The sequence below is a fragment of the Vibrio sp. D431a genome, assembly GCF_030248655.1.
GTDB lineage: Bacteria > Pseudomonadota > Gammaproteobacteria > Enterobacterales > Vibrionaceae > Vibrio > Vibrio alginolyticus.
Genome location: NZ_JAHGAP010000003.1, coordinates 1 through 57,671, shown reverse-complemented (window position 1 = coordinate 57,671; position 57,671 = coordinate 1). Strand labels below are relative to the sequence as shown.

Annotated in this window: 59 protein-coding genes (1 of these 59 running past the window's edge); 34 read left to right on the top strand and 25 right to left on the bottom strand. The window is 39.1% G+C overall.

Annotated features, from left to right (window positions below):
* The 3 genes from KJB35_RS04500 to KJB35_RS04490 form a co-directional block, all read left to right on the top strand.
* On the top strand, nt 1-772 hold the 3' portion of the coding sequence (locus tag KJB35_RS04500; protein WP_285469312.1) for a type II toxin-antitoxin system HipA family toxin. 545 nt of this gene lie to the left of the window's left edge; only the last 772 of its 1,317 coding nucleotides appear in the window; its start codon lies beyond the left edge, outside the window; its stop codon occupies nt 770-772.
* Nucleotides 773-1,775: 1,003 nt separating this feature from the next.
* Nucleotides 1,776-3,377 carry a methyl-accepting chemotaxis protein gene (locus tag KJB35_RS04495; RefSeq protein WP_285469311.1) on the top strand — a complete coding sequence of 534 codons (1,602 nt, stop codon included), beginning with the start codon at nt 1,776-1,778 and terminating at the stop codon, nt 3,375-3,377.
* A gap of 446 nt (nt 3,378-3,823) precedes the next feature.
* Complete coding sequence (locus KJB35_RS04490; RefSeq protein WP_285469310.1) at nt 3,824-4,012, top strand: hypothetical protein; 189 nt, start codon at nt 3,824-3,826, stop codon at nt 4,010-4,012.
* Between the two features lie 57 nt (nt 4,013-4,069).
* Here the strand turns inward: KJB35_RS04490 and KJB35_RS04485 are convergent, their stop codons facing one another.
* The gene (locus KJB35_RS04485) at nt 4,070-4,519 is read right to left on the bottom strand and encodes a hypothetical protein (protein WP_285469309.1); all 450 of its coding nucleotides are present in this window, start codon (nt 4,517-4,519) and stop codon (nt 4,070-4,072) included.
* A gap of 717 nt (nt 4,520-5,236) precedes the next feature.
* On the opposite strand from KJB35_RS04485, the gene KJB35_RS04480 reads away from it, so the two are divergent.
* Nucleotides 5,237-6,685 (top strand): hypothetical protein, encoded by a 1,449-nt coding sequence (locus KJB35_RS04480; protein WP_285469308.1) that lies wholly within the window; start codon nt 5,237-5,239, stop codon nt 6,683-6,685.
* 73 nt (nt 6,686-6,758) lie between these two features.
* Here the strand turns inward: KJB35_RS04480 and KJB35_RS04475 are convergent, their stop codons facing one another.
* The 7 genes from KJB35_RS04475 to KJB35_RS04445 all read right to left on the bottom strand — a co-directional run bounded on the left by KJB35_RS04475 (nt 6,759) and on the right by KJB35_RS04445 (nt 13,268).
* Entirely contained in the window at nt 6,759-7,670 is a 912-nt protein-coding gene (locus KJB35_RS04475) for a hypothetical protein (RefSeq protein WP_285469307.1), read from the bottom strand.
* Nucleotides 7,671-7,835: 165 nt separating this feature from the next.
* A complete protein-coding gene (locus KJB35_RS04470; RefSeq protein ID WP_285469306.1) occupies nt 7,836-8,468 on the bottom strand; it encodes a Bax inhibitor-1 family protein in 633 nt (210 codons plus the stop codon).
* Nucleotides 8,469-8,563: 95 nt separating this feature from the next.
* Nucleotides 8,564-9,283 carry a uracil-DNA glycosylase gene (gene ung, locus KJB35_RS04465; RefSeq protein WP_285469305.1) on the bottom strand — a complete coding sequence of 240 codons (720 nt, stop codon included), beginning with the start codon at nt 9,281-9,283 and terminating at the stop codon, nt 8,564-8,566.
* Nucleotides 9,284-9,318: 35 nt separating this feature from the next.
* A complete protein-coding gene (locus tag KJB35_RS04460; RefSeq protein WP_285469304.1) occupies nt 9,319-10,302 on the bottom strand; it encodes a hypothetical protein in 984 nt (327 codons plus the stop codon).
* Between the two features lie 11 nt (nt 10,303-10,313).
* Nucleotides 10,314-11,294 carry a hypothetical protein gene (locus KJB35_RS04455; protein ID WP_285469303.1) on the bottom strand — a complete coding sequence of 327 codons (981 nt, stop codon included), beginning with the start codon at nt 11,292-11,294 and terminating at the stop codon, nt 10,314-10,316.
* A gap of 128 nt (nt 11,295-11,422) precedes the next feature.
* A complete protein-coding gene (locus tag KJB35_RS04450) occupies nt 11,423-12,493 on the bottom strand; it encodes a hypothetical protein (RefSeq protein WP_285469302.1) in 1,071 nt (356 codons plus the stop codon).
* On the bottom strand, nt 12,486-13,268 hold the full coding sequence (locus tag KJB35_RS04445) for a hypothetical protein (RefSeq protein WP_285469301.1): 783 nt from the start codon (nt 13,266-13,268) through the stop codon (nt 12,486-12,488). Before KJB35_RS04445 ends, KJB35_RS04450 begins: the two co-directional genes overlap by 8 nt.
* A gap of 25 nt (nt 13,269-13,293) precedes the next feature.
* On the opposite strand from KJB35_RS04445, the gene KJB35_RS04440 reads away from it, so the two are divergent.
* Nucleotides 13,294-14,787 (top strand): hypothetical protein, encoded by a 1,494-nt coding sequence (locus KJB35_RS04440; protein ID WP_285469300.1) that lies wholly within the window; start codon nt 13,294-13,296, stop codon nt 14,785-14,787.
* Nucleotides 14,788-14,906: 119 nt separating this feature from the next.
* Here the strand turns inward: KJB35_RS04440 and KJB35_RS04435 are convergent, their stop codons facing one another.
* Entirely contained in the window at nt 14,907-17,372 is a 2,466-nt protein-coding gene (locus KJB35_RS04435) for a Helicase associated domain protein (protein WP_285469299.1), read from the bottom strand.
* Nucleotides 17,373-17,495: 123 nt separating this feature from the next.
* On the opposite strand from KJB35_RS04435, the gene KJB35_RS04430 reads away from it, so the two are divergent.
* On the top strand, nt 17,496-18,434 hold the full coding sequence (locus KJB35_RS04430) for a CNNM domain-containing protein (RefSeq protein ID WP_285469298.1): 939 nt from the start codon (nt 17,496-17,498) through the stop codon (nt 18,432-18,434).
* A gap of 171 nt (nt 18,435-18,605) precedes the next feature.
* Nucleotides 18,606-19,301, top strand: a complete 696-nt coding sequence (locus KJB35_RS04425) for a hypothetical protein (RefSeq protein WP_285469297.1) — start codon at nt 18,606-18,608, stop codon at nt 19,299-19,301.
* Between the two features lie 42 nt (nt 19,302-19,343).
* Here the strand turns inward: KJB35_RS04425 and KJB35_RS04420 are convergent, their stop codons facing one another.
* The gene (locus KJB35_RS04420) at nt 19,344-19,574 is read right to left on the bottom strand and encodes a hypothetical protein (RefSeq protein WP_285469296.1); all 231 of its coding nucleotides are present in this window, start codon (nt 19,572-19,574) and stop codon (nt 19,344-19,346) included.
* 148 nt (nt 19,575-19,722) lie between these two features.
* On the bottom strand, nt 19,723-20,325 hold the full coding sequence (locus KJB35_RS04415; protein ID WP_285469295.1) for an NUDIX hydrolase: 603 nt from the start codon (nt 20,323-20,325) through the stop codon (nt 19,723-19,725).
* Between the two features lie 264 nt (nt 20,326-20,589).
* On the opposite strand from KJB35_RS04415, the gene KJB35_RS04410 reads away from it, so the two are divergent.
* Nucleotides 20,590-20,967: a helicase associated domain-containing protein gene (locus tag KJB35_RS04410; RefSeq protein WP_285469294.1), complete on the top strand. Its 378-nt coding sequence runs from the start codon at nt 20,590-20,592 to the stop codon at nt 20,965-20,967.
* A 152-nt stretch (nt 20,968-21,119) separates the two neighbouring features.
* On the opposite strand, the gene KJB35_RS04405 is transcribed toward KJB35_RS04410, so the two are convergent.
* From KJB35_RS04405 to KJB35_RS04395, 3 genes are all read right to left on the bottom strand, one after another.
* Entirely contained in the window at nt 21,120-22,337 is a 1,218-nt protein-coding gene (locus KJB35_RS04405; protein ID WP_285469293.1) for a hypothetical protein, read from the bottom strand.
* A 91-nt stretch (nt 22,338-22,428) separates the two neighbouring features.
* Nucleotides 22,429-24,651, bottom strand: a complete 2,223-nt coding sequence (locus tag KJB35_RS04400) for an AAA family ATPase (RefSeq protein WP_285469292.1) — start codon at nt 24,649-24,651, stop codon at nt 22,429-22,431.
* A 226-nt stretch (nt 24,652-24,877) separates the two neighbouring features.
* Nucleotides 24,878-25,351 carry a hypothetical protein gene (locus tag KJB35_RS04395; RefSeq protein ID WP_285469291.1) on the bottom strand — a complete coding sequence of 158 codons (474 nt, stop codon included), beginning with the start codon at nt 25,349-25,351 and terminating at the stop codon, nt 24,878-24,880.
* A 354-nt stretch (nt 25,352-25,705) separates the two neighbouring features.
* Here KJB35_RS04395 and KJB35_RS04390 point away from each other — a divergent pair, with 354 nt between their 5' ends.
* From KJB35_RS04390 to KJB35_RS04375, 4 genes are all read left to right on the top strand, one after another.
* On the top strand, nt 25,706-26,152 hold the full coding sequence (locus tag KJB35_RS04390; protein ID WP_285469290.1) for a hypothetical protein: 447 nt from the start codon (nt 25,706-25,708) through the stop codon (nt 26,150-26,152).
* Between the two features lie 539 nt (nt 26,153-26,691).
* Nucleotides 26,692-27,099, top strand: coding sequence for a hypothetical protein (locus KJB35_RS04385; RefSeq protein ID WP_285469289.1), 408 nt, complete (start codon nt 26,692-26,694; stop codon nt 27,097-27,099).
* A gap of 8 nt (nt 27,100-27,107) precedes the next feature.
* Entirely contained in the window at nt 27,108-27,566 is a 459-nt protein-coding gene (locus tag KJB35_RS04380; RefSeq protein WP_285469288.1) for a hypothetical protein, read from the top strand.
* A 148-nt stretch (nt 27,567-27,714) separates the two neighbouring features.
* Nucleotides 27,715-27,954: a hypothetical protein gene (locus KJB35_RS04375; protein WP_285469287.1), complete on the top strand. Its 240-nt coding sequence runs from the start codon at nt 27,715-27,717 to the stop codon at nt 27,952-27,954.
* A gap of 172 nt (nt 27,955-28,126) precedes the next feature.
* On the opposite strand, the gene KJB35_RS04370 is transcribed toward KJB35_RS04375, so the two are convergent.
* On the bottom strand, nt 28,127-29,158 hold the full coding sequence (locus KJB35_RS04370) for a rod shape-determining protein (protein ID WP_285469286.1): 1,032 nt from the start codon (nt 29,156-29,158) through the stop codon (nt 28,127-28,129).
* A gap of 208 nt (nt 29,159-29,366) precedes the next feature.
* Here KJB35_RS04370 and KJB35_RS04365 point away from each other — a divergent pair, with 208 nt between their 5' ends.
* Both KJB35_RS04365 and KJB35_RS04360 read left to right on the top strand, forming a co-directional pair.
* Nucleotides 29,367-30,866, top strand: a complete 1,500-nt coding sequence (locus KJB35_RS04365) for a hypothetical protein (protein ID WP_285469285.1) — start codon at nt 29,367-29,369, stop codon at nt 30,864-30,866.
* Nucleotides 30,867-30,983: 117 nt separating this feature from the next.
* Nucleotides 30,984-32,513 carry a hypothetical protein gene (locus tag KJB35_RS04360; RefSeq protein WP_285469284.1) on the top strand — a complete coding sequence of 510 codons (1,530 nt, stop codon included), beginning with the start codon at nt 30,984-30,986 and terminating at the stop codon, nt 32,511-32,513.
* A 145-nt stretch (nt 32,514-32,658) separates the two neighbouring features.
* On the opposite strand, the gene KJB35_RS04355 is transcribed toward KJB35_RS04360, so the two are convergent.
* Nucleotides 32,659-33,852, bottom strand: coding sequence for a D-alanyl-D-alanine carboxypeptidase family protein (locus KJB35_RS04355; protein WP_285469283.1), 1,194 nt, complete (start codon nt 33,850-33,852; stop codon nt 32,659-32,661).
* A gap of 66 nt (nt 33,853-33,918) precedes the next feature.
* Between KJB35_RS04355 and KJB35_RS04350 the strand changes: the two genes are divergently transcribed.
* The 6 genes from KJB35_RS04350 to KJB35_RS04325 all read left to right on the top strand — a co-directional run bounded on the left by KJB35_RS04350 (nt 33,919) and on the right by KJB35_RS04325 (nt 40,835).
* Nucleotides 33,919-36,666 (top strand): hypothetical protein, encoded by a 2,748-nt coding sequence (locus KJB35_RS04350; RefSeq protein WP_285469281.1) that lies wholly within the window; start codon nt 33,919-33,921, stop codon nt 36,664-36,666.
* A gap of 72 nt (nt 36,667-36,738) precedes the next feature.
* On the top strand, nt 36,739-38,298 hold the full coding sequence (secD, locus tag KJB35_RS04345) for a protein translocase subunit SecD (RefSeq protein WP_285469280.1): 1,560 nt from the start codon (nt 36,739-36,741) through the stop codon (nt 38,296-38,298).
* Nucleotides 38,279-39,139: a protein translocase subunit SecF gene (secF, locus tag KJB35_RS04340; protein ID WP_285469279.1), complete on the top strand. Its 861-nt coding sequence runs from the start codon at nt 38,279-38,281 to the stop codon at nt 39,137-39,139. Before secD ends, secF begins: the two co-directional genes overlap by 20 nt.
* The gene (locus KJB35_RS04335; RefSeq protein ID WP_285469278.1) at nt 39,139-39,684 is read left to right on the top strand and encodes a hypothetical protein; all 546 of its coding nucleotides are present in this window, start codon (nt 39,139-39,141) and stop codon (nt 39,682-39,684) included. Before secF ends, KJB35_RS04335 begins: the two co-directional genes overlap by 1 nt.
* A 63-nt stretch (nt 39,685-39,747) precedes the next feature.
* Entirely contained in the window at nt 39,748-40,305 is a 558-nt protein-coding gene (locus KJB35_RS04330) for a hypothetical protein (RefSeq protein WP_285469277.1), read from the top strand.
* A 161-nt stretch (nt 40,306-40,466) separates the two neighbouring features.
* The gene (locus KJB35_RS04325; RefSeq protein WP_285469276.1) at nt 40,467-40,835 is read left to right on the top strand and encodes a hypothetical protein; all 369 of its coding nucleotides are present in this window, start codon (nt 40,467-40,469) and stop codon (nt 40,833-40,835) included.
* A gap of 51 nt (nt 40,836-40,886) precedes the next feature.
* Here KJB35_RS04325 and KJB35_RS04320 read toward each other — a convergent pair whose 3' ends face one another.
* Both KJB35_RS04320 and KJB35_RS04315 read right to left on the bottom strand, forming a co-directional pair.
* Nucleotides 40,887-41,591, bottom strand: a complete 705-nt coding sequence (locus tag KJB35_RS04320) for a hypothetical protein (RefSeq protein ID WP_285469275.1) — start codon at nt 41,589-41,591, stop codon at nt 40,887-40,889.
* Between the two features lie 48 nt (nt 41,592-41,639).
* On the bottom strand, nt 41,640-41,822 hold the full coding sequence (locus tag KJB35_RS04315) for a hypothetical protein (protein WP_285469274.1): 183 nt from the start codon (nt 41,820-41,822) through the stop codon (nt 41,640-41,642).
* A 35-nt stretch (nt 41,823-41,857) separates the two neighbouring features.
* Between KJB35_RS04315 and KJB35_RS04310 the strand changes: the two genes are divergently transcribed.
* The 5 genes from KJB35_RS04310 to KJB35_RS04290 all read left to right on the top strand — a co-directional run bounded on the left by KJB35_RS04310 (nt 41,858) and on the right by KJB35_RS04290 (nt 46,848).
* A complete protein-coding gene (locus KJB35_RS04310) occupies nt 41,858-42,733 on the top strand; it encodes a hypothetical protein (protein WP_285469273.1) in 876 nt (291 codons plus the stop codon).
* A gap of 37 nt (nt 42,734-42,770) precedes the next feature.
* The gene (locus KJB35_RS04305) at nt 42,771-43,607 is read left to right on the top strand and encodes a hypothetical protein (RefSeq protein ID WP_285469272.1); all 837 of its coding nucleotides are present in this window, start codon (nt 42,771-42,773) and stop codon (nt 43,605-43,607) included.
* Nucleotides 43,608-43,915: 308 nt separating this feature from the next.
* Entirely contained in the window at nt 43,916-45,184 is a 1,269-nt protein-coding gene (gene secY / locus KJB35_RS04300; protein WP_285469271.1) for a preprotein translocase subunit SecY, read from the top strand.
* A 7-nt stretch (nt 45,185-45,191) separates the two neighbouring features.
* The gene (locus tag KJB35_RS04295; RefSeq protein ID WP_285469270.1) at nt 45,192-46,070 is read left to right on the top strand and encodes a TonB C-terminal domain-containing protein; all 879 of its coding nucleotides are present in this window, start codon (nt 45,192-45,194) and stop codon (nt 46,068-46,070) included.
* A gap of 46 nt (nt 46,071-46,116) precedes the next feature.
* Nucleotides 46,117-46,848 carry a hypothetical protein gene (locus KJB35_RS04290; RefSeq protein WP_285469269.1) on the top strand — a complete coding sequence of 244 codons (732 nt, stop codon included), beginning with the start codon at nt 46,117-46,119 and terminating at the stop codon, nt 46,846-46,848.
* Nucleotides 46,849-46,937: 89 nt separating this feature from the next.
* On the opposite strand, the gene KJB35_RS04285 is transcribed toward KJB35_RS04290, so the two are convergent.
* Together KJB35_RS04285 and KJB35_RS04280 are read right to left on the bottom strand one after the other, a co-directional pair.
* Nucleotides 46,938-47,768, bottom strand: coding sequence for a Dam family site-specific DNA-(adenine-N6)-methyltransferase (locus tag KJB35_RS04285; RefSeq protein ID WP_285469268.1), 831 nt, complete (start codon nt 47,766-47,768; stop codon nt 46,938-46,940).
* A complete protein-coding gene (locus KJB35_RS04280) occupies nt 47,749-48,447 on the bottom strand; it encodes a hypothetical protein (RefSeq protein WP_285469267.1) in 699 nt (232 codons plus the stop codon). Before KJB35_RS04280 ends, KJB35_RS04285 begins: the two co-directional genes overlap by 20 nt.
* A gap of 89 nt (nt 48,448-48,536) precedes the next feature.
* Here KJB35_RS04280 and KJB35_RS04275 point away from each other — a divergent pair, with 89 nt between their 5' ends.
* Entirely contained in the window at nt 48,537-48,932 is a 396-nt protein-coding gene (locus KJB35_RS04275) for a hypothetical protein (RefSeq protein ID WP_285469266.1), read from the top strand.
* 79 nt (nt 48,933-49,011) lie between these two features.
* Nucleotides 49,012-49,398: a hypothetical protein gene (locus KJB35_RS04270; protein WP_285469265.1), complete on the top strand. Its 387-nt coding sequence runs from the start codon at nt 49,012-49,014 to the stop codon at nt 49,396-49,398.
* Between the two features lie 68 nt (nt 49,399-49,466).
* On the opposite strand, the gene KJB35_RS04265 is transcribed toward KJB35_RS04270, so the two are convergent.
* From KJB35_RS04265 to KJB35_RS04250, 4 genes are all read right to left on the bottom strand, one after another.
* Nucleotides 49,467-49,979 carry a metal-dependent hydrolase gene (locus KJB35_RS04265; protein WP_285469264.1) on the bottom strand — a complete coding sequence of 171 codons (513 nt, stop codon included), beginning with the start codon at nt 49,977-49,979 and terminating at the stop codon, nt 49,467-49,469.
* Nucleotides 49,976-50,416 carry a biopolymer transporter ExbD gene (locus KJB35_RS04260; protein WP_285469263.1) on the bottom strand — a complete coding sequence of 147 codons (441 nt, stop codon included), beginning with the start codon at nt 50,414-50,416 and terminating at the stop codon, nt 49,976-49,978. Before KJB35_RS04260 ends, KJB35_RS04265 begins: the two co-directional genes overlap by 4 nt.
* Entirely contained in the window at nt 50,413-50,991 is a 579-nt protein-coding gene (locus KJB35_RS04255) for a MotA/TolQ/ExbB proton channel family protein (RefSeq protein WP_285469262.1), read from the bottom strand. The genes KJB35_RS04260 and KJB35_RS04255 overlap by 4 nt, the downstream gene beginning before the upstream one ends.
* Before the next feature lie 185 nt (nt 50,992-51,176).
* On the bottom strand, nt 51,177-51,971 hold the full coding sequence (locus tag KJB35_RS04250) for a thioredoxin fold domain-containing protein (RefSeq protein WP_285469261.1): 795 nt from the start codon (nt 51,969-51,971) through the stop codon (nt 51,177-51,179).
* Between the two features lie 56 nt (nt 51,972-52,027).
* Between KJB35_RS04250 and KJB35_RS04245 the strand changes: the two genes are divergently transcribed.
* The 5 genes from KJB35_RS04245 (at nt 52,028) to KJB35_RS04225 (ending at nt 55,231) form a co-directional block, all read left to right on the top strand.
* Nucleotides 52,028-52,354, top strand: coding sequence for a hypothetical protein (locus tag KJB35_RS04245; protein WP_285469260.1), 327 nt, complete (start codon nt 52,028-52,030; stop codon nt 52,352-52,354).
* Between the two features lie 377 nt (nt 52,355-52,731).
* A complete protein-coding gene (locus KJB35_RS04240) occupies nt 52,732-53,478 on the top strand; it encodes a hypothetical protein (protein ID WP_285469259.1) in 747 nt (248 codons plus the stop codon).
* Complete coding sequence (locus tag KJB35_RS04235; protein WP_285469258.1) at nt 53,468-53,863, top strand: hypothetical protein; 396 nt, start codon at nt 53,468-53,470, stop codon at nt 53,861-53,863. Before KJB35_RS04240 ends, KJB35_RS04235 begins: the two co-directional genes overlap by 11 nt.
* Complete coding sequence (locus tag KJB35_RS04230) at nt 53,847-54,749, top strand: hypothetical protein (protein ID WP_285469256.1); 903 nt, start codon at nt 53,847-53,849, stop codon at nt 54,747-54,749. Before KJB35_RS04235 ends, KJB35_RS04230 begins: the two co-directional genes overlap by 17 nt.
* Nucleotides 54,749-55,231, top strand: a complete 483-nt coding sequence (locus KJB35_RS04225; RefSeq protein ID WP_285469255.1) for a hypothetical protein — start codon at nt 54,749-54,751, stop codon at nt 55,229-55,231. Before KJB35_RS04230 ends, KJB35_RS04225 begins: the two co-directional genes overlap by 1 nt.
* Here the strand turns inward: KJB35_RS04225 and KJB35_RS04220 are convergent.
* Nucleotides 55,218-55,658, bottom strand: a complete 441-nt coding sequence (locus KJB35_RS04220; protein ID WP_285469254.1) for a hypothetical protein — start codon at nt 55,656-55,658, stop codon at nt 55,218-55,220. The two genes, KJB35_RS04225 and KJB35_RS04220, sit on opposite strands and share 14 nt — an antisense overlap.
* Nucleotides 55,659-55,683: 25 nt before the next feature.
* On the opposite strand from KJB35_RS04220, the gene KJB35_RS04215 reads away from it, so the two are divergent.
* Both KJB35_RS04215 and KJB35_RS04210 read left to right on the top strand, forming a co-directional pair.
* Entirely contained in the window at nt 55,684-56,841 is a 1,158-nt protein-coding gene (locus KJB35_RS04215; protein ID WP_285469253.1) for a flagellar hook-length control protein FliK, read from the top strand.
* Between the two features lie 99 nt (nt 56,842-56,940).
* A partial coding sequence (locus KJB35_RS04210; RefSeq protein WP_285469252.1) for a hypothetical protein occupies nt 56,941-57,671 on the top strand: 731 nt, incomplete at its 3' end.

The window sequence follows — 57,671 nt, the reverse complement described above, 5'->3', positions numbered from 1 at the left end:
GCCAATCGGCAATATAGTACAACCTAATTTTACGCTCGATATGTCTGATAGTGTTGAGAACGAACACTTTTGTATGAGACTGGCTTCAAAGCTTGGATTCAATGTACCTGATACAGAGATTGTGGTTGCGGATGGGGTTAAGGCACTAGCGGTCGAAAGGTTCGATCGTACATGGTCTCGGGATAAGTCTTGGATTCTTAGAATACCTGTTGAAGACTTTTGTCAGGTTAAAGGCTTGCCGTCTGGAATGAAGTATGAGGCTGATGGTGGTTTGGGCGTACAAGATGTTATGGATGTATTGACGGGTTCATCCAACGCATTACGTGACAGGGTAGCGTTTTTCAGTTTCCTTATTTTCCAATGGCTTATTGGGGCAACAGATGGTCACGCCAAAAACTTTTCGTTATTTATTGATAGAAACAACTCTTATTCTCTAACTCCATTTTATGACGTAATGTCTGCATTCCCTGTGGTTGGCAAAAAGGGTTTACATCCAAAACAACTTAAGTTGGCGATGAGCCTGAAGGGTAGCAAGGGTAAGAAGTACCAAATCAGCAAGATATTCAAAAGACACTTTATTGATACAGCAGAGCTGGTGGGTATAGACAAAAGGCTAGTTGATGAGATGGTAGTTCAATTCCAAGCTGAATTGCCGAAGGCGCTAGCTGCGGTTACAGAAGATGTTCGAAAAGATTACCCAGATTTTCCTGAAAGGATCATTCAGTCTATTGCGAATGGTGCAAATGATAACTTAAAGAGACTTGGTCTATAAAACAAGGCTGCCACTTGGCAGCCTTCTTTATATCAAATTGAAACTGGGGACGATGTATGTAACTTGATTATGTCTATGGTCTTGTTAAACACGAACGTACCTAAGCCGCAAGCAATTACAATGAAGGTTAATCCTATAAGGATGCTAGAAATGCTCTGGTGGAGCGCATAGTCATCTTTAACTATGTTGAATTTAAGAAAGCGCTCTGTATAGCCAGAGAGGATGCCAATAGTTGCAAAGACGGTAATTAAGTTAAAAGCAGGCATTACTGCATTGAGAACGAGTGATCGATCTTTAGATGTTGGTATTGGTTCGTAATGTTTGCTGAAAGAAATACGAGCCTGACTCGATGACCCAAGGATAATGAACGGTGCTGTAGATGTTACGATGCCGATCGCTGTAGACGTGTCGAAGTGGGCGGCGAGAGTGAGCAGTCCGAATATGCATACGAAATAGACAACAGTGGATAATATTAATGCGATAGGATGATAAATCATGGCTTTAAGTCATGCGGTGTATTTTCAGTGCGGCGATAGTACCACAATAAAAATCGTTGTTAAGTCCAATTTAGGGGTGTTTTTCCACGGAAATTGATCACAGTTATAACCAAGGTGCCACAAGGTGAATAGTGCTTAGTTGAAAGAAATTTTGGTTTTCAACATGATGACAGAGAAAATTACTTCTATTCGTAAATTTCAGTGTTAATTCCAATATCTAAGAATAAACGCTTTTAGCTTAGAGAAGTGTTTACGTGCAGTTTGTGTAATGCTGCCACAACGGGGCTGTTATCAAAATAAAGTTTTTAGGGTGTTTTCCCGAGAAAAGTCGATACATCTGCTGTATGGATGCCACGCGTATGGAATGTGCTTAATGGATAAGGAATTGGCTGTTTCTAGTTTATGTTAAATAACCAGAATTGATATTAACACTTGTTGTTCAGCCTAAGTTGAATGTGTATGGTTACTATAAAACTGTGAAACATCTATCCTTAAGAAAGAAGCTAATGCTACCAATTGCTATTGTATCATTAGTGTTCTCATTTATTTTCCTTGCGACTATATACGCATTCAACATACAGAAAGAACAAAACCAACTCTATTCACAATCGGTAGCACCTGTTCAGTTTGAGCTCGAAGATGCTTATCGTGATGTATATCAAACCCACGTAGCGCTACTGTCACTGCTTGAAAACCAAAAAGAGTCCAAGCATGAAGACCATGTTGCTCAGGTTGAAGATGAGAGCTCAAAACTTGAGAAACGATTAGAGTCAGCTCGCCATTTAGTTCAGATTGGCTTTCTAGAGCCCAAATACAACCAGCATATTGATAACTCAATCGCAGCTTTTAGTAAGTGGAGCGATTTAATCAAAAGAGTTTCTTCTACTCACGATGGTGCGCTTGAAAGATACCTTGAGAGTCGAGACGAAATGAATGATTTGATGCTTGAGATTGTTGATGAGCTCAAAGTATACAAAGAACATATCGCTGTTCTTTCGCAAAATCATGTAGTGAAGGTAAATGAGTCGATTAATAAGATACAAACGGCCATGGAGTTTGGTGGTGCAGTTGCAATCCTTTTTGCGGCCATTGTGGCTTACTTTGTTACAAGTACAATCTATAAGTCAGTTGATCTTATCAATAAAAGTATGGTCGAGATTGAGAGTGGCAATGGAGACCTAACAGCAAGGCTACCTGAGGTGTCGAAAGACGAGTTGGGGCAACTGGCAATCAATTTCAACAAGTATAATGCCAAAATACACAAAACAATCTCCCAAGTAGTCTCATCAAGTAGAGAAGTTCAAACACTCATTAAGTCGATTGATGATATGACTAAGACAATAGCGAATAACGCTGAAAAGCAGCGTCAAGACAGTTCAAATGCTGCTGTCGCCATTGAGGATTTGTCTTCCAAGAGTAACGAAATGCTTGCAGGGGCAGAGGCGGCATCAAAGGAGGCAAATGGTGCAGATGAACAATCAACAAAGGTTAAGTTGGTTTTAGATACGTCGGTTGAAACTACGAATGCTTTATCAAGTGAGATAAATGCCACCAGTCTTGCAGTTCAAGAACTAGAAGCTGACGTTAAGAGTATTAGTGATGTTTTGAATGTAATTAAAGACATAGCTGAGCAAACCAATCTTCTTGCTTTGAATGCTGCGATTGAAGCGGCAAGGGCTGGGGAGCAAGGACGCGGTTTTGCAGTGGTTGCGGATGAAGTCAGGTTATTGGCTAGCAGAACGCAAACATCTACTGGAGAAATTCAAGATACGATTAAAAGACTTCAATTGAGGACGCAAGAAGTTGTGTCTGCTATGGCGTCGTCTGAGCAAATGTCAAAGGAGAGCGTGGATAAAGCGTCTGAAACTATTTTAGTGATCGATGGTGTTATTGATTCAATCAAACAAATGTCGGTATTGAATGAGCAGATCTCACAAACAAGCGCCATTCAGTCACAGGTGGCAGATCATTTGAATGTTACAGTTCAACACATCGCCGAGCAAACCGAAGAGTCGGTTGAGATTGTGAATAGTGCTACAAAGATTTGTATTACTTTAGAAGACCAGCAATCAAAGTTGAATCAAGCGGTAAACATGTTCAAAGTTTAGCTGTCTCATAAAAGCAAAGTAAAAGCAGAGTAAAAGAAAAGGTCAATCCGTGTTGGATTGACCTTTTTAATTAGCGTTTAAGAGTGATTCGCAACGTTGTATTTTTTTGATTGATAAGGCATCTAAAAAATCCATGTTGGTTTCGTGTGCCACAATAACATTCATTTATGTGTATATCAATGTCAAAGTATTGTAACCAATTGATATACAATTAGGATAAAGTTAAACCAGAATTTTCAGGTAACGATGTTGGGTTTATTTAAAAATTTTAGAAGCATGTACTTATCAGCTGTATGTTTTTTAAGATCGTCTAAACGTGAATGGTCAGAGCCAATGAAAGTTAAACCTCACTTTAAGATAGATTGTCGAATGAGCAAAAGTTACAACGTAATAAGAGTATGCACTGACTGCTTGAAGTCCGATTATTCAGATTAAAGGGAGGTGTCATGATAGATCCTGAATCAGCAAAAACAATTGGTAACCTAATAGCTTTGTCAGATGAGACGGTCGGAAAGACGCTTACAGAAGAGCAACTGGAAGACTATAAAAAACGGGTAAGGGAAGCTCTTATGAAGTCAAAGAAGAAATACCCACGAAAACCACGAAATTACTCGTTAGAAGGGATGAAAGGGTAATTTGCCAAGAAATTGAATTAGAAACCCACTTTGTTGTGGGTTTCTTTTGTACATTACTTACGACTGAATCTGCATACGTTTGGAAAGCGGATTCGTTAACTTAGCACCGATTTCAACCAATCCAAACATAAAGAAGAACCACGAAACATTAAACGCGTAGATTCCAGCGGTTGCAGAGTTATCAGGCGACACATAATTATAGCCAGCTAACGTAGTGACATAGAAAAGTAAAGCCATAGCAAGAAAAGCTCCGAAAGAAATACTCAGAAGTGCCACTGAACGACGAAGCAATGTGCGATTAATGATTGTCTTACGTTTTTTCATCATCATGGTGGAGCGTGCAGACATGATCAGTAAGAATGTCAAAGCAAAGCCACCATGGTCAAATGCTGTTTCAGTAAAATGAGGCTCAATAGAAAGAAGTAATGAGGCACAAACTGATACAAGGGAAGCAATGCTCAAGTATGTCAGCAACGTAAATGATACAAAGTCTCTTAATCTCATCATAATTTTCCCCAAATAAATTCTAGCGGTGGAATCTACCAGTAAGACAGTGTTGGTTCAAGCAAAGTGAATGTAGGCCACACAAACAGAACAAGATTTATCTCCCTTATTTAACATATATTTAACATAAAATATATAATTACTATCACTATTTAGTGTATTACGCTGTCTACTCGACAGCTTACACACTAAATAATTCAGTAATTACCCTTTTAAGTCAATGAGTTACATGGCTCAAGGTGCGTATTATGTAGGTTATGTTAAATATGTTTGAGGATATAATATTGTTCAAGTTCAATAATAAGGAATATAGTTCTAAGCGTGATTGTTCGGTCACCTTCCGTCAAGTCTCTTGAAACTCACGAACCCAAGTACACACATTAAGGTATCTACCGTAATTGGCGATCGCTGTTTAATTTACCAGTACCGATGCTACGAAAAGGATTTTTGTTTCCGGGTTCTCAAGTCAAATGTAGCTGAATAATTTTCTATTAGCATTTACGTGGATATGTGGTAATTTTACGCACTATAATATTTTCATATACTTATAATAAATGACTGATTTATGGCTACAATTTTATACTTAGATGTCGACAAAGCGACAAATCAACTACTCTACGCAGTGTCTGACACGAACAATCTTCAAATGGTGATGTTATAACTAAAGATAAGCTCTTAGCCGCTCACGGTAGATCTCTGGTTCTAAATCAGTTTGATGAAGTGCCTAGAGAAGAAGGTCTTCGGGTTGTTGTTGATTATGATCGTTCAAGCAAGAATGCTCTATTTTCAATCGTTTGGGACTACAAAGGAAAAGAGACAGAGCTTTGGAATGCGCAGTCCCCTTTAGATTTAGACAACGAGGAGTCGCTTTCTCAGGCTTATCACAAAGGTGTGGAGTTAGTTAAGCATTGTAAGAATAAATATCCCGACCGTAATGCAAATCTTGTTGTTACGCCTACGCTATTTAAGCAGTTACCTGCACATTTAATTAGTGATGACTTAATGTTAAGCACGGACTTTCTGACAGCGAACATGGCTCGTAAATCTCTATCTGTTAAGCCTTATGTATCTAAGGATTATAGAAAGGCAGCTAGAGAGGCATGGAGGTCGAGAGCTGAAGAAATGTATGTGAACAAACAAGCATCTAACGCTATTGCTAGAATTGAAGTTGTTGGTCTAGATGATTCTTTAGCTGCGTACTTATCTGTTTCAGTCGATAGTGTACCTGTTAAAAGAGTTCGTATCTCTGATTTTTATCACGTTGACTCTATGAAGAAACTGGTAGACAAAACCTTGGAAAGAGTCCCACACATGGAAAGATTTAGAGAGGTGCACGTACCAAATCTAAATGAGTTCATTTCCAAGTACACTTATGACAACGTAAAGGTTGATGTTTCGTCGGAGTGCTCCACCCTTCCCTATGATCTATCGATCCCATTAAAATCTGGGTTCGATAAACACGTTGTTGTTGCAGAAACTCCTAATGTTTTTGCAAGTCGTTACATTTCGGGCTCTCTAGCCTATAACACAGCCTCTGGTGATGTAGTTGCTCATGTTCGTGAAGAACACGCATATTCAAACTCAAGGACTGCGACTCTTTTATCTATGGTCGAGCAAGTAGAGCGTTTGTCCAAAAATGGAGTATCAAAGGGCGATATTGTTCTCGTGGCAAAAGATAGGTTGATGAACTTTGCTCTTAGGTTGCTGACTTGCTATATGAAACGGAGCGATGAAAATGACGAAATTTATGAGTCTTTGTTAGATTTCAAAGCAAAAAATAAAGAACAGCAGATTTTCAAAGATGCACTGGTTGCTTATTGTCAAAATTACCCAGAGAGTCTCAGATCAAGGTCGACTCTCTCTGCATATCAACACTTAAAAGGTATGAGAACGACACTTCGTGGTGGAGACATTCAAGTAGTCAATAGAAAAGGATTCAAGGATTATACTAGCGATGCAGAAATGCCATTCCACCATTGTAAGAGCCTTTGTGCAATGCACGTTTCAAAGTTACGTCATTTAGAGAATATTGGCCTCGAATTAACGAGCAAAGATAATGGAGAGAACGTCCCTAACTTTATTGATTCGTTGAAGCAGTCGGTTGATAAGGCAAGTGTTTCTCAAGATAACTCATTCGAGAAAACTAGGTTTAACACACCAAGGATGTAAGAAAAAACCCGCATAGTTCTGCGGGTTTTGCATTTATGTTAATGACGCACGCTCTCACTGCGAACAGATGTCATTATAGATTGTACAATTCTTCAATTGTTGTGCAGTTCTCAGGGTAAACTAGACTTGGCTCTTTAGATTCGTAGAATTGAACTTCACCCTCGCCCTCAATAAAGTCTGTAGGTTCTATTTCAACTGCAAATGCTAGTTGGTCGTTAAACGTGATGTACACGAAGTAGTTTCCATCTATCACTTCGATGCGTCTGGTGCGCTTTGGAATTGGTTCTGCAACAGCTCCGCAAGCATAAAGAGTCATGTATGCTGCCTGCTTTGCTTCAGCTCCTTTAGAATCTATTTTGAACTTAGTGATCACCCCTGCACTACCAACTGATGTCATATCTCCGTGGTAATCAACCTTCATTCCCTTAAAAATGGAGATTTCCTCTTCAACCTCAGCGGATGCGTCTGGCAGGTGTAAATCCATTACGTAACTTGATTCAATTGGTGATTCAAATGTGTTGAGATCAATTTCATCTTTCGAGACGTACATTTTAAGATTTTTGTGTTCATCGTGGTAACCTTGAATGATCTCACTAGGCTTGCCTTTTAGAAGTATCTGGTAGAGTCCATCGATGTTGGTTTCGAATGCATTCTCGTGAAGGCTTCTTTTGAATATGCCCCCGTCTCTTTCAAAGAACTTTTCCTTTGCGTCTTTCATGAACTTCACAACAAGATCGAGAACAGACGCTACAACGTACTTAGCTGCTGGATCAAAGCCTTTCTCAATCCCAAACTGTTTAAGCCATAACTCGATTTCACAAGGGGCTCCATGGTTGTAATGTAGGAATTCTGAATCCCATACTTGTGGTGACCCAATTACTTCACCACTTAAATATTGCATATGTTTCTCTTCAAGAAACATATTTATCCCTTTAGGACTACGGTTGATTAACGCCCCAAGCGCCACTTTCGTTAAAACTCTCATCTGATCTCCATGTAGCATTATTGCTAAGTCATTAGATATATGGGCTTTTTATCCTATATTTCAATGCCTTTTACAATATTAAATGGGAGAAGTTGCTTATAGGTTAGTGTTTAGGCTGGGTTTTATGACGTAAAAAAGGCTGCCAATTGCAGCCCTATTTAGAGGTTAATCTTCGAGTAGTTCGTAAATGTGCCTCAAGATGTTTAATAAGTCGATGAACAAGCTTGCGGCAAGCACTATTGCATTGGAAATAGTTGGTTCAAGAGATCTTGCTTGAACAAAGTCATAGCCTAGGAATCCTAAGAAGATAATCAGTGCCGCAAAATGGTACATAGTCATGTCCATTTCGAACAAGAAAATGCTAGCGATTGATACTAAGATTAGGGCAATCAAAGCAGCCATTAGAATTCCACGGATTCTTATAAAAAAGTTGGGGTATATAGCTGAAAGTACCGACATTATTGCGGCAGCTATGAGTGTTAACCCCCCTGCTTCGACAAGTATGCTTTTGTCGACCATTGCTAGCCATGGAGAGCTTATCGCGCCCATAATGGAGCCTAACAAGAACAATCCGGTAAGTTGGATTGGGATATTACCAATCATGTTACACATGAAGACGGCAACTATCATTGTTAATAAGCTTCCAGCCATCAGTGGGATGAAGCCAATGTCCGTAATGATTGTTGGGTCGAGAGAAAAGCCAACAGAAAAGTAAACTGCGAAAGTGGCGAGCACAAGTAAGCTTAAATAAATGTTAAAAGTGGATCTTGAAACGACTTTTAATTGGTTGTTGTACATACAGATTATTTTCTGAAATTGTACAAATCCTATTGGTGTTTATCTACCCACCAAAAAACATTAAAAAAGGTCTCAATATGAGACCTATATTGAACCTACAAAGTCCAGTCGATCTCTTTTAGCCCATTTGCAGATAGAAAATCATTTGTAGTTTTAAAGCATTGTGAACCAATGAATGAAACAAAGTCATTACCAGATTTGGTTGCACCCAAAGGACTTGGATGGGACGTTTTAATAACTAAGTGCTGGGTTCCTTCTGCTTTTGAAACTACTTTATGAGCATGTTTCCCCCAAGCAAGGAACACAAGTGGCTTTTCTCTTTGGATTAATTTTTCGATAACAGCTGAAGTGAAATCACTCCAACCTGTTTTTGAGTGCGCCCCAGCATTGCTGTGTTCCACTGTTAGCGCTGTATTGAGAAGAAGAACCCTATCAGTCCATTTACTTAAGTCACCATGAGTTGGTGGCCTGAAGTCAATGAATGAAGACGAAAGCTCTTTATAGATATTCTTCAAGGAAGGAGGTGGTTTAATGCCTTCTGGAACAGAAAAAGCCAATCCCATAGCTTGTGGTGTTACAGAGCCGTCAGGCAACTCAGGTGTCTGATGGTATGGGTCTTGACCTACAACTACTGCGCATAAATCATCGAAGTTTGAATCTTTCAAGGCACGAAAGATGTTTTGAGGTTCTGGCAGGATCAGCTTGCCTTGAGATTGTTTTTGAACCTTGCTCTCTATTGACTTAAGGAGCTCTTGTTGATCTTGGAGTATAGAATACCAGCTAGGGTGTATTTTTCGAAATTCATCTAAAAGCATTTGAAGTCCAATTAGTTACCTTTTGGTTGATCATATCACGGTCGTGCCATACCTCTTCCAAAAAATTTCCTTTCTCGACCAAGAGCGTCACGAAGTATTGAAGCTACATAAGGCCAGTATACTGGTGTCACCTTATTGTTAGTGAATTCGTATCGAAATGTGCTTATTTCTGGCGTCCTAAAAACTGTTCGGCTGAGTGCGTTACATAGAAAAGGTTTCGCGCCGAGCTTTTTCATTATAGCTCTGGTGCCAACGAAGATTTCATTTTGATTCTTGAGGCGGTCTTTAGCTTCCTGAATTGAATTCACGGGCTCTGAGAACATACTCATCGCTTCTTCATGAGAGTAGCCAAATTCACGAAAGCTGATGTATACATCAGAATACATGGGTTCGTTCAATACGATGTATAAAAACTTGTGGTCTTTGAAAACATCTAAGCTGCTTTGAGTTTGTTGGAAAATCGGATTGTCTGGATGCGCAAGAAATACCCTCTCGAAATCCATAACTTCAATAGACACGTAGTCATCTTTGTCCTTACTTAGCGTATCATGGTTTGGAACGTAAAGAGCACCAATGCAATCGTCCTCATCTAAGTCATCAATGATAGATGTCATGGGTCTAACTTCGATCTCTATCTCGACATCAGGCATTAATTCGCTAAACAGTGGCTTAAAGCGGTCACCAATCATCATGTCGACTAAAGGCGGTACGCGCAGCTTCATTTTTTTTGGAGCTTCAATTTCGGGATCTTCTAAAAGTAATGAGCCATTTACGTAGTAATGAAGCTTTGTAATCACTTCCTTTCCCACTTGAGACGGTGTCATTTCATGTAGTTTGAATCTACCGCCAAGTTTGGACTTGGCGTTGAAGATTGAGCGAACTCGCTCGTATATATTAAAGTCAACGTTCAAAAATGTTGCTATTCGCTCTTGTTTAAAACCGAGGATAAGTAGGAATAGTATCGTCTTCTCGATACCAGTGAGGTTATCGATTGCATTATAAAGTTCGATTTTCTTCATTGATCATTCCGTTAGCAACAGCCAGTGTATCTTCTTCGTTCATTCAAAAATGAAGTCAACGTAGCTCTGGCGACCATAGGCCAGTATGACGCAGATAATTTAGTTCGAGGAAAGCAGTACTGTACTGTTCCGTAATGGGAGATTTTTGCTAGTTCAACCTCTAGAGGTTTACAAACAAGCCTTTTTCCACCGACAGGTTTGATAAATGCTTGTGATGAAATAAAAACCCCGTCATCATGAAGAAGGCGCTCTTGTGCTTCATCTAGACTAAGCGCCCTATCTCCAAATATTTTCATCACTTCTTCGTGAGGATGCCCTAGTGAAGTAAAGTATTCATAAATCTCTGATTCTTCCGGTTCGATATCGGCCATCCAAAAGAACTTATGATCTTTCCATGTAGTGAGAGACCTATCTTTATCAGGTATCTCGAACACACTAGATTGTGGGTGGGCTATAAAAATTCGGTCATAGTTTAGAAGATTAATGGTTACAGCGTCACCTTTTGAGTGTTTCTTAAGTGCGTTACTCGTGATTGAGATGCTTCCAAGATACGTTTTTGTGTCGAATGTTTCGAATATTTTGTCGTTTGGAACAGCGATTACTTCGACTGGGACACCACACATCTCTTCATAGAACGACTTGACTAATTGCTCGCCAATTACACGTTTTAGACCCTTTTGTACATGTATGGTGAGTTTGGGCTGTATTTCATCAACCTTTGGACTAGGCACTCTAAGATGAGCGTTCACTAGATAATGTAGGTGTAGAAAGAGGTCTCCGCTAAGATTGGCAGGATTTAGCTCTTTTTCGTCCAATATGCCTTTAAGTTTCTTAGGGCTATTAAATAAATTATGGATCTTTTCATAAATATCACCTTCTAACCCAGAAGCATTTTTAATATTAACTTGAGGGAAGTTTAGGATTTGAAGCAGCAATATAAATTGTTCATGCCCAGTAAGTCTTGATAAGGCTTTTTGTATAGATTTCTTCATGAATTATTCTAGCTCACTGCTTCTTACTAAACTTGTTTTATAAGCGTTATTAATTTCAGGGTTATATTAGCAAAAAGTACAATATTGACAATACTATTTATATGGAAATTTCATCTTTGCTGACTAATCTAGAATATAATACTGCCTTCCCCCTTTTCTAATGAAAGAAAAGCCTGAGCAAGGTCATTGTCAGAAAATTCAACAACTACTGTCTGTACTTTCCTTCGCGGTGACAGCGTAACGGGATGTAATTTTGTAATTTTTCTTACTATATAACCATCCTTGTATGACAAGTAGCTGATTTTTGGAAAAACTCTTTTCGTAATTCTGCTGTTATGTCTTATATCAAATAAAAGTGAAAGGGTTGACTTACTATCTGAAACAAATCGAATGTTATCAGTTGTATAAGGTTGATCTATATTATGAAAATTGAGTGGTTTCTTGCGTACAGAATATTTATCTAAATCATCACCTAATTGCTTGTATTTTATAATATAGTCATTATTCGCACCTATGCAACTAGTGTCTCCCGCAAAGAATAATCTTTCACTTCTGTCTATTGATGGTGCCATTATATTCATTGAGTTGTTGTTGCACTTATTTGATATATGCTTAAGACCATCTATGTGCCCTAGTTCATGTGCTAATAACCATTCAGCAGAACACTGTCCATGGATATCAAATGACAGAACAGCCACCCTTTCTGAGTCAGGTAGTGTGTAATCTTTTGTTGGTTCAGGTGCAGCTCCACAGCTGTTCACAGGTTTACGCTGAAGACCCATAAACACTCTGTAAGCTGGATATTTTGTGCTAGATCGCTTCTTTTGGGCTCTTAATGTGTCGTATGGTAACTTGTCTTCAAAGAACAGTTTGAAGACATTTGCATGATTTTCTCGTTTCGATAGTAATGCATGTAACTCTAACTCGGGGTCTTTGAAAGAGTTTTTTGACTCTAAAAATTCTATCGATGATACGGTTCTTCTAATACCAGTTTCTCTTAGAGCTTCGTTGTTGTGTTCAACTAAAGAAAAGACCTTCTTGTACACTTCATCTTTCGTGTAATCAGACAAAACTTCCTTGTCTATGAAGAATTCTATAGGTGTATTAATAGATTTGGCGAAAACTGACATAGGTGCAACAATTGTGAATCCACTAATTATTGCGGTTGTAAATAATTTCGGCTTTAAGTTTTTAATCATCTATAGTTATTTCATCCGTGTCTAGTGTTTTTTTAAATGGAATTAAATCAGACGCTAATTCTAGCAACTCCTTAGTATTAATATCTTCTTGCAAGATTGCATCATTATACAAATATAATGACTTGTCTCTTGAAACTATTAGATTAACGTTGTCATTTAGATAAAACCTATGCTTGTCAATTAGACTTGATAATTCTGAGATTATATTAGCGTAGTTTATTGATAGTAATTCAAGATTTTTGTATTGCTCAAATGACATGTCACAGATTTTAGTTTTAGATAATTTTTTCAGATTAGCTTCACAAAAAAATAAAATTATTAAAAGATTATCCGTATCTGTATCATCAACTATATCCGATAAAGGTTTTAACTCAACTCTATTTAATGGTGCTAAATTTTCATCTCTTGTTCCTTTCGCAAGTTTTTCCAAGAAATACCTAAACCTAGATTTAGACTTAATATTATCCATGCGGATTTTTGCAAATATCGAGTTGAGAGCCTTATCCCCCTCTTTTTGTTGTGCATTAAGTAAAGTCTCAATGCTTGCTTTTTGCTTAAGTTGATGAACTTCAAAGCTTTTGGTGGCCTCTTGAGTGAGGGTTATTAGTTCGGAATTTGTTATGTCACGAAACTTTTTCATGAGTTCGACGACATCTGTAGTGAAGTCTGATGGATCATCATTAAGCATCACTAAATTAGTGGATGCTGCATTACTTCTGATGCTGCTAATTAGTGAGTATAAATCTTTGCGCACTTGAAGCGATTCTGTGTTCATTTGTATAATTTACTAAAAATATAAAATGCAAAATGAGTGGTTTTCAACGGCAGATGCTGATATTGCAACGATCATAAGTGAGGAAAGTGATGGGCTTACATATGTTTCAAAATTTATCAGCAGCTTAGAGCAAGATGTAAAATACAGAACTATCGGTTCTGTCGGTATTGATTCAAATAGTAAGGATGAATCACACTTAGAACGATTTTTCGACGACGTTTCATTTGAGTGGGGTGACGTTGTTAATGATAAAATTATCAAATACCTTTCAAAAAACAAAGTACTTACAGGTCGAGATTCTGTTATAAAAAAAATCTTTGACGAAGTTCCTAAGAATCAACTTGAAAAAGTTGCTGGCTTAGTTGCGTTAAGGGATGGCGGCAAAGACATAATTGAAAAACACAAACTCTTTGAGTTGGAAAAAATTAAATTTCCAATTACGGTACACTGCCCTATGTGCGAGTCTTCTTCAGACTATTTGGTGAGCTTAGATCAAGTGCTAAATGGTTCTATGATTGAAGATGAGTGTCCTAGCTGTAAGCACGCTCCTAAAGATGGTTGTAAGTGTGAGTTTTGTTCCTCTACTCATATTGTTTTTAGTATAGCCAAGATGGTTGAGGAACGAATTCTGAGAGTTGTTTCCGAGTTAAACTCGAAAATTGAACAAGCTGCGGACGAAAACTTTGCCATAGCTTACCCAGTCGATCCTGATTCACTTCTCTCAAGGTTCTTAGCGTCACGAGGTGGGTTTTCAGAACTCGCGACCAAGGTAGTTGAGAAAGCTCTTGAGGTTTACAAAGCTACAAGCCAATTTAACTTTAATACATATCAGTTTGCAGCTGGCGTGGTTGGTGATGATGGCGACCCTAAGGTGGTTGCTCGCGAGTTAGTTCGTGGTGGGTTTCATTACAGAAAAGGAGTTATTCCGCGCAAAAAGGATGGAGTTTATCCTAAGGTAAGATTGTGTTCAGATAATGAAACAGAACGTCTTTACATGTTGCCAGAGGGCGGTATCGCTTTAATGAAAGAAGAGCCAGAAGATGCTTTTGACTCAACATTCTTCTTTAATCCAGATGTTGTTGATTCATTCACAGTTGACTGGGACGGTGATGTTAGAACGTTCGATGAGTTCTCAATAAATCATTGGGCTCTGGAGCATCTGTCTCACGGAGCGGTTTATAGGTCAAAATCGAACACCAAGTTGTTAGATGGCAAGGTTCTAAACAATAAAGCGGTTAGAGAACGTTTTATGAAAGATGTTACCAATGGTCAACACTACATCTTTCCAAATATAAAGATTGCAAGTCTAGTCGATCTTGATGAGGTTCATAAGATTCTGAATTCATCTAGTATGTCTTTGCTAGAGAATTTTGAAGCTGCTTTGGTAGCTTTCAACAAAGATTTTGAACCTGAAATCGTGTACATCCATAGTGATCATGCAGACATTAATCTTTTTAGCCGCTTGATAGAGCCTAACCTTGTTTCTCAAGGGATAAAAATCACCTACATCAAAGGTTAGGTGATCTTCTGACTTATCGATTTAGCCCCTTGCCTCGTCTTGGGGCATTTTTTTGCTAAGCCTTATCGTTAACTGAAGGTTGAGGCGGCAAACTTTAAAAGAACCTTATAGTAGGCACTCTAAGAAAATATCCCATAACTCTGCAAATCCAATGCTCTGCTCTTTTTAAGGACACCATTTTTCATTTTTCTTTTATTATCACGTAACCAACCGCCCAGCTTCTGCCCATCTTTAGTGGTGAAGTTTGCAGGGACTTTGTTGTGACCATGCTCTTGAATGAATTCTTTCAGACTCTTGCACTTTTGCTCCCATAGTTCATTTTGCGTCAAAGCTATAAGGTTATTGGATGTGATTAAGTCCCATTTTTCTTTTGTTAACTTCCCTTTCGAGTATAGAGTTCTCTGTTCTCTGAGCCACTTACCGATATGGATTCCACAAGGTGTTACAGATTTGGAGTTAATGCCATGCTTGTTTTTTTGAGCAATGGCTAGCTTAAGCTTCTTATCAAACTTTATCTCTGTAATGGATTTGTCGAAACCATGCTTCTTTAGTAGTTCTGCTTGATACTCCTTTAACGAACCACTCTTTAAGTGATTTAAGTTATTTTTGTACCAACCGCCTAGGTTTAACCCATTTGCTCCGTATACATTCTTATTGGGTGGAATGCCTTCATTGTTTTTGCAGTATTCTAACACTTGTTTTAAATCATCGAGCCACACGTCAAGAATCGCACCCGATGATTCGAATAATGCTTTTTGTTCAGGGCTGAGTTCCCCTTTCAGGAATCGTCTTCTAGTTCGAGAAACAAAGCGACCTAAATCTATACCACACTCAGTGTTATGGATTATTGTTCTTTTGTTTCCGGTGTTAACTATGTACTTAGTTAGCAATTCAACAGAGCTTTCAAAGCTACCATTCCGTATGCATAAGCGTTTTAATTCTTCTACGATGTCTTTTGTCTCATCATAAAGCCTAAATCCACATTCAACTGGTGTTAGACCGTGGAGGCTTCTTATTGAATTGTATCGTTTGGATTCACTTTCAGTTTCTGATACTAAGTTGTACACGCCTTTCAGTGAGTCCATATTGCTCACAAAATCGAAAATTACTGGTGACTTCGACGTGTCAGCACTCAAAACACGACCTATTTGCTGTAAAAAAATAATTGGAGAGATTGTTTTTCTTAATAGTATAGCTCGATCTAATCCCTTAACATGAAGTCCTTCGTTTAGCATGTTTACTGCAAGAATGATGTTTACATCCGAGCTATTGCCGATGGACTCAAATTTTGAGATTGTCTTTCTATTCTGAGCAAGACTCTGACTTGAATGAACCTCAAAAAGATTTACTTTAGTAAACTCTCCTCTCTTCCTTGAAGCCTCATTGAACCAGTTCATCAAATGTGCTTTTGAGTCATTGAGGTGGTTTATATCTTCACAGAAAACTATGTACTTGCCTGAGAGTTGTTTTAAGTGCTTGTTTAAGATTGCTGCAACATCGCCAGTGTTTTGCCAGCTTAACCTAAGCTTCTTCTTGGCATCTTCATTTTTTAATTTCTGAGTAAAACTTTCAAAATTGTTGATTCCTATTACATATTTGGGAGTGTTTATTATTCCTTTTGCCATTGACTCAGCTAGTGTTATGGTAGAAACACAGTTACCTTTAAAGAGTTCATCAACCATATCTCTTGCTTGGTCTAGGTAACGTATTGGAGTCGCGGTCGTTCCAAGGATTTTGGCTGACTTATTATGCTCAATCAGACGATCTACACTGTTCCGCCAAGTTGATGCCCCAGCCCTGTGGAATTCATCGAGTACAATCAAATCGAATTTAGCGCCTTGAATCAAAGATTCATTAAGTCCAGCATATGTAGAATACAGAACGTTTTCTTGCCACGGTATAGTCGACTCCATTTGGTTAAGGATATGATTGTTAGGTGCCAAAAACAGAGTCTTATCGTTTTCGTACGCTTCGCAAATCAGTCGAGAGGCTACATATCTTTTGCCTGTTCCTGTCGGTTGGACTACTGATACGAAGTTCGATGTTTTAAATGCTTTAACAACCTTCTTAGCTGTAATGCTGTTGTGGTTTTTTAATTCAATTGATGGTTGCTTGCGCTCGCCATAATGCTCAATCAACCTTGTGATGGTATCCCAATCACATAGTTCAGTCGTAAAATCGCTAAGAGACGCGCACTTTTGTGCGTATCCGTTCACAGATATGATTTTGTAGTTAGAGCATTTGTATCGCCTAGAGGCATCATGCTCGAACTTTAGTATTTCACTTCTGCACTCGTGATACCCAAGTGGTTTCAAGGTGTTTTTTCCTTGAATGATAAATGCGCATTGGTCTGGAGATTTAGGGTGATACAATAGTATATCTGCGCCACCATCATTTGCTCCACCAACTCTTTTTGCTAACCAACCATTGCCTGAGTACAGCTCTTCTAAAAGCAATTCAAACACAAGTCCTTTTATTGAAGTTTCTTGATATTCAACGAAAGCTTTTAAATCTTTGGAAGACAGCTTTGAGGACTTAAGTAGTCGCCTTATTTCATGAATCTGATTTGAGTATTTGGCAGACAAAATTTAATCCTGCAAAATTAACGTAGCACTATTACTAAGATTGTTTCTTTTTAGATTTAATTGAGCAACCGAGTCGCGAATTATGTTTATGTTGTTTTCTAAAACATGTATCTTTGAAGGAAAATGTTTACGTATCTAATTTGTGTATCACTTTCGATCGCATTTCTATCAATGCTTCTTAGTCTTGCAGAAGCATCAATTGTTGGCTTTAGTCGTTTTAAAGCGTGCAACTTGGTAAAACAAAAGTTATATGGTGCTAACCACCTAATAAAATTACATGAGAAACGCAGCCAAGTTCTCAGCACAATAATAATGATGAATACGGGTGTTAATCTCGCTGGCAGTATGTGGGTTGGTGTTATCGCATCAAAGGTCTTTCATGGAACTGAATATGGTATTTTTGTAGGTTGCCTATCCCTGTTTATGTTGCTTTTTGCTGAGGCTAAACCAAAGGTTTTCGCAAGTCAGTATCCTGAGAAGGTGGCTAGGTTTCTTGCACTACCAATGCTTTTCTTAACATTCGTGCTAAGACCTGTGACCATACTCATGGAGTTAATAATTGGCGGAAAATCTGATGCTAAACAGCTTACAGAACATGAGGTTAAAGCCATTGTTAGTGAAGCGACAAAGGAAGGTTTATTCGGTTGTTCTGAAGGTAAATTGGTTGGAAATCTATTTAGCCTAAGGAATCAAACAGCAGATAGTTTTGTAGTGAAAGATGGGAGCGTGATGACATTGCCCTTGTCAGTATCTATCGAAGATGTACTCCCAATCCTTTTAGACTCAAAATATAAGAGACTTGTCGCTGTAAACAGAGCTGGTTTGCCAGTTGGTGTAGTTTTAGTTGGTGAACTCCTAGCTGCCCATACAAGAAGCGAGAAAGAAAAAATGGTAAGTGACCATGTTCATCCAATCACTAATATTTCGTCGAATTGTGCTTTAGGCGAACTCTTGTCAAAACTATTTAGGAGTCCTACGCATATGGGCGTGGTCTTATCAGAGGACAACGAAATGATTGGTGTCATTACATTGTCAAATGTAATTGAGCATCTTCTTCAATAACATCCACCAGCATCAAACTTAGCCCTGCCCCCACCAGCTCCCTAAAGTCTTTTGTTATGGTCTTTGGGGAGTTTATGTTTGTAGAAGTATTTGCATAAGCCAACCTGCGCATATCTAAATGTGGCATTATATATACATATTAATTTTCAGGAATTACGGTTAGAAATTGCAATGAATGAAATGGCAACAAGTAAGCCTGCAACGAAGCAGAAATTAAATCCTGACGCAGCTAAGGTTAGCGCAGGTATTACTGGCGGTAATATTAAGCGCCGTTCGTCCAAGTGGAATGAAACGACTTGCGCTAAGAGTGCATTGCGATTTTCAACAAAAAGCGAGTGGTTTGAGGGGCAAAGCGGTGCTTACTTGGCAGCCAAACGACTAAAGATTTTTGATGATTGTACTAAACACATGAAAGGTTCTGTTTCATGGAGCCTTGATAAGTGTAAGGAAAGTGCATCAAAGTACAGCTCTCGTTCTGAGTGGTACGCTAACGATCCGAATGCGTATCAGGCAGCGCTTAAGCGCGAAGACTGGTTTGAGAAATGTGTAACTCATATGGAGTCTAGGGGGCGACGCTACTCTGACGATGACATCTTAGCAGATGCCTTAAAGTTTAAAACGCGTTCTGAGTGGTTCAAAGAATCTCCTTATATGTACCACGCATCTAAAAAGCGAGGCTTGTTCGAGAAGTCTGTAGCTCATATGAGCAATGTCTATGTTAAATGGACTGAGGAAAGCTGCAAGTCAGATGCGGCTCTTTACGATAGCCCTAGAGCTTGGCGCGAGCATTCGCCGACTGCGTATCGTAAAGCTAAACAAAAGGGATGGTACTTATCATGTACCGATCATATGTTTAAGCAAAGCTAGCAAATTTAGGCAAGTTATTTTGGTAGTAACTTGCCTATTTTTTTACACAAGTCTTCTGATTGTTTCTAATGGTACTTTTATGGGCTTAAGTATGATCTCTTTGCTATCAGTTCTTTCCCCGATAACCTTTTCATCCATTTCCATGACTCGTTCTTTATGATGGGATGGGCATCTCGTTGCGGACATACCTTGTTGATACCAAGAGTCTGACGTGAAAACACAGCCACATAAATAGACTGCGTTGTATCGAATGTAATGAGTGTTATCTCTCATGATTTACTTCCCCTGTGGGTTATGAATACCGCTGATTCGCGTGGCGTTGTCTTTGGGGAGGGAGAGGAATACTTACTATACCCTTCATTTTGAACAAATGGAATATACCTACTGAAAGTTAACAATCTTGCCGAAGATGGTACGATTTTTATTTTTTGGATGCAGATTTAAACGTGTAGTATTTCCATCCGTCTTTCCATTCTCCTAAAGCATCGTGAGGTAAGCTTTCAATTCTGGAAGACTCTGCTTGACCTAATGCCGCGTTATACATGCCTTGTATAAAGTGACTAGAGCGCCTATCAAGATCCTTTGGTGTTAATGGGTAAAAACAAGTAAAGAATTTCAAAACAAATGAAATGGTTCCGCTATCAACGATCTCTCCCGACTGAATCATATCGAAAAGCTCTGATGCTTTGAGTTTAAATACCTCGTTAATCTCTTCTGTGTGATCTCCTTTGACTGGTTTTGCCAGTTTTTTACAATGCCAGCCGATGAAGTCTTCAGACTTACTACAAATGATTGAGCTTGTAGTTGGTGTTGAGGAGAAGTATGACAACTCGTGTGTCGTGAATTGCGTTTCTTCCTCCAATTCTCTTATTGCAGCCTCTGTATATGACTCACCTAGTTCGCGGCATCCCTTAGGAAGTTCGATGAAGTGTTTGTCTTGAGCGTATTTGTATGTAGAGATAAGGATAAATTCGCCTTCAGCAGTAATTGGAAGGACAGTAGATCCGGAATCAGTGTTGATCACGAAGTGAGTTCCAATCTCCCCATTGTTGAACTCGACTGTGTTGTTAAATATCTGAGCGAATTGATTTTCTATTACTAGGTTGGTCTTCAGAGTTTTCATTTTTTTATAAGTTTAGAAAATTTTCTGACCTTTTTTCTTCGAAAGAAAAGTATGACATTCCCCCAACTTTGCTAATTTTATTGACTATCTATTCAATTATTAGATTTCACGAATTATGATTTAAGGAAAATGGTTCTTGATTTAATAACAACATGCTTCATTTTTATGGGTAGCGGAGCAGCCTTCGGTCTTTCACTTTACTTCTTAGTTTACCTTTGTCTTGCTCCTGTTCGACACTACCTTGATGGGCGATTGGCGCTAGGAGCATCTTTTGCAGCGTTAATACCTGCAATTGCTCTAACCCCTTTTGTTATCAATAAAATGTGGTTCAATAATTACAAACAGTTAGAGTCTTACCTTGAACAAAATCCATCGTGCGAGTTAACACGAGACTATGTTGATTCAGACGGTTATGGTATTGGGCAATGGTCTTTAGAGAGATACCGCGAATATGCGGCGAATGATATGAGGGGTGAACGCAAAGAGGCTTTAGAGAAAATATCGTTCATGAAGAAGTGTTCATCTAACCCTAACTTCATATAGCAGGTTAAATCTTAAGCGATTGTTCGCGTGTTGATTGACCGATTTTATGGTTGGGCTTATTCTGATTGAAAAGTCGGATCACCAGACGATTTTTTCCTTTTAGTGTTGTGAAACGGCGTATCTATTTGATACGCCGTTTTTGCTTCTAAGCCTTAGATAACGTCATATTGTCTTTCTAGTAACTCGATTTCATCACTTGATAGTAACTCGCGATGAATAATAGAGTTTTTGATCCAAGTGAGCTGCGGGGTTTTATGCCCATCCTCGTTTAGAGGGTATCGAATACCAAAATACCCACGTCTAGCATGAGGCGATTTTTTACCTTTCTCACCTTTGCTCTTCAGCGAATTATTAACATCCGAAATTACGCGGTACTTAGAGGTAGACCCAATCTGGATATGTGCATATTCCTTAGAAGCCGCCAGAGCAGCCCTCTTACGCTTGTTCGGGTTAGATGCGGTGTTCATACGCATAATGAGCTCTTTAGGCATTGAGAATGTCTTCTGAACTCGTGCTCCTAAGTTTAAATATAGGATGGCGTTATACATCAGTTTGAAGATTTCATCAGGCAGAGACTCTTTAAGTAGCTGCTTATTAAGCTCTAGAACCTCATTTAGAGGCATTTCATCATCGGGTATGCATAACTGAACAAAGTTGAGCAAGGGCTCAATGGCTGCTTGTCCATTTGTTTTTTCAATATATGAAAGCGGACTAAATGATATGCCTACCTCAATAACTCTATATTTATCATCGCGTGATAAGCCAAAGTGCTCAATCATTTCGTTCGAGTTCATCATAGCTGTGCCTGTATGTTCACTAATGTACAGACCTTCTACTAAACCCTCGCCTAGAGCTAAGTAGTTTGCGGTGATGTTAGACTTTTCTCGATGCTCATTATTTCCGAATTCAAGAAAAATGTTGTTGAATGGAATCTGGAGCATGGATGCATTCACCTTATCACTTGGTGGTGCACAGTCTAATAGTCTTTCGATAAGCTGAGGAGTCAGGGAGAATAGTTTACCGCCGTCACGCGTAAAGCGACGGACGATAGAGTAAACTTGAAACATCCCTTCGAAGTTCGGGAAAAATTTTTCTAGGTCTTCAGAAACCTGACTGTCTGTAACGATTTTTCCTAGTAGATCTCTGCCTCCGAGATTTGACTCAGTAGGAATCCATTCATCAAAAGTCTTGAAGTAATCACCAGCTATACCGAAATAAGCATTTCTAAATTGGGGGACAGATAGGCGTGCTGGTAAACACAGTTTATGTAGTGAGTAGTTGTTTTTAGAAATGTCTTCCTTTAGTAGTGCTGTTACTTCATTGATGTTAGCCTGAAATTCACTAAAGGATTCTTTTGAGTACAAAGCCATATGGATAATCATGTATTTACTATTAATAGAGCTAGTGTACCATGATTATGTTAGTTGTAAACAAAAGGCACCCGAAGATGCCTATGTGGGATTAATGCTGAAGCTCTACATTATAGGAGTTGTTGGTTGCACTCACTATGACGCGCATGGCGTTACCCTTTGTTTTCTTGTTCTCATCTTCAGCTAAAATTAGCTCATCGATTACAAGGTTTGAGATGTCATTTTGAAAACCGCGAGAGATTGTCCTTGCTCCATCCACGTTATTGAAGTGATGATCTACAAGTAATTTAGCAGCCGACTCTTCAACAATAAGCTCGATGTTTTGCAGCTTCTTAAGTGAGGCAGCAACTCGCTTTGTAACTTTGTCTGCAATCTTAAGAGCAATATCTTTGTTCAATGTGTTAAACGTAAGAAGCAAATCAATACGGTTACGGAACTCAGATGAGAAGAATCTTTTGTATTCACTCTGGTTGATTGATACAGATTCGCTTCTTTCAGGAGCATCAATTTGCATCCCACCATTCTGAATAGTTTCAACACCAATGTTAGTAGTAAACATTATGAAGGTGTCTTTAAAGACAACTTGCTTATTCGTGTTCGTTGTTAAGATGCCGTAGTCCATAGCACCAAGTAACAGGCGGAATATTGCAGGATGCGCTTTCTCTATCTCATCGAACAAGACTACTGCGTCTGGTTTTTTGGAAATGTGCTCATATAGGATTCCGTCACCATCATTGTGACCTATATAGCCAGCAGGAGCTCCAAGCAATTTACTGATTGTGTGTGACTCTTGATATTCACTCATGTCCAAGCGAACAAGTTCAACACCTAGCTCTTTAGCCATTTGTGTTGCAGTTTCTGTTTTACCTGTACCTGTAGTACCCATCATCATCACACAAGCATTTGGTTTTGCTTCATTCTCTTTAAAGCCCATCTTAGATGTACGAACAATGCGAGATAGTTTATCGATGCTCTCATCTTGTCCGTAGATGTTCTTTTTAAGACGGTCAGCTAGACCCATAACAATCTGGTTGGTTGTTAGGTCAAGGTCGGAGCGTGAGATTCCTTTTATTTCACATACTGCGTCTTCAATATGTTTCGTCTCAACTTCTTTTGCTGATGACCCTACAGCAATGGAAGTTGCTCGGTTCAATATGCGGTATGTCGCTGCAAGCAAGTTTCCGTGGAAGTGCCCTTTCGCTATTGAAACACACTTCTTAGGAAGATCTTCCTCATAAGTAATGCCGTAAATCATTGTCTGATCAGAGAGTTCACGCTCAACTAGGAAACAAATCTCTTCGTGCGATGGCTCTTTTAGAATTACTTTTGAGACAGAATCTGACTCAAGGCTTTCAAATACTTTAGAGTAACCATTTGGATCAATACTACAGAGAATTTTTACGCCTTTTCGAGCGGCTCTTTGTAGTAGCACTCCGATGTTTTGTTCATACATCTGAGAAACAAGGTTATTCAAATCGTCGATAACAAGAATAGCGCCTTCTCTTTCCGCCGCCTTTATCGCGCTATTGATGTTTCTACCCGCATCAGATGTAACTGACATCATTGCGCGGTTGATGTTCATAGTTAGGAATTTAAGACCTGAAATAGGCAGATCTAGAGCTTCATCGTTCGCTTGGTTTACAATCTCTTGTATTACCGATGTTTTACCACTGAAGTTATCGCCGACAATCACACATAGTGCATCAGTGTTTTGACCAAGTGTGTGAAGGATTAAGTTGATTGAATTTTTGTGGCTTACCAACGTTTCATTGTTAGCTTGTAATTGAGTGAAAAGCTTCTCAGTTTTACTACCATCAGTGAAAGCATTTGAAGATGAATTATCTTGAGTTTTTTGGGGTTCTTCTTCGTCTGCTTTTTCAAAGCCAGCCTGACCGCCAGTAACCCATTTAACCAAACCGTTATTTAGAGCAAAAACATCTTCAACAATGTCACAGATAACAAAATTGCTATCACCATCTTCTATGTCTTGTGCGATAACGTCGAAAACTGATGATAGTACGTCAGCGATCGTTACTGATATAGCTGATCCGCGCATCAAAGTACAGTTTGCTAGTACACGTTTTACATTAATGCTGAGTTGAGGGAGTTCTTTTACTTCTTGAGAATGAAGCGATTTAAGAGCCGCAATAGTGCCTTCTTTAAGCTTGGCAACATCTACATCAAACTGCTCTAGTGTAGTGCAGCATTCGTCATCATCTAAAAGCACGAGCATTAGGTGATCAAGAAGTACGTATTGGTGTCCGTAGCTACGAGCGATCTCAATACTTTTGTTTTTTATGTCGTTCATATTCATAGGTCTTTCCTAAAATGTCTAAACCTGCAACGGCCTCCAAGCCCTCCAACAAACAACAAATATATAAATAAACAAATCTTCTTAAATTCAGTTAGTTAACATTTGCTGGTGGATTGGAGTTATGGTTATTTCCTGCAAATCAATGTTCACCATTTTATCATCAATACAAACGACAAATGTTGCAGTGTCACGTTTAACAATATCTTATTGCAACTAAGCGAAATCGCTACGCTGACTCTCCAATCTCTTTTGCGAAACGCAATTCACTTTCCTTAATTAAATCAAGTATGTATCTACCTTTGTCCATCTCACTTTGAATCCAATTTATGTCGTCAATTGTGTTTGGGTAAAGTTCATTAAAGAATGTGTAGATAAAGAAAATCGCCTCTTCTCGATCTATATGGTGCCCTTTATCGAGCCAGTACTTTTCTTCTGATATATGTTTAAGACTAAATTCCTTGTTTATAACCTTTTCCTTTATCAGAGCATAATCATAAGAAAACAGAATACTTAGGTGTAAGCCAAAGCTGTAGTTGAAGTCGACATTGGAGATGAAGTTTCGAAGCATTGTTTTAAGTTCGCGACTTTTTGTCTTTTCTTGTTTCTCTTTAGCATACTGCTTGACTGCATGAACACACTGAAATGCAAGGCGTTGCTTAAGTTCCTTCTCTATTATAAATACTTCTTTTTTTTCGCTCATTTTGTGTTTTAGATTAGAGTAGTTTATTAGAACTGGTTATCAAACTATTGATTTACTCTTTGGGTCTTAAACTCATTTCTCCATTGCCATTGTGCTACGCATATTCTAAAAAATAGATAGTTTTTAATCATGAGCGGGAAGAATGCGCTTTTTAATTTTTGAAGCCCTTTTGTGGATAATGATCGCGTTAGCGGTACTCTTTATGATGCTAAATACTGCTGATAGAGACCCTTCGTCAGGTTGTTTGCTTTTTTTAATTAAAGGCATTTGCAGTCAATAGGTTACGGTCAAAATGATTCACGCATTAAGAGTTCTAACAATTTCTATTTCTGCTCCTACACAAGCGAATTTATAATGAAACCCAGATCAGAAAAACAAAAGAAAATCAGCCGTCTTGAGATCATTTTTGTCTTTATAATCTCATCTTTTTTGTTAGGTAAAGCTCTGTATTCTATTTGTCTCATGGAAGAAAGCCGTAGCAGTAGATACAACATAACAATGTTGGAGCAATATACTGTCGACGTAGAAAATGGACTTGCGCTCCTAAATGAATTCAATCTTGATGACCCTTACGATTTCGATCATGCCCAAGGGATTGAGTTAAATGCAGACAAGATAAGTAATCTGCTGAGAAAGTTTGTCTCTAGAAAACCAGAGATGGTTATTGAACAATACTTTGATGGAGTTAAAGATGGCATAAGAGCTTACGGGGTCTCAACGGATTATGAGAGCTGTAATGTCTTCTTTTACAAAACTTATGAAGGGAAAATTGTTAGAGAAGTGACAACTTCAGGTTGCTAATGAAGTCAATGAGACATCTTTTAAGCCCAAAAATCGTATTTACTTCGTTTTTTACACTGTTCACGATCATTTTTCTGATACAGATATTAAATTCATATTGTAAGATGTGCACGCTCGAACCCTCCGAAAAAAGGCAGGTTCTGTACACTGTTATCGATTCACTGAACAATCTAATTGATGAATTCGAGACTCAGGAATGCAATACAGCAAAGAGGACATCAGACTTGCAATGCAAGGAAGGAAACCTCGCAATTAATGCTACAAATTTGTCTACAATTTTAGACTTAAAGCATTACAAAGAAACGGCATATGAACTTTCATTGAGAGATGCTTCTGACAAAAACCGCAAAGGCGTCGTCATTTTTTTTGAAAGGCTCGCCACTTATCGTTGCCATCTTTTCATTTACAACGATGTGAAAGGAAGTCCTATCATTGAAGCTAGGATGTCTGGATGTTAGTTAATATAGGGTTTTACATTGATTTCATGTATAAAAAAACGCGGCCTATCTATAGACCTATTTTTGGGGCTGGGATTTGCGATGGTAGGGGTCTACTTAGCCTTTGTCACTGTAATTAAACAAGAAAGAGTCAATTTTCTTCAACATAGAGAAGATGTTCTCGTTGAGCGAATTGAATTGTTTAACTCTGCGTTTTACAGAGAGCCAGAGTTGATCAATGGGGTGAAGAAAATTGGCAACAAAACGGTTTCTTTCCATGAAAGTTCTCTGATTATAAGTGTTGCGAACCTAACTACACTTTTTGATTTGAATATTCTCAACAGCGACAAATTCGAACTTTTGTTTGATGACCACAAGTCAGAAGGCAATAACGGAGTTATGTTTTACATTGATGGTGTTGATCCAGAAGAGTGTAACTTCTTTCTTCTAACAGATCAGAAAGGCCATCCTTACGTCAAAACTACTTACACTGGCTGTTGGATTATCTAGAGGAAATTATGAGATTAGCGTGCTCAAAGTGCAACCAACTACTTACTCACGACCTTCGCCCCGTTAAAGCCCACAATGCCTATTGCCAAACGACTCTGCCAAAGTATGCCCAGAGCCGGAGTTGGATGAAGCGTGGTGTTTTTTACACTCTTAAGGGTCAGACGTATAACCTAACCTACAAAGATTCTGGCCTCTATGGTTATCATGCCGTAATTAAAGAGCGAGACTATGTTTGCGTTGGGGATTCTAGTTTATTGCAGGGAGTGTTAAACGAGAATGGCTCAAATGCGGGTTGTTGTAACTTTGGTATGGGTCATGAATTGAAGTGTCCGTCGTGCTGTCTCCAGATGGGGGAGTTGTATCTAGACTGTTTTGAGAACGGGACGGTGAAGCTTTTTACAGAGTCAGTTCAGCGCGTTTACGGGATACGTAATGAAGATGGTTTAAATGACAAACCACTGAATTAGGCGTAATAGCTTTTCATTTAAAAACTTGTGCCCAACATTTAGTTTATTTGTAAAAAAGGGCTTTTAACTTTACGGCTGCGTGCAGTATGTTAAAAGCTACTTAAAATTTGTCACGCGGAATCATCTAGATCATAAAAGGAAAACAGCAATGACTGAGATTAAGCACAAGGCTACTATTGATAGTATATTTGAATGCTTTTTTGAAAGCTGGATGGATGAAGATGACAAAAAAAACTTCGTTGATTGCTTTCTGAATCAATCGGGCAAAACTATGGCTGATCTGGATAATGATATTGAGATTGGTATCAGGAATGGCTATTCAGTTGAGCAACAAGTAAGCCTCATAAAGATGGTAATCAAACCCGTGTTATCTGAAGATAAGCAGTGAGTTGGGTGTTATTCAACTAACGCGGTTCGCAATGTGTTTGCCAACTATGTTTCGATCGTTGAGGGTAAGCACGACAGGGATTTTCAACTCATTAGTGAAGAGTGAGTATACGATTTAACCAATACTCACCCTAATCCGCATATCTAGGCTTGTTTAATCGACATGTGCAAGTCTATTTCTTCTTAGAAAGCTTAGACATGAATATCGCTGCCCCTTCAGCTAAACACGTTTGTGCATTTTGAGCCACTTTGGTTTTTATGCCTGTACTCAAATTGATTGCTTCAGCCAATCTATCTAGTGATGCACCTGAGCCAACTACCGTGATTCCATTTTGAATTAAGTCGCTTGCCATGTCATCGCGTGCTTCTTCCATGACTTCGAATATACAGTTAATAATTGCATCAACGCATGGTGCAATTGCTTCATGGACATTCAACTTGGTTAACGTGATCTCTACAGGCGTTGGTGTTCTTTTGATGGTTCCGGTGACTGTGACGAATTCACCTTGATCTTTATCGTTGTAGTACACGGCACAACCAAGATGATCTAGAGCTTGTTCTGCTGCCCTTTCGCCTATCGAGTATTCTGTATCTTTCTTAACAAATTGAGCTACAGCGTTTGCAAAGTCATCATACCCAACGTTTACTCGCGCTTTAGAGTGCACCTTTCTCATTGAGAGGATGCCAACTTCGGTGTATGTGCTGCTTATGTTACAGATGATAGATGCGTTACAAGATTCAATATCAATTCCAGCGCCGTATGCACCAGCAACAAGTGATGAAATAAGGCTTACTGATTTACATCCCGCAGCTTCAAGGGATTCCTCATATACCTTGGTTTCTGCCGTTGTGGCTTCGTTGGGAGTTACAACCAAGATGTTTGGATATAGGCGAAGCATGTTTTTGCGTGAGTAGATATCTCTTAAGAAATACTGAAGCATTTTTTCACAGTATTCTGGTTCAGCAATCACGCCGTTTGTTATTGGCTCAATCACTCTAACGCCTCGTGGCGTTTTACCGCGAACATTGTTAGCCTCTTTGCCGACGTACAGACAGTTATCTGTTTCATCTACAGCAACAAGTGAAGGTTCATTAATCTTCATCCCTTCATTCATCTTGTAGATTACCGTGTTACCACTTGTCATATCGATCGCAAGATCGTCAATTGTGAAATAGGAAATCATCCTTTTGATCTTATTAAGCATCTCTTTCTCTAATGTGTATTTTCAGGAAATATAGGAAGCTGATGGCGTAAATGCTAGAGCTATCAAAGAACTCCTGAAAATTAAATCCGCAGCCAGTTACGGTTCAATGTACCATAGTAGAGGTTATTGATTTGTATCGAGGTTATTGCAGTAAGCGCTTATTGGCAATTTGCTGTTATGAGTTTTAGTTTGTTATAACTTAAACAAAATGTTCAAGAAATCCCCTTTCAATCAACTTGTCGATGCTTTGTTCAAAGCCTACGTTAATTATTCAAAACAAACCAATTCAACCACTATAATCAACAAGAACGAGTTCGAAGAGCTACTTGCTTCGTTGTATTGCGTCGTTGAGCCAAGCAATGCTCTTGATGTCAGCTTTAAAAAAGTCATGAAGGGAGTAAGCGATTCAATTGCTTGTAAAGAAGTATCTTTGATAAATAAACATACTCTCGTACTTGAGCGGTTTGCTGAGTTACTAATTGAGAAGGCGGATAATCCACAGTTCTTTGGAGTATACTCACTTAGCACGTCTTTTATTTCGTGCTTTCTTACAAAGGATTTTGGGTATCAAACAATGTTTGGTTTTAAATCACGCCGTAAGGTTAAGTCGATACCTTTACCCCCACTAGATGAGTTACATAATACACCAACCATGTATGCGGGAGATCTTGATAAGTTCGTATCTGAAACAGTTCAGTTTAATAGCAACTGTTTAAATAATGGGTCTATATGGTCAATCTACAAGAGTTCCCCCCAAGAGGTTGTTGATCAGCTAGTGGATAGCGGTTTTGAACGTGATTCCATACTCGTGTTAAAAGAAGGAGAAAAGCCAGAACACAAACTTTATGTAGGAAGTAATCCAAAGGAACTTATTTTTGACCTACTCCATATCGAGGTAGTCAAGGATAAGAGAATTCAGATAGAGCGCTATGACATGCTTTTCTTATGTTTATCTTATCTGCTTGAAAAGTTTTTTAAATCGAACCAAGGTGAAGACGTATTTCCTTGTACTGACGCTCTGTCGTTGAAGATGCTTGTTAATCACCTGAAAGAAGATATGTACTGGGCTCTGTCAAGTATGCAAGATATCGATATTTGCTTAGAAAGAATGAATAAATTTAAGTGTTTCTTTGGCCTAAACTTCGATTCGACTTCATTTGCCTCTGATTCCTCTATTAGTGAATGGGAAGTCTTTTTGGGGCACGCGCTTAAAGTGATTGATTTGATGAAAGAGTATTGCTCAACCACCCTAACCGTTGGTGCTTATTCTCTAGTTAATGATGAACAGGCAACTCCGAGACATTTCATCTGCTCCGGTAGGCGGTTGTCGCTTCTAACGACGGCATTGGCTAAATACGAGCAGTTTGGATCGGAAAGTAGAGCTAGTGACAAACCTTTATTTGTTGAAGTTGGTATGGATTTGATACATGGTATCGCGGTGTTGCCAGCGCAGTCTAAGTGTCAAAGGCTGAGGTTAAATATCTTTATTTCCAAAGAGTGTTGCGAGGCCGAGGGTAATGACGATGTTCGTGCTGAGATATCTTCATGCATAGCAAACTCTTCTACAGTGGTTTTAAAAGGAGAAAATCGTCATAGTAGGTTTGAGAGAGATCTAATTAATCGTCGATTAACTGGTGACCCTTCAGCTAAAATCTCAATTAGAGCAGGTGAAAGCACTTCTTTGTATGGCAGGCTATTTATAGTTTAACCGTGGTGACACGCTTTTTTTAAGTAGAGACCTCAGGAATGGTCTCTATTTTATTGGAATTGTGCTTGGTTGTTTAAGTTGCTTTACATATGCAATGGTGTTTACACTCATAAAAAAATGTCAAATCAAATTCCTGTTCTACATTTAAGTGCTCTTCTTCACACAAGTTATCTTGGCTTCTTAAGTGGATATGAAACAACAAATCATGCTCTATCTTTGAAAGTATTCCAGCGTATATTTACAGATACACTTCTTTCTCTAGAACCGTCGTTTATAAACCGAAACGCCAAAGTCTCACTGGGAAGGATTAACCACTTCCTCGAATCAAAAGAGCCAAAAAATTCTGGTAGACAGATTGTGTCACTATTGGCTTTTGCTAGAGCATTGGAAAACTACCACACTCTTTCTTGTGATGATGGTTGGCTATTATTCACAAAGTTCGAAGCAGTTTACCAATCTGCTGATTTTAATATGCGAAACCTGCTTGGTTTTAGACGAAGCTTCACGAAGCAAGGGTATTGTACTGATCCTTTAGGTGTGACCATTAGCTCTAATGACCCATATGTCATGTATTTCGGCAATCTTGGGGAATTAGTGGATGATGCAATAGAGCTTAATAAACTCAATATGGATATGGGGTCATGGTGGTGCATTCCGGAAATCTACGAATCAAGCATCAAGGCGTCTCTTGTTGATACTGTTTTTGATACCACAGAGATTTCGGTTTACAGAGAAAATGAGACACCAGATCGAAAGTTTTATGTCAACCCGACAAACATTGATCTAATTGTAGACATCATTGCTCCTTACATAGAGAGTCTTCGTATCAATCAACTCCAAAGCGATCGTCACGTTATCACTTTATCGTATTTGCTTCGTAAGCACCTTAGTTTAACTAACCCCCAACTCCCAAGTAGACGCGACTTATCACTCCGCGTGCTTTGCAATTACTTAAAAGAGGATGTCCGAGATTCTTTAAGTAACTCATATGGTGAGAATGAGTCAGTTGCCATGATCGCTTCATTCAAAGACTCTTACATGCTCGACTTTGAATGTTGTGACTCCATGGATGTGGAGGTTAAGAAGGAATGGGATAGCGTACTCAGGGGTATTGATGAGATTCTTAATGTTATGGATTACTACATAACTTTTGATGAGCAATGCACTGACACATTCAATCCCAAAACAATCATCGAACAGAAGGATTTTTGTCATAGATTGTTTGTTGGTGATAGGTTATCGGCGTTGGCACATACGTTGTTGAGTAACCAAAACTACGATGAAGATACTTGTCAATTGGAATACAATATTAACCCTGTAGTGAATTCAATTCCTCTTTTTGTAGAGGTTAACAAGTTTTCAACTGACCGTATTGGCTTTTTAGCTTGCGATAGAAGTTCTAGACGAATCTCAACCAATATCTTTGTGGACGATGACTTGTTTCACGACGAAAGCATGAAAATGAAACTAGATGATGTTCGCGCTAGCTCTTCTCTTAAGATTGTAGGTAGTTACAAACTTATTAATGCTCCCTACAAATGTAATTTGCTGGACAATTTAGTGTCGATAGATCAAGGTAAAACTACATTCTCAAAGCTTACCAAAGTTTCAGAAAATCCGTGTTTTTGTAGGGTTGTGGTCGTTTGATGTTATCACATATAAGTAACATCCAAAGCTAGATTGAAAAGTCTCTTATTAAATTAAAAAGCCCTCTTCCTGTAAAGAAAGAGGGCTTAAGTGTAAATTGAACTACAGCGAGAAGGTTGCTCCCTTTGTAGAGGTTATCTTCTTTTTAGTCTGAAAACGGTTCTACGAATATAGAGTGAGTTGAAAGGAATACCCAATCTTTGAACTTTGAGCTCCAAGACCCCTCTTCTACTTTATCTCTCACAATTAGCGGAATCGTCTCTACTAATTGCCCTTCAAAGTGAACTTCAAGCCTACCTACTTCGATAACGTCATCAATTGGAGCGAATAGTTTTGTCCCATAGTCGCCGTTGCTTTCAAAGAAGGCATTTAATGAAATACGTTCGTCCTGTGTTTCGTGTGTTGGTAGTGAACGCGGGATAGTCATAGTGTAATCGTAAGCAGGATAAGCAAAAACTTCTTTCTGAGCGCCGTAGAAAACAGGTAATGCGTGTACAGGTGTGTCTGCTTTGACTGGGGTTACGTTATGAAAGCGGCGGAAACCATAGTTAGTTAAGGTTTTGGCAGTTGTAAACCTTTGCTTAGAGCTGTTTGCTCCCAATACTACAGTGGTTACTCGACGATTATCTTTCTTGAAGCTTGTAGATAAACAATAACCTGCTTTAACTGTCCAACCTGTCTTCATGCCGTCATAGTGTGGGCTTTCGAACAACAACGCATTTCGGTTCTTTTGAGGAATGTTATTAAACGTAAATTCTTTCGAGCTCATTATTTTGTAAAGGTCTGGAAACTCCTCGATGATGGCTCTTGAAAGAATTGAGAGGTCTCTTGCCGTTGAGTATCGCTCACCACCATTTTTATAACCAGAAGCATTTGCGTACAAGGTGTTGCTCATGCCAAGCTTTTCAGCATAAGCGTTCATTAGCTTTACAAATTGCTTTTCACTACCTGCGATGTGCTCAGCGAGCGCTAATGCAGCATCATTACCAGATACAATCAGCATACCGTTTAAGAGTTCACGAACCGGAACGTGGTCGCCGACCTCAATGAACATTCTGGAGCCTTTTGCCTTCCATGCTTTCTTAGAAACTTTAACTGGTTCATCTAGAGATAAAGTGCCACTTTTTATCTCGTTAAACGTCACATAGGCCGTCATGAGTTTAGTTAAACTTGCTATGTCGCGCCTTTCGTCAGCTTTTGACTCGGCGATCACGCTGCCCGTTTTGTTGTCGATGATGATATAGTGATCCGCAGAAACAGCCGGAGGCGGAATCACTACTGCATTAGCAGCATTTACAAATAATGCCACTAACAATGCTAATCCTTTTGTTGCCTTCATATTGAAAATTCAGAAAACCTTAAGTTGTGTAGTACAATATAACTGAAATGAAAATAAGATAATTCCATGTCGGAGACAACCGCATTTAACCTGCCACAGGGGTTGCAGGGTAAAGTAAGTGTTAAAATCGCCCCAATTATTAATAAATCAGTATTCCGTTGCATTAATGCAAATAATGCAGGCGTGGTCTATGTCGTGTCTGGGGACAGCATTGACCGCAAAACAGTAGATCTTGTTGTTTATGATCCAACTATTGATGTGGACAAAAAATCTACCCTTGAGACCTACGAGCGACGCCGCTTGGCATCCGTTGAAATGGATGTTAACAAATTAACGGATCTAAGGCACCCCAATAACCCAGATGCACTAGATGTTAAATCTGCAATCAGACGTCTCAATATTGAATTGAACAAATCGTCGTATGTTGAAACATCAGGTGGAGTCGTACTCGACGAAAACAGCGCTCGTGTTAGCCTAAGTTCCGTACTCCCGAATATCTCAACAAATTACTGGTTAAACTCAGGTGCCAGATTCTTTGAAGTTGATTATTCCGGCATTAACTTTGGCAGACACAAAAAAGCAATCAGTTCCCCACTGTCCGTTTCGATTAGCGCCCCTTTCTATAATGCCCTTCGTGAAGAGCACACGGTCAACGTGACAATTGGTTACCATGATCCTAAAGTTCCTATCACAGTCCAAAGGAAGTTAGGTAAGCTTAGTTTCCCTTCCGTTTCTTTTGTGTCTGGCAAAACAGTCGTAAAGGGCGCGTGGAATGATAAGGACGATCAGGACATAATGAAGTTTGTTCAACGAGTCGTCAAAGATATTGCTGAGTTCAAACACTTTGAAGGTTGGTTCCCTAGGAAAAAGTTATCCCGCTCGATCGCTTATCATAGTGGTCGCAAAATTAATGCTGAGTTCGTTTATCCTGAAGGTAATTCCAGAATGACGATCCCAACAGCTTTCATAATTGAAACGCTTAACGATCAAGAGTGCTTAAAGGTAACGGAAAGACCGAATTCGGGGTACGGAAAGTCAATGACGCATCGCGTTGAATCAATGGATGGTAGCGAGACCGTTAAGCTTACATTTATTCCAATGGAAGATGTGATGAACAGCGATCTGTCTTTTGATGGATACGTCGATGACTATAAATCTTGGAACCGAAACAGTGAGTTTAAACGCGGCTCTGTTAGTACCCGACTTGAAACTCTTGTGTCACAGCTATATCAAGCAGGCATCATGACCTTCAACAGTGACATTAAAAGTGTGGCTGACGCAATTGCATTTATACAGCATGAAGCGGAAGCAAAGGGACTTGATAAGATTAAGTACAAAAACTCTGGTTCTCTTAAAGCAATCGCCAGAAACGCCCCACCAGCTTACGGTGATGAAACGTCGCTATCGTTAGAGCAATTGTTTGAAAAGCGCGGCTTATCTAAAGAATCGTTATCTTACTGTATTAACAATGGACTTGTTCAGATGGGGCGTCATCCTGATGAATTTAGAGGTGGGTCTGAAAACTTAGCGATCGGTAACAACACAGACTTAGTTAATCCACGCAAAATCATTGCACAGCAGTTCTTTTCAGAACAGTCCAATGGGAAGATTTTTAAGGCTTGGGCGTCAAACGCAAATTCAAGCAAAGCATCATTTAATGTCGGTGACCCGCTAGATGCAGAAGATTTGATTATGACCGAGGCAACGTTTGATGCTATTGCACTACGTGACCTGTTCATAAGATGCGGCATCCCTGTCGAAGACAAGCTTATTTCTTCTGTTAACTCGACAGCGTACCTCTCTGGGTTCTTTGAGCAAAACTTTGGCATATTGTTACCACAAGAAAAGGATGTAGAGAAAGGGGTTGTTGGCTACGTCCTTGAGCAAGCGCCAGTAGAGTTCCTACGAGAGGAATCTGAAGTTGCGGAAAAGCGCACCTCTATTGTTAAAGGTTTGGCTTCATATGAGAGCGTTGTGTTCGTGCATTCAGGTACTGAAGAGTCTAGAGCGAAGTATGAGTGCCTGACTAACGTGCTGAAAGGAGATCTTCAGGTAACTCTTGATAAGAACAAGGGGCGCTACTTGACAGGTAACTACGATTACATGCGTAAAAACATCAAGCACATCATTATTGATGAGACTAACTTTGATGAAATTATGGCTGATGCAGGTGTAAAGTTCACTAGCAAGAATGAGCCGATGTACTTCTCAACCAAAAAACAAGAAAGAAAGCCTATTTATAACTCAGAAGCTATCGAATCAATGAACTTTGGCAAGCAGGAAGCTTTGTCGACCATTGAAGTCGCTAAGTCGCGTATCAAGGCTGTAATGCCTAACCTTGAGCGTGCGTATTATGGGTTTGATAATGATGGCCCCGGTCTTTCTAGCGCAAAAACGTTCTGTAACCTGACTCGTGAACTTGGGTTTGGTGGGCATTTGATGGCACCGCCATTAATGTCTAAAAAGTCTTTAGATGTTAACTTGTCGCAGTTACAAGATGTGTATGACGACCTTGACCTTGACAATAAGGCGTTGGTGAAGAAACTTTGTAATGATTCTAAGGTTAGCCCTTTTGATATCGTAAACGACTGGAATGATCTAACTAGACTAGATGATAGCTACACAAGGAAAATCGAGGGCTACTTCTCGGCGGCGTTAAGTGGGATGCTTGACGATGATACCATGTTCGAAAGCTTTGTTAAGACAGCTAAGGCTGTTGACTCAACTCGTAAAGTGGCTGAAGACATTTTGGAAGAAGAGGCTTTGAAGGCTGCTAATAAGAATCAAAGAAACAACAAGCGTTCATTTCGTTAGTCTGTAGCATTATCACTATTAAATTACTAACCTACTCCCATAATTTGTTAATCCGAATATGGGAGTTCTTATATGAACCGCAAGGTTTCCTTCTCGGCGTGTTTGCTTGGATTGATTTTGTTTGTGTCAGCTACCATTGGAGCTTTCCTTAAAATCTCACCACTACAAGAGATCATGCCTCGAATCACTTATGGTATCGACTTACAAGGCGGACATAGGGTTGTTTTAACTGTCCACGAAGACCAAATCATGGCGGGTATACATCGTCAAATAGAAGCTCTAGTCAGCAGCCACCTTGTTAGACCATCCATCAACTTTACTGCAAATGGTGATATTGCCAATATTACACATTTAGGTAGCTTTTCACTGAAGGGAGATTCTTTGCTTGATGTTTCAAAAAGCTTCAAAGAAGAGGTTTCCTTCGAGTACCCTGAGTTAAGAATCAGTTATGTAGGTGCAGATATCCAAATATCAGGTATAAGAAATCTACTTGATAAAGAACGTAACTCTATTATCTCCAATAACATCCAAGTCATTAATTCTCGCCTAAATGCTATCGGAACAGCCGATGTGTCAGTTTACAAACAAGGCAAAAACAAAATAGTTATTGAGTTGCCTATGGGTGTTGATTACACAAAGACAAAGCAGTTACTCCTATCGACTAGTCAAGTTAACTTTTACTTGATGCCAAATGGTGCTAACTCCGTGCAAATGGAGTATCGCGGCCTTCCTGTATCACGAAGCTCAACGCCTTTTATTAGAGGCGAATCTATTGTAGAGGCATACGCAGGAATGGATCAAAGAACAGGTGGCGTTATGGTTACCGTTAAATTGGACAATCCGGCAGCTACCATAATGAGCGATGTTAGCGGAAAGAATGTAGGAAAACCAATCATCACAACTCTTACACAATCCCTCATAGACAAGGATTCTAAGCAATGGGTGAAAGTTGAAGAGGTTATAAATGTTGCCAATATTCAAACTCAGCTAGGCAGAGTATTTCAAATCTCTGGAATTGACTCACTTGAAAAAGCTAACTCCTTAGCAGTTCAACTGAAGTCAGGAGCTCTAAGTGCACCAATGACTATTGTTATGGAGCAAACCATTGACCCACGCTTGGGGGCAGACAATATCGAGTCAGGCGTTAAGGCGTTTGTGGTAGGGCTTGTACTCTTGTTTGCCTACATCATATATCACTACAAGGTTAGAGGTGTTATCACCTGCCTTACGCTTGCAGCTAACGTGTCACTGATTACCTTCTTGCTGGCGATTATGGGAGCCTCTTTCACGCTTACTGGGATCGCAGGTCTTGTATTAACAATGGGTATAGCTGTAGACGCAAATATCATTGTCTTTGAACGTTTCAGCAACGAAACGAATGGGAGTGAAGATGGGCTTCGACAAGCCTTTGAAGAAAGTTTTTCAACAATTATGGATGCCAACATCACGACGCTACTAGCATCAATCGTTTTGTTTAATGTTGGAAGTGTCGCCTTGAAAGGGTTCGCCGTAACTTTGGGTGTTGGTGTTGTGTCCACTCTAATCACAGCGTACGTAGTAAACAAGTACCTACTGGTTTCTCTAGAGTCAATAAATAACAGTGAGGTGAAAGATGTACAATCTAATGCTTAAGAACGAGTCAAAGCTAAAATTTCTGGTGCTGGTGGCTGTTCTGTTAAGTGCTCTAACAATCATGATGAAGCCACTCAATTACGGAATAGAGTTTTCGGGTGGTACTATCATAGAAAGCTCTATGTCTCCAGATGAGTTAAGCAATGATGTGTTTAAATCAACAGGTGTTTCCGTAGATGGGAGTGAGCACGGTTCTACTATCAAAATTTCAAACAACGCAAAAAACAAAGTTGATGAAATACGTACTGTGATTGGCAAGTCTGAGTTGTCACAAGAAGTCGTTGGGGCTGCTCTCGGCCATGAAATGATTAAGGCTTCGGTTTATAGTTTGATAATTGCCCTGCTCGCTATGTCGGCCTACCTCACCATAAGGTTTAACGTGATAATGGCGACATCAGCAATGCTCGCTTTATTGCAAGATATCTTGATTGCGGTCGGCGTGCTTTCGTTGATGGGCATTGAAATCAATACGCTTATTGTTGGGGCACTAATGACAATAATTGGATACTCGATTAATGATAGTGTTGTTACCCTTGATAAGATTAGAGAGTTACAACGTAATGGCGAACTGACTCAAGAAACTCCACTATATGAGTTAGTTGTAGGTGTTATATACAAGCGCACGATGATTACCAGTACATCTACCCTAGTCGTATTGATTGCTCTTGCGGTATTTGGTGGTAATGCACTCTTTGGTTTTTCAATAGCCCTGTCTGTTGGTGTTATAAGTGGAACTTTGAGTTCTCTTGTTGTTGTACTAGGCATTTGCGGTATGGTCTCGAAAAATAGGCCAGCAATTATTAAATTTCATAAAAAGCCATCAATGGAGGGTGACGTTTGATGAAAAGATTGATGTTAGCTGTGACTGTATTCATCTCAGGGCTAGCTTCTGCGGCTCCTTTAACACTGAGCATGTATGAGTCTGGTGAAATCGCAAGTGCAAAAATTAATCTTCCGACAGAAACTTGGGCTCAGAAATCGGGGATCACAGAAAAGTTTAACGGGTTGACTCTAGTTAAAAACAAAAGGTATGAAGACGCGATTGCATACGTTCAATCGCAGACCTATATACATAAATACAATCTCAATTCTCTGGTTAAACATGGATTTATGCTAGAGTACATGATTCAAAATGCGGACAACCAGAATCAACTAGATGATATTGTCGGCAAGGTGAATCATGTTGAGATGTGCTTGTACTTCGCATATGACGATAGTATTCGTTTCGTTCAAGATCGAATGATTCGAATGCTTACTGATGATGACAATGCTTCAGATAGATTAAAAGCGGCCACAAGTTACATGACTGGTAAAGTTTCTGAATTGAACATTCCCGAACAAAATTTAAAGCTTCAGATTGTTCAATGCGGTGAATTGGTAAAATAAGAAAACCAGTAAATCAATGAGACCATGCTACTAAGCGTGGTCTTTATCTTTCTAGGTAAAACTATGCAAAAAAGTGAAAAAAAATTCTTCGACCATGATGATATTGATGGTTTCTTACATTTCGCGGTCTCGTACGCCAACCAACTTGGACTCCAAATAACCAAAATCATAGGTAGTGGTAAATTTGGAGTAGCCTTTTTAACGAACAGATGTACCGTCTTAAAGGTTACTACTGATGATTCTGAGGTTGAGTGCGCTCGTAGTGTGCTTGGGAAGAAGGTGCAATATCTTGCACGTGTATACGACGTGGTTAGTATGGGTGGGCTTTCAGCAATCCATCTTGAGTTGGTAAATGAGCTAACAAGATCCGATGTGACGACATTTGATTTAGTCGTGGATAAATTAGTCGATTCATACAAGTCCGGTGATGCTGTTACAGCTGAAGTTATATTGTCTTTCTCTAGTAGTCTCGGACAGAAAGGGGGCGATGGGATGTTTAATGACTTAAGTAATGGCATTAAGGAATTATCAGAGGCTGGTGGAAAACCTATAGACATAAGAACACGCAATATCGGGTACATCAGAGGCAACTACGTCTTGTTCGATCAGAAGTTTGTCTAGAACAGAATCAAAAGTTACTCCACGGATCTTTAATTTGCCCCCCATGGAACATTGCGATAAATCAAATCTATATCTTGGATCAAAAACCTATTGATAATACGCCTAGTTTCATAAAGACCAATGTGGCATTATCACACTAACTAGTTCGTATCGGATTTATAATGAACAAAAGTGAAAAGCGTATTTTTAACTTAGTGAGAGAATCTCTAAAAGCGGACATGATTCCTGAGAGTTACAAAGGTTTTATCGAGCACCCGATGTTTGGTCATTGCCATCATGCATCACTCGCTATGTACATTTTGCTTGGTGGAAAAGCGGCGGGTTACAAACTTCAGCGAGCAGTCGGCGATGATTCCGTAATTCACTATTGGTTGCTATCCCCGAGTAAAGAGATTATTGACCCAACTTCGGAACAGTACACTGAATTAGGCAGGGCGTTGCCATACTCAAACAAAAAAGATGATAGAGCTAGCTTTCGTAGAACGAGGTCAACACTGCGTGTTGTTGACTATGTTAATCAGCGTCTTTGATGTTTGATAAAAAAAGCCTGTCTCCGGACAGGCTATTAGTGGTAAGTTGTCTTAAAAATCAGTTTCTAGCAAGTCGTTCATCTTATCCCGACGTTCATTAACACGTTTTTTTAAGTCTTTGTTGTCGATTTTCTTCCAAGCTAGGTCTTCGTAATCGCCGTTCTCAACCATTTGATAATCTTGATAGGCTTCAATTCCTTCAAGCTTTTGCATTGCACGCCCCTTCTGGTAGTCGGCATAGCTTTCAGCATTATCAACAAGTTCTTTTTGTCCTTCATTAATCGCGCTACTTGCCGTATCGCCGATTTCTTTACCTAGTTTGCACATCCCCTCTTTGAACTTCTCTGTGGCCTTTTCTATACCTTTTTTAATAGCCTTGGATATAGCGGTGGACATGTCCATTCCTTTAGAGTTTCCTTGCATCATAGCTTCCAATGCACCCCATGAAGCCTGTAATGAAGAGAAGTCAGGCATCTCAATTTCTACGCCGCTTTGAGCAAGAATATCACAGAGGTTATTTTCGTCTTCGGCGACTTTCCTAGATAGGTTAGCTTTAGACCATTTCTGGTAGTCGTTGGTAGTTACCAACCTTTTCTGTTCTCGCTCCATCCCTTTTTTATACGATTCCATGAACCCTTGGAACTCAGCTTCACTACACACCAGACTTTGTGATGTGGCAGATTCAGCAGCTGCTCCGAAAGAAAAGGTAGATGTGCTTGCGAGTACAGCAACAAGAATGAGTTTGTTTTTAAACACAGTTTTATTGCTAGTTTACAAAAAAAGGATATTGATTAAAAATTTGCCTTACGAACCAGAGAGAAACATGACTAGCTTTATTGCAATTGGGTCGAATAGGTAAACCAGAGAAGTTCCAAGAACCATGATGATAAAAGCACACCAAGCCCCTGTCTGAGTTACAAATGTCGCATCAGGCCATAGTAGTTTGTTGAATTGACTCTTTAAAAAATGGATATCTGGTTTGATCATGAATTCCTCGATATTTATTATTTAACTAAAAAAAGATGCTTAGAAAGTACAAAGTCGCATTGGTCTTTTCAATTTTATCTTCTTTGCCATTTGGAAGTGCAGTGGCGGAAGGATACTTGGATAAAGATTTTAAATCGGAAAGAATGATTCAAAGGAAAGTTGGGAGTCAGAGTGATTACTTCCAATATGTTTTCTACTACCGCAAGGGGTTCGAGACTTTTGCTTCTAATCCAGATTATTTTTATCTCTGGAATGGCGAAAAGCAGACTCTGCCAGAGTTCATGAACTTAACGGGTCTAATGGAGAACAACAAGGCCACCGATAAGCGAGCGGCTGTTTTTATGGGGGCTGTAACTGATGGATACTGGGAAGATTCACCAAGAGAAAGAAATTCTCTTCGTTATATGGCTAAAATATATCAGAAAATTGAGAAGCCAAGGCGCGAGATATCGATTGGATTTGACTTAGGTGCTGCTGAAGCATTCCGGTTTGCGTGCATCAATAAAATGGATGCCGTTGTTCTCAGTCAAGGAGGGATTTACATTGATGAAGATTGCTCTCCCCAAAACATGGAAATGATCTACAGTGTTAACGTTAAGTCTCCAAAATTCCCCGTTGAACACAAGCAAGATTTTGACTTTAGAGGTAGGCATTCAGGGTACGAGACTAAAGAGCAACTTGTTAGTCTATTAAAGTGTAATAAGTCGCCAATAATTTCCAAGAGCGCTTCAGGTTCAGAGCTGAGGTACAAGTGTGCACATAACAACAACTTAGTTGTTCTTGAACATGATTTGGACGTTCATCAGTGGAATGGGTACGTGAATACACCAGAAGGCTTTTCTAACATGCAAGGGGAATCATCACCCTACCCTCTATTAAACTGGCTTAAATCTGAACTTCATGTAGAATAGACTTAATATTTATAGTCATTTTTATGAGAAAGTCAGTATGTTAAAAGTTACATTGACAGACGGCAACGGATTGATGAGATACCCTCGTAGTGCCGTCTCTCAAATTTTCGATACTTTTGGCCTTCCTAGTAACAACAAACTGTTTAGCTGTAATTTTAATAGCCGAAAGAAAGAAGTTATTAGAAAATATAAGAAAAGTGAGTTCAGTAAAGTCAAGATTATAGCGATAGAGCTCGTATTATATTCTCCAAATTTTTCAGAGTTTTACCGCAATACTCAATCAGTTAAGCTTCATAACACCATACAAAGATCTCTTGGTCTCGGACTATCCGCTGAGGCGTTTGGTTACTGTCTATATTTTGATATGTTTGAGAAGGCAATGCGCTCAACTTTCTACTTCGTTAATGAAGATAATGACGGTCGCACATTGTTTGCTAGTGGTATTTCTCGAAAGAATATAGCTGCTTTAGAAGAAAAGATTGATAAAAAGACCGTTTCTTATCCTCATACAAGTAGAAATCAAGATATTTTAAGAACTTATCGAGACCCTGATAAGGGCGATGTAGTTGAGGTTATAGAACCCCCTTTGAAAGAGCGACCTAGTGGTGAGTTGGCTCAGGTTCTGTTTGATTTTTCTGTATCAATGACAGATCCAATGGTGAATGCTGCTATTCAGAGGGCGTTGAAGGGTTTGGATTACGAGCGAGCTTCAGATCTACTAAGCGTATTCAATAAGCTAATTGAGCATAACGGCGACCCTAGCATAAACCCTATAGAGCTCCCTAAAAAGCACGCAAATAGCAAATGGGCTAAAGCCCCAGAATCACATCCTGTCGATACTTCTGAGGGAGTACTCGACATCTTTGACCTATAGTAGTTAACAAAAAAAAGGGGTGAAAACCCCTTTTTCTCCATTCAAAAGCCTTTTCAAAAATCCTACTCTTTCCCAATCAATATATTGTTTGAAGGAGTACATCGTGATTTCAGTTTATGCATACTGGATCTTTGTCGCCGTTTTAATCTTCATCCTTATGGAGTTTGTCTCCTATGAAGAGGTTGAAGAGCAAAATAGTATCGATAAGAGTCCAAAGCACTTAATGATTTTTAACCCTAAAAGTATTTTGATGGGTTCTTTGGTCATTGCCTTTCTATTAATTTCAATTCTAATCAACAGGTAACACAATGCGTTTCATAAGAAGCAATACTTTGCTAAAAAGTATCTTTATGCTTTGTGGGTTCCTACTGCTTTACCGCGTAGGTTCTCACACACCTATCCCCTTTGTTAACAAAGAGGTGTTTTCGGAGATATTCAACAACAATGCGAATGGCTTACTTGGAATGTACAACATCATGAATGGTGGTGCTTTGTCCAGAATGTCGGTGTTTACACTAGGCATAATGCCATATATTTCAGCTAGTATCGTAATGTTCATGTTTCAGCTGTTTCATCCCGATGTAAAGGAAATGGCTAAGCGTGAAGATGGTAGACTAAAGCTTGAAATGATGAAGCGATACCTTACAGTTGCAATTGTCTTCATGCAGGGGATTACGATAGCTACTGTCTTGCAATCACAATCAGTGAACGGTCAGCCAGTTGCGACTATAAATGGATTTGCGTTTTACGTTACAACTATTTTGTCTCTGATGGCTGGTACATTTAGTGTCGTTTGGATTGCTAATGTTATGACATTCATAGGGTTTGGTTCAGGTACAAGCTTAGTTATTGTGTTCGGTATTTTATCTTCAATGCCACAAAACATCATAACCATTGCGACAATGGCAGAAAATGGAAGTCTTAACATGCTTTCCATTCTAAGCCTAATTGCGTTTGTTTTGTTTAGTTTTGTCGTTGTTATCTTATTTGAAAATACAGAACGTCGCATTCCAGTCCAGAAGCCAGACCGCTTAGTTGGATCTAGAAAAAGCTATTTAACAATCAAAGCAAACCCTGTTGGCATAATGCCACCGATTTTTGCAGCGATTTGTCTATCAATGCCAGTGTCAATGATACAAATGTTAGGAAATAACGCACCAGACTTCCTTATCTGGGTGAGAAACTTTGTTTCACACGGCTCAATTGGCTATGCAATCTTCTATGCAACATTGGTCTTTGTGTTTGGTCTTGGTATGGCACGCGTTGTTCACAATCCTGATAAAATGTCAGAAGGGTTAATGAGGCAGGGTGCGATTATCCCGACAATGAGGCCGGGTAAGGATACTGAGCGTTACTTGAAGAAAGTTATCTACTCTCTTTCTCTAATTGCTTGTGTTTACTTGGTTGTGCTTTGCTCTATCCCTGAGTTCATCAATTACTATATGACGATCCCATTGTACCTCGGTGGTACTTCGATTCTTATCTTGGTGTCAGCTAGTTCTGATATGAAAAAGAACATTTATGGGATGCTCGAAACTAATGCATATAAAGACTTAGAGAATAAGCTTCTCTCTTGAGGTATTAATGAAAAGGAAAATAACATTTAGACAAGCTCTGACCGTCGCTTTTGGCGGTCATATTGCACTGCTGGTAGGGCTTACCCTTGCTTCATTATTCGAATCAGGGAATTCGCCGCAAACATCAACAAATCTGATTGCTCAAGAAGACTACATCGAAACGTACAGGGTGGAGTCTCAAATGGTAAGTGAGCAAAAAATTGCTGAACAAGTGGATGCCTACAAGAAGTTATTAGCTGATAACGCCTCGAAGGAGAAGTTAGCAGAGAGAAATGTACGTCAACTTCAAGCCAAAGAAGCGGAATTTAAAAGGCGAGTAAAAGAAGCCAAATCTCAATTATCTACTGTTGAGAGTCGATACAAAGAGACCTCAAAAGAGTTAGAGAAGGTTCGAAAGCAAAAGGATAAAGAGGCTAAAGATCTGGCAAAAAAGTTGGAGGCTGAGCAGCAGAAAGCGAGAGATGAACAAAAAGAGATCGTTGCAGATCAAAGGGAGGCTCAAGATAAAGCTGCTCGGCTAGAGGCTATGCGTCGAGATAACACTAAATTACTTCAAGAAGTTCAAGAGAATAATCGTGAATTAGAACGAGCACAACTTGCTAAAGCACGCGGCGTTTATGAGAGGACTATTCACGACAACTTGATTAAAAATTGGACGCTCCCATTCATGCGAAAAAGCGTAAATTGCAAAGTCGAGCTGTCAGTTACACCCACAGGGGTGATTCAATCTTTTAAGATCCACAAGCCTTGTGATGATCTGTATAAAAAGTCAATTGTCACAGCGATAGAAAAGACTGCCTTCTTGCCACGTGTGAATGAGACGGTTTTTAAAAACACAGAAATCGTTAATTTCATTGACAATTCTAATGGTGTTTATATCAAATAAATCCTTGTTGTAAAGGAATTGAAATTTTGATTAAACTATAGAGAAAATGTCTAGACTAAAATACAGTCATTTGTTTTCTCTGTTGGCACTGGCCTTTGCTCCGCTTGCTAATGCAGATATTTTTGACGAACTAGCTTCTGATAATAGTAATAGCCAAACAGACGTAGACAGTGCCTTCGCTGCCATTCTCGGTGACCTAGATGAGTCGACTACTAAGCCTGCATCAATGGAAAATAACCTTGAGAAGCCAAAGGCAAAGGTTGCTAAAGAAGACAATCTTTCGTCAGCTGTTGTAGATTTCGAAAAACTTTCAACGAGCACTAAGAAGAAAGAGATCTCTGTCTCTGAGTCGGATTCATACTACCTTAAAAACATTCCAACTAACTCAATGTTAGTTTTCAAAGACGAAGTAACTTTGCTTCCACGAGAAAATAGAGTCCATTATAAGGATGGAAAGCGAGTTTATGCTATTTCAACGACGAAGCCTGAGCCTGCAACATACTGTACTGTCATGTTAAATGAATCAGGTGTTGGTCGCCGTATTAAAACTGGTAATCAATATCCTATCGCTGACGTAATGGCGAAGACTGAACGATTCGATGTTGAGGGTGTTGGCTCAATGTACAAGCGAGAGGTTATTTTTGAGTTAGACCATAAGCACCTTAAGCGTGTTTACTGTATGTCTAATGAAAAACCTTCTGAGTTAGACTTGGGCGACCTTAAGGAGCTGTCTGGAGGCTCTCTAGAGGTACGGCTTAGGGAATTGCTAGATATCTAAAGCCTTAAATTGAATTTAAAAGAAGGCGTCATGTGGCAACACTGACGCCTTCTCTTATTTTGATTCTGGGATTGAGTAAGGTACAGAGTTTAAAAGTTTGAGACTAGTAATTCATAAACTCTTTTTCTGCTTTCAGTGCTTCTAGCTATGTTACGTCTTGTCAAAATGCGTCTTTGTCGATGTCTTTCATAGAGTCTCTTTGTCTGGGTGCAGTATGAGTTTGAAAGTACGAAATACGCTCCTATTTCATTAATGTGATCACACAATTCAGCGAGCTTTTCTTGATAACTCATTGGAAAGCCGTCAATAGAGTAGTCAAATTTAGATGCGGTTACTGGTACATATGGAGGATCTAAGTAAACCAAGTCACCTTTTTTAACTGACTTAATTGATTCAACAAAACCTTGATTTTTTATACTTGTGCACTTGAGTATATTAGAGCAATCTAAAATTATTCCTTCATCATAAAGGTCTTTGTGAGGATTTTTTCCATAACTGGTGTTGTACTCACCTTTTTTGTTAACTCGCCACAATCCGTTAAAGCCGAGCTTTTGCAAGAAGATGAACCTTGCAGCACGCTTTATAAGAGGTAGAGAGTGGAAAGAATCTAACCTATCCCATCCCCTAACTTCATAAAAACCCTCCTTGTCCTTAAGTGAGTCTAAAGCATCAAGTTCAGCAAGTAACTCATGCGGATGGTCACGTACAGCAATCATCGCAGAAACTAATTCTGGGTTAATGTCGCTTAGATGACTTAAGCACTTAGGGTCAAGATTGAAGAAGATGGTTCCTGCGCCGCAGAAAGGTTCGTGATACTGATTGCAAGACGGGGCTGATAGCAATACATCCGTAATTTTTGGTGCTAAATCTTGTTTACCACCAGCCCATCTGAAGTAAGTTTTAATCTTCGGTTGATTCATAAGTCAAAATTGGCTTCTGATTACTCTTTGCATTTTCAAAAATTTGCTTAGCGAGCTTATCATTGGCATCTAACATCATCTTAATACTGGAAAGTTGTGATTCTAACTCCGCAATTCGAGTAATAATACCACTTTCAATCAAATTGAACGTTTTATCGAGACTTTCGTTACTTTTTGAGTTGTTTTCGTTCGCATCAGTGCCACCTGTGCTTTCTTTGTGATTTGTGCTCTTCAGGTGGTCTGCACTAGGAGAAGCGTCAATCTCAGATTCTAGCGATGCAATTGCCTCAAGCAAACTTGCTTTTTGTTCTTCCATTACAGCTACTTTCTTTGGCTCAGTGTTTTTACTGTTCGCAATTTGAAGTTCGAGTTCATCAACCTTTTTTAGAAGATTTGCTCTTTCTGTAATAACAGCAAGCAACTTTCCATTTTCTCTTTGAAAATTGTTGTGTTGAGCTAGAATTAAGGCAATGCGTTTATGTTTGAGCTCTATAGCTTGACCTAGATAGCTCATTTCAGTATCGCTATTTAGTTGTATTAGATTTGTTTGTGGGAACTTATTAATGTATCCACGAACAGCTTCAATATTATTGTCACTAATATAGTCTGACAATGGTGATGCTATCGAGGTGATTGGAAGGCACATTATAGCTAGTGCCAAAGAAAGTTTGTTTCGCATTTTTATTTGATTATAAAGTTATCAGGTTAGAATACAAAGTCGATATTGAAATCTAAAGCCAGATTTTGTTCCATTATTAAAAAGACCACATGAAAATTAATAAGTACTTATATTTATCTATCTTACTTTCCCCTATGTCTGCTTATGCAATTTCTCCAGAGGAAACTATTTTAGCTCCTTTTTTTAGTTTTATATCTATTGTCGCAAACTTGGGCAACCTAATGCATGTCGTATTTATATTGGTAGGTATGTATAGCATTTATCAAATTGTCTCAACTCTATCTTCTAATGAAGACGGGCATCGCGCCGAAGAAAACAAAAAGAAACTCCCTTTCTATTTTGTAGGAGCGGCACTAGGTATGGGCTCTTTAGCTACTTCAGAACTTGTTCAAGAGACACTTTTTGGCTCAGGCTCTAGAAGTGCTGACAAATTTCAACTCGATAGAACTTTTGAACTAAAAAGCAAACATCTTGGTCAAGGTTAATAACTTAAACCGAACTGTATTTATCTATTTTTATTTGCAAGAATGAATATAACTTTGTAGAACTTAAATAAAAACTACTATGAAATTTCTAAGTAAGTTAAAAGCTGGTGCAGTTGCTCTTGCACTTTCACCAATGTCAGCAATGGCTGCTGATAAAAAAGGCTTCGGCGGCATTATTCAAACTATTAACGAAAACCTTGGTTATTTAACTGAGTTCTTCTCTCTAGCGCTAATTCTTTTTGGTATGTACTGTATTTACCAGTTAGTTATGACGTTCATGAACCGTGATGAGAACTCTCGCGATTACCCAATGAAAAACGTTCCATTTTACTTTATCGGTGCTGCACTTGGTTTAGGGGCAATGGCATTTAGTAAAACTGTTCAAGAAACATTATTTGGTAGTGCTGAAGGCACAAGCGGCGCAGATCAAAATATCTGGCAAACTAAAAATAGCGGCGGTAGTTAATCACTAACCTCCTTTGTAATTTTTTGCTTAACAATAAAAAAGGAACCAATGATCGGTTCCTTTTTTGTTTACCAGAGTATTTCTAACTCCCAGAGCATTAATGCCATTGCAATGAAACTGGTCAACGCCACCAAAAGACCTTCATTTTTACCGCTTTTCCAGAGGTTAAACGCGATCCCATCGTAAGTGGTGAATATTGGAATCTTTTGCTTGTTCGGTATATCACCGAGAAGGTGGACTAATCCACCACAAGCGAACCCGAATAAAGACGCAGCCACGCTCCCGTGCTCTATGAGTGGTAGGTCGTAGTAAGGCGTATCTATCCCTTTAACCGAACAATACGCATAAATGGCTAAAAGTGTCCAAAGAGCTATTATGTGAGTTATAGTCCGATGTGGTATTAGCGTTCTAGACTCCCCATTCTTCGTGACGCGTATTTCCAGCCAATCAGGAGCTGTTGCCCCAAGTACGCATGTAATCATAGCTAAAGCGGCTGGTATTGCGCCAACATTCTGATAACTAACCATTATCGGAAACACACTGAAAGCAAATCCGCATTGTGTATGACCTTTCCCTGTCATTTTACTTCACCTACGGTCACTAGATTGATGGACTGAGTGCCACTTTTTTTCAGTAAATTCATAGCATCAGCAACTGTTTGGTAGGGAAGCTTTCCATCCGATCTTAAATACACTTTTGTGTCTGATTCTTCCCTTAACACTGCGGCTATGAATGAAGAAATATCTGAAGGTTCTTTCTTTTCGTCAATCATTCCAAGCCTTGGCACGGTCAGGTATAAGTTCGCTTTATTATCTAAAGACACTATAACCGTGTTTGGGGTCATTGATTCTGGTGAATCTGACTTACCAACAGATACCTGAGGTACATCAATGTGAATGTTTGATGTAATAGTTGGTGTGGTTGCCATAAAGATGATCAGTAGAACGAGCATAACGTCAATCATTGGCACTATGTTCATTTCTACCTTCTCATCAACAGTAAACAATTGTCTTCTCATGCACCACCAATGATTTTCTTGTTATGTGAAGAGTGCAAAGAAGCCAAGACACGGGTCATGGTGTGGTTTAGTTCACCTACGATCCCGTTGCACGTAATAGAAAGAGTGCTAGCACCGATAGCAGCTGGAATGGCAGCGACGAGACCAATAGCAGTAGCTACTAAAGCCTCAATAATTCCGGGGGCGACCGTTTGCAGTGTAACGACCTTAGCGTCAGCTAGTCCTTGAAAGCTCACAAGAATGCCAATTACTGTTCCGAATAAGCCGATATAAGGGGCAGTGGAGGCGATAATTGATAATGTTGAGCAACCTTTACGAATGTTACTGTTATAGGTGTAAAGCATTGAATCAAGAGTTGCTTCAGCGCGTAATTGCGCATCCTCAACTTCCGACTTATTCTTGCACCCAACATAACAGCCATTTGCTTTACTGACAAAAGTACCAAGTTGTGAACCGATGGAACCGTCATCCATCATGCTAATTGCGTCACGTGGGTTTTTGTTTGATTGAAGTAAGTTAGTTGCTTTGTCTAAGCGTAGTTTTTCGATTGCAACGATACGGAATTTCCAAATCATTACTCCCCAAGAGAACACAGACATTCCCATGAGTATAAGCATTACAATTTGAACAACTAGGGATGATTCTAAAAATATGTGCGTAAGACTCATTTTTCCTCACATTTGTAGCACTATAGGTATGGGGAAAGGTAGTAAATTTAATAGAGCGTTCCAAGTGTTGAACGCTCCTTGATTGCAGGGTGTTAGAACAAAGTGTCTATAATTCTGTTTGCATCTGAGTAACCTTCAATAGATTTACCTTCTGCATTCATGATCATTGGAGTTCCTCGTAAACCCAATTTACGTCCTTTCACGTAACCATCTTTTACTTTGTTGAAGCCATCATCTGTTAAGTTAGATTTATCTACTTCCACAGACTTTGAGTTTATGAGTTTTTTGTATTCGGCAAGTTGAGTAACCTTATCTGCGATCCCCATGATCTCGATGTTCTTAAGTGTCTTATCTTCAGACAATCTATGCTCAAGGCTTCTTACAAAAGGGACTACTCTTATTTCAAATCCCTGCCTATTAAGCTCATCAAACTCTCCGTGTAACTTAACACAGTAGTGACAAGTTGGGTCGGAGAAAACATATAGGATTCCTTTTGTTTCTTCTAATTTGCTCTCAAACACAACAACATCATCAGGGGCGATAGATGCCAAGATTGGCTTAGCAATCAGTTGTTTAGCCTGCTGTGTTACGCTAACTTCATTTTTGAGGTCATATACTTCACCATCAATAATTACGTCACCTGCCTTATTAGAAAAGATGAACTCCCCGTCTTTTTCAATAGCGTAAAGGTCTTTGAATGATTCGACTTTTCCCAACACATTGTAAAAACTACTTTCTTCAATATTTTTAGCAGCTTCTTCGCTCAATGTATGGCTAACAAGATTTGTTGATATTTCACTCTTTTGAGTTTCGTCTAATGGTAATATTGCGGCATTTGATGCTACTGGAATCATCATTGCTGCAATTGTAAGAAGTTTCATTTTCATGCAAGAATTGTTTTAAGAAACAGTATGATATTTGCAGGATTTTTAAAAACATTTTTATGTCTAGTTATCACAAGCTTTCTGACGTAATTGGCAATTGTGACCTTGCATTGAAAGCTATCAATTCAACAGAAAATGAATATATTTATCAAGCAGCTACAGTGGTCGCTTGCAAAACTGGACACTCACTGGATATATGCGAAGAATATGTTCGGGATGCGATTAATAATGAACCTTCTGAATTTTCAGACCTTCGTATGCACGTTAAAGGCTTCAAAAATAGTCTTTTTACTAAGTCCAGTGAGGTTCTGTTATCGCCTAAACAAATGAAAATTTACCATGGGATTAAGGAGGTCGCAGGAATTGAACACAACTCAGTTATATAACCATTCTGTAGAATTGGCGACAAAGTTAATTCATTGTATTAGAAAATCAGATTTAGGTGAGGCACAACTCTGTTTACTTCAGACTGCAAAGTTTGCATTTGATGAAGCTTTGTATATCGAATATGAAGCGCTCTGTGAGTCAGCAACTGCAAGGGTAAAACAATGGCCTTTGTATAAAACAAAATCTTGTGTCTCGTTTTATGCGCATGAACTTGTACTAATGGTAAACAAGAACACTTTAGACTTTGGGGTTTTCATGAAGATGCTCCTTGAGATGTCTATTGGGTTAAAATTTAACGTGTTCACAGTCACATTTAAGTCAAGAAAGCACTTGATGACTAAAGAACAAGAAATCAAGCTACTGAAGGTTATCAACAATGAGTGATAGATTATCAACATCAGATGCTAAAGAAATACGTAAGCGTCTCAATGCGGCCTATTCTTCCGTTATTGTTTATGGGACTGGATTAGATGTTGCCCACATGCCAACATTTTCAATGAACTCGAAATACCAAGATCTGGTTTCTGAGTCAAAAAACAAGAAAACTCTTTGGAAATGGTTTCTCGAAAATGGGGCTGATGCTCAAATGCATCCATTTTTCCATAAGCTTCGTGAAATGAACGAAGACACCAAAAAGCTCGGTATACCAAACTTCTCTACTCACTACATTTTGAAAACTAGTGTTCTTAACACGATGTCTGATCTAGAGAGTACAGAAGGTTTTAATCTTTTAGAGTTAAATGGTAATGCTTTTGAAGCATTTGACCCTTCACAAGGACAATTGTTGCGCATTAACTCTCCCAAGCAGTTAGTTGATGGATTGGAGAATACATTCCCTAAAGGAAATTACGACTCTAAAAAGCGTGTAGTTGCCAATTTTGAGAGTGCTTATGTAAATGATCTGATTAACATTGCTGTGTTTATTGGTACGTCTGGTCGCTGCCCTGTTGTTGAAAGTATGTATAACAGAGCACTTGTGAACAAAGCATTTATTGTAGTCGTCAATACAGACAAACAGTGTTTTATGCACGACTTAGCTAATGTGAGTCTGACGTGTGATGCTCAACAGTTCTTAGATGATCTAAACACGTTCTATGTAACAGGTGAATTAAATGAACAGTGATAAAGCAATGGATTCTATTGACGCCACTAAAGAAGACTCTCTATGTAATAAAGATATTCAACTTGAGAGTGAAATGCATAGTCAGTGTTTCGAAGAAAGGTTTTTATCGTCCCGTGCATATCTCCCCGACTTAATAAAGCTTGTTGGTGAGGAATCAGCCCATGCTCTACGCTACTCAGAGTTTCCTCAATACATCACTGACGCAATGAACCACGCTTTAACTCTTTACTGTGCAAAGTATGAAATCTCCTCTGAAGAAGAAATATCTAGACTTTCGGAGTTAGTTGAAGACGTCGCTTTTAACATTGAGATCAATTTGATAGATAACAAAAAAAATCAGATAATAAACGAAATACGTAAAAACTCAGATGAGCGAAAAGAATAATATCGATGCTTGGGAAGATTTTGAAGATCCCTCGTTTCTTGAAAAATACAAGTTTCACTTAGTGGCTGCTGCCATTGCTTTAGCAGCCATTCCTTCCTATTTTCTGACAAAGACAAATCCTATTGGTGACGTCTACGCAGACTACATTAAGAACGACTTTAATAGTGCTGTTGGCGGTGCTGAAAAGATTATTAATGAAACAGGCGTTGATGAGTACGATAGGCAACGTGCTCTCACAGTGCTTTACAAGATTTACTCAACTCCTAACACTGGAATGATGGATCACAATAAGGCTGCGTTGTACGGAGAGTTGCTCTTTAAGTCTGGGAAGTCAGAAGTACTTGCAAGGAATGTTCTAAAGCACCTAAGTTCTTCAGAGAAAAGTATCAGGAAGAAAATTCCTTACCTAGAGTATTTGGCTCGCAAAGGGGATGATGTTGCAAAAAGAAGCCTTGTTGATTTTTACATTCAAGAAGGTGGTCGAGATTACAACAAGAAGGCTATTGACCTCCTTAAGATGTTGCCGCAAAAGCCTGAAATTAAGATGATGCAGGCAAAATTAATGTTGGATCGCAACAGCGGTCAATACAATATTCGCGGAGCAAATGCCCTTATTGAAGAGGCGTCAAGAATGGGTGATCCTGAAGGTTCGGCATACTTGGCATTAACAAAGCTTGAAGAATCGAAACGTAATGAGCGTGATTCGTCAGAGTTAGTTAGAGAATTTGTATTTCTAGCAAAGAGAGCACTAGAGGGTGGATATAGTGGCGATAGAGTTGGCGAACTACTCACCATAATTGAATTGGGTCGATATGATGTTCCACGCGATCCGAGTATTGTTGAAACATACAAACATTTACTGAAAGAAACGTCTCCGGAGGATTAATGCTTTCTACTCTTTTTGTTGGGGTTGCAGCCGTTGTGGCCTCAATGCCATTAAGTGCTTCTCAAGTCGTCATTCACGGAAACGAAAGTGTGCTTGTTGCAACTGTTGATGATGAGACGCGAGAAGTTCATTATGAGCCGTACGACTGTAAAGGGCTCTGTAACGAATCAATCTACATCTTTAAAGACTCAGGCTCTGTTACTATCAAACTACCCTCTTCGTCCAACCATATGACGCTAGATGAGGTTTATGCCTCAATATTGAATGGTGATTTAGTCGAAGTTGAGCTTTCCACTACGCAAAGTGTCAAAACCGAAGATTTTGTATCTCTGTTGGAGCACAACACTGAGCTTAAAAAAGCATTTGCTGAATTGGAGGGTGATGTAACGATCACTGGCAATTACAATATCGCCCAACGGGCAGTTGTTGTAAGCGTTTTTTCAGAAAAAGGTAGCTATACAACGACCATCAGTCTTGATTAAAGCTTTTTACGGTATGCATTAATTCTGCAACTTGTTGTTGGGCTTTGTCATCTGCCCTCTCCTTTTGAATGAGAAGTTTTTTTATTAATGACTCAGCAGCTGTTTTTTTTGCTATCAAATCACGCAATTTTTTGCTGTGGCCTTTAACTTGAAGCTCAATAGCAAAGATGTTTTGTTCTAAAACTACCTTGTTTGATGTGAGCATCTTTCTATATTTGTTGTGATTAGAAAGTGTGCCACCAGATACAACGCCAGACGGCATTATGCCGGAGTTGTTTAAAGTCTCGATGATATCTTTTAGTAGTGCATTCATCGTATTAAGTTGGTCTTTGGAACTTTGTAGTAACTTGTTCTCCACTTTGATCTGATCATCAAAGACTTTGACCGCAATATTTAGTTTTTCTATTTTTTTAGAAACACTTTTCAAATTTATAACTCCTTTTGAGGTAAATATGCGCAACATTCCTAACCAAAGTCCAATGGAACAACTGTTCACTGGCAAGTCTACAAAAACTGAAACTGCTTTAGACAAACTTAAGGAAAATGACCCTAAAAGAAAGGACGCTGAAGCTAAATTTGGTAACGCTATTGAACGAGCGAATGTAGAGGTTGTGTTACAAAACCCAAAGGAATCAACACCTGAAGGTGATTTAGATAGAAATCATCAGGTTAACTCTGGATCGGTGTTGTTGGCCTCTGAAACTAAGGTGTCTGAGTTGATCGCTCAGCAAGAATCTATAGTATCAAACTTATCAGGTAAAGTGTTGCCTACAAAAGCATCATCGCCTGTTGAAGGTAGGTTTGAAGAGAATGGGTTCGTTTTTACGCCAAAATCAGATCAGTCTGGAAATGATTTATTTTTAAAATCAACTGATTTCATCAAGCACGTTTTGGGAATTAAAGCTAATACATCGGATAAGTCATCTCAGTCAGAATTTGTCAAAGATGGGTTGGTAGCAACAAGTAATGATCGCGATGTAAAGGGTGAGCATTTTACAAAAGATTTAGATGCAAGATGGTCAATTCAAGATAAGGACATCAACCAGCCTTTTGACAAGAGCGCTTCACCGACAAAATCTCCATCTGTAAAGGTTGAGGTTCAGCAAAGCAATCTAACTCAACAAGTCATGGTAACAGAGCTCTCTACCGATGCAGATACACCGAATGAAGTTCGACAGATAGTACGTTCAGAGAAAACAACTTTATCTGGCATAGAAAACTCACTACGCAACTTTGCACAGGAAATTTCTCACACTAAACAAGAGAAGATTTCTAGCAACGAGCTAAAACTAACTCTTCGTCCAGTTCATCTTGGTGAAGTGAAAGTAGAAGTTATACGTGAGCAAGATAAAGTTCGAGTAAATGTAATCACTTCAACAGACGAAGCTAAGCAATACATAAACCAAAATAGAGAGACCTTAACTTCTACTCTATCTGAATCTTTAGGTAAGGGTGTTGATGTGAACATTGGTAATGGTTCTGATAAACACAGAGAGCATCAAGAAAAGCACACTAGTAACAAATTCAGCAACAAAGGAAACGCGAAAGCTGAAGTTTCAGACCTAGATGTAGATCAACGGTCTTATTCTTCTACAATCTCTATATCTTGATAAAGGGTCACTTAGGTGACCTTTTAAACTTCTGAGTTAATTGCTTTTTTTACCTTAAATGTAATTTGTTTTAAAAAACACTTAAGGAATGTTTTGTGCGTGTCGAACGTAGTTACAGATAAATTAAAACTACAAGACAAGAACAAAATGCTTTCAATTAATACTAACCTTAACGCTAGCAATGCATCTACGCAGATTGCTAACTCTCAAAAAGCTGTAAACACAGCATCAGAACGCCTAACTACTGGTCTAAGAATCAATAAAGCTGGTGATGACGTTGCTGGTATGGGTCTTGCGACTCGCCTAGAAAAAGCGTCTACTCAAACTGCACAGTACATGGAAAATGCTGCTAACGGTGTTAGCCTTATCCAAACAGCTGATGCGGCTCTAAAACAACAACAAGAGCTTACTGCTCGTATGCAGGAGTTAGCTTATCAAGCCGAGAACGGAACCAATTCAACTAAAGACGTAGAGTTGATTCAGAAAGAGTTCGACCAACTAGCTAAAGAACTGCTTCGTAATACTCAAAGCGTTGAGTACAATGGTACAAAACTTCTTGATGGTAACCTTAGTGCAAGCGTAGCTGTTGGTGAAGGAACAGATAACCAAGTAGGTATTTCTGTTGCTGGTAATGCTAACGTTGGCGCTGCTGGCGGCAAGATTATTGACGACAAAGGCGTTGTAGCAATTAAGCTTACAGACGTGGATGGAGATGGCGACGCTACGACAAAAGCTACTGGTGATCAGTGGAAGACTGCTGTACATGACGTACTACAAGGTTACCAAGACCACCTAACAAGCCAACGTGCAGATTTAGGTGCAGCTCAAAA

Coding starts and splice junctions, on each gene's coding strand:
- KJB35_RS04455 (WP_285469303.1), bottom strand. CDS start 11,294: ATGAAGAAATCTATACAAAAAGCCTTATCAAGACTTACTGGGCATGAA.
- KJB35_RS04280 (WP_285469267.1), bottom strand. CDS start 48,447: ATGCGAAACAAACTTTCTTTGGCACTAGCTATAATGTGCCTTCCAATC.
- KJB35_RS04215 (WP_285469253.1), top strand. CDS start 55,684: ATGCGCAACATTCCTAACCAAAGTCCAATGGAACAACTGTTCACTGGC.
- KJB35_RS04380 (WP_285469288.1), top strand. CDS start 27,108: ATGAGATTAGCGTGCTCAAAGTGCAACCAACTACTTACTCACGACCTT.
- KJB35_RS04495 (WP_285469311.1), top strand. CDS start 1,776: ATGCTACCAATTGCTATTGTATCATTAGTGTTCTCATTTATTTTCCTT.
- KJB35_RS04410 (WP_285469294.1), top strand. CDS start 20,590: ATGGGTAGCGGAGCAGCCTTCGGTCTTTCACTTTACTTCTTAGTTTAC.
- KJB35_RS04420 (WP_285469296.1), bottom strand. CDS start 19,574: ATGAGAGATAACACTCATTACATTCGATACAACGCAGTCTATTTATGT.
- KJB35_RS04245 (WP_285469260.1), top strand. CDS start 52,028: ATGTCTAGTTATCACAAGCTTTCTGACGTAATTGGCAATTGTGACCTT.
- KJB35_RS04295 (WP_285469270.1), top strand. CDS start 45,192: ATGAAAAGGAAAATAACATTTAGACAAGCTCTGACCGTCGCTTTTGGC.
- ung (WP_285469305.1), bottom strand. CDS start 9,283: ATGCTTTTAGATGAATTTCGAAAAATACACCCTAGCTGGTATTCTATA.
- KJB35_RS04405 (WP_285469293.1), bottom strand. CDS start 22,337: ATGGCTTTGTACTCAAAAGAATCCTTTAGTGAATTTCAGGCTAACATC.
- KJB35_RS04315 (WP_285469274.1), bottom strand. CDS start 41,822: ATGATCAAACCAGATATCCATTTTTTAAAGAGTCAATTCAACAAACTA.
- KJB35_RS04475 (WP_285469307.1), bottom strand. CDS start 7,670: ATGAGAGTTTTAACGAAAGTGGCGCTTGGGGCGTTAATCAACCGTAGT.
- KJB35_RS04240 (WP_285469259.1), top strand. CDS start 52,732: ATGAGTGATAGATTATCAACATCAGATGCTAAAGAAATACGTAAGCGT.
- KJB35_RS04285 (WP_285469268.1), bottom strand. CDS start 47,768: ATGAATCAACCGAAGATTAAAACTTACTTCAGATGGGCTGGTGGTAAA.
- KJB35_RS04250 (WP_285469261.1), bottom strand. CDS start 51,971: ATGAAAATGAAACTTCTTACAATTGCAGCAATGATGATTCCAGTAGCA.
- KJB35_RS04470 (WP_285469306.1), bottom strand. CDS start 8,468: ATGTACAACAACCAATTAAAAGTCGTTTCAAGATCCACTTTTAACATT.
- KJB35_RS04395 (WP_285469291.1), bottom strand. CDS start 25,351: ATGAGCGAAAAAAAAGAAGTATTTATAATAGAGAAGGAACTTAAGCAA.
- KJB35_RS04490 (WP_285469310.1), top strand. CDS start 3,824: ATGATAGATCCTGAATCAGCAAAAACAATTGGTAACCTAATAGCTTTG.
- KJB35_RS04370 (WP_285469286.1), bottom strand. CDS start 29,158: ATGCTTAATAAGATCAAAAGGATGATTTCCTATTTCACAATTGACGAT.
- KJB35_RS04430 (WP_285469298.1), top strand. CDS start 17,496: ATGTTTACGTATCTAATTTGTGTATCACTTTCGATCGCATTTCTATCA.
- secD (WP_285469280.1), top strand. CDS start 36,739: ATGAACCGCAAGGTTTCCTTCTCGGCGTGTTTGCTTGGATTGATTTTG.
- KJB35_RS04310 (WP_285469273.1), top strand. CDS start 41,858: ATGCTTAGAAAGTACAAAGTCGCATTGGTCTTTTCAATTTTATCTTCT.
- KJB35_RS04260 (WP_285469263.1), bottom strand. CDS start 50,416: ATGAGAAGACAATTGTTTACTGTTGATGAGAAGGTAGAAATGAACATA.
- KJB35_RS04230 (WP_285469256.1), top strand. CDS start 53,847: ATGAGCGAAAAGAATAATATCGATGCTTGGGAAGATTTTGAAGATCCC.
- KJB35_RS04425 (WP_285469297.1), top strand. CDS start 18,606: ATGAATGAAATGGCAACAAGTAAGCCTGCAACGAAGCAGAAATTAAAT.
- KJB35_RS04335 (WP_285469278.1), top strand. CDS start 39,139: ATGAAAAGATTGATGTTAGCTGTGACTGTATTCATCTCAGGGCTAGCT.
- KJB35_RS04255 (WP_285469262.1), bottom strand. CDS start 50,991: ATGATTTGGAAATTCCGTATCGTTGCAATCGAAAAACTACGCTTAGAC.
- KJB35_RS04355 (WP_285469283.1), bottom strand. CDS start 33,852: ATGAAGGCAACAAAAGGATTAGCATTGTTAGTGGCATTATTTGTAAAT.
- KJB35_RS04360 (WP_285469284.1), top strand. CDS start 30,984: ATGTCAAATCAAATTCCTGTTCTACATTTAAGTGCTCTTCTTCACACA.
- KJB35_RS04445 (WP_285469301.1), bottom strand. CDS start 13,268: ATGAACACAGAATCGCTTCAAGTGCGCAAAGATTTATACTCACTAATT.
- KJB35_RS04305 (WP_285469272.1), top strand. CDS start 42,771: ATGTTAAAAGTTACATTGACAGACGGCAACGGATTGATGAGATACCCT.
- secF (WP_285469279.1), top strand. CDS start 38,279: ATGTACAATCTAATGCTTAAGAACGAGTCAAAGCTAAAATTTCTGGTG.
- KJB35_RS04440 (WP_285469300.1), top strand. CDS start 13,294: ATGCAAAATGAGTGGTTTTCAACGGCAGATGCTGATATTGCAACGATC.
- KJB35_RS04265 (WP_285469264.1), bottom strand. CDS start 49,979: ATGACAGGGAAAGGTCATACACAATGCGGATTTGCTTTCAGTGTGTTT.
- secY (WP_285469271.1), top strand. CDS start 43,916: ATGCGTTTCATAAGAAGCAATACTTTGCTAAAAAGTATCTTTATGCTT.
- KJB35_RS04275 (WP_285469266.1), top strand. CDS start 48,537: ATGAAAATTAATAAGTACTTATATTTATCTATCTTACTTTCCCCTATG.
- KJB35_RS04225 (WP_285469255.1), top strand. CDS start 54,749: ATGCTTTCTACTCTTTTTGTTGGGGTTGCAGCCGTTGTGGCCTCAATG.
- KJB35_RS04270 (WP_285469265.1), top strand. CDS start 49,012: ATGAAATTTCTAAGTAAGTTAAAAGCTGGTGCAGTTGCTCTTGCACTT.
- KJB35_RS04485 (WP_285469309.1), bottom strand. CDS start 4,519: ATGATGAGATTAAGAGACTTTGTATCATTTACGTTGCTGACATACTTG.
- KJB35_RS04365 (WP_285469285.1), top strand. CDS start 29,367: ATGTTCAAGAAATCCCCTTTCAATCAACTTGTCGATGCTTTGTTCAAA.
- KJB35_RS04350 (WP_285469281.1), top strand. CDS start 33,919: ATGTCGGAGACAACCGCATTTAACCTGCCACAGGGGTTGCAGGGTAAA.
- KJB35_RS04325 (WP_285469276.1), top strand. CDS start 40,467: ATGAACAAAAGTGAAAAGCGTATTTTTAACTTAGTGAGAGAATCTCTA.
- KJB35_RS04330 (WP_285469277.1), top strand. CDS start 39,748: ATGCAAAAAAGTGAAAAAAAATTCTTCGACCATGATGATATTGATGGT.
- KJB35_RS04390 (WP_285469290.1), top strand. CDS start 25,706: ATGAAACCCAGATCAGAAAAACAAAAGAAAATCAGCCGTCTTGAGATC.
- KJB35_RS04375 (WP_285469287.1), top strand. CDS start 27,715: ATGACTGAGATTAAGCACAAGGCTACTATTGATAGTATATTTGAATGC.
- KJB35_RS04460 (WP_285469304.1), bottom strand. CDS start 10,302: ATGAAGAAAATCGAACTTTATAATGCAATCGATAACCTCACTGGTATC.
- KJB35_RS04235 (WP_285469258.1), top strand. CDS start 53,468: ATGAACAGTGATAAAGCAATGGATTCTATTGACGCCACTAAAGAAGAC.
- KJB35_RS04400 (WP_285469292.1), bottom strand. CDS start 24,651: ATGAATATGAACGACATAAAAAACAAAAGTATTGAGATCGCTCGTAGC.
- KJB35_RS04290 (WP_285469269.1), top strand. CDS start 46,117: ATGTCTAGACTAAAATACAGTCATTTGTTTTCTCTGTTGGCACTGGCC.
- KJB35_RS04385 (WP_285469289.1), top strand. CDS start 26,692: ATGGTAGGGGTCTACTTAGCCTTTGTCACTGTAATTAAACAAGAAAGA.
- KJB35_RS04450 (WP_285469302.1), bottom strand. CDS start 12,493: ATGATTAAAAACTTAAAGCCGAAATTATTTACAACCGCAATAATTAGT.